50 protein-coding genes (2 of these 50 cut by a window edge) are annotated in these 57671 nt (G+C 71.6%); 10 read left to right on the top strand and 40 right to left on the bottom strand.

All coding sequences use genetic code 11. The annotated features are described in order from the left end of the window. From IG78_RS0107050 to rpe, 6 genes are all read right to left on the bottom strand, one after another. On the bottom strand, positions 1 to 864 hold the 5' portion of the coding sequence (locus IG78_RS0107050; RefSeq protein WP_051852411.1) for an amino acid permease. Its footprint begins 630 nt before the window's first position; 864 of the gene's 1494 nt are visible here — the first part of the coding sequence; the start codon lies at positions 862 to 864; its stop codon lies off the left edge, out of view. 349 nt (positions 865 to 1213) lie between these two features. After that, positions 1214 to 2656 carry a GuaB1 family IMP dehydrogenase-related protein gene (locus IG78_RS0107045; protein WP_030560506.1) on the bottom strand — a complete coding sequence of 481 codons (1443 nt, stop codon included), beginning with the start codon at positions 2654 to 2656 and terminating at the stop codon, positions 1214 to 1216. 231 nt (positions 2657 to 2887) lie between these two features. Further along, the gene (locus IG78_RS0107040; protein ID WP_030560505.1) at positions 2888 to 3271 is read right to left on the bottom strand and encodes a barstar family protein; all 384 of its coding nucleotides are present in this window, start codon (positions 3269 to 3271) and stop codon (positions 2888 to 2890) included. 29 nt (positions 3272 to 3300) lie between these two features. Continuing rightward, complete coding sequence (locus tag IG78_RS0107035) at positions 3301 to 3717, bottom strand: guanyl-specific ribonuclease (protein WP_030560504.1); 417 nt, start codon at positions 3715 to 3717, stop codon at positions 3301 to 3303. A gap of 151 nt (positions 3718 to 3868) precedes the next feature. Further along, positions 3869 to 4921: a sugar-binding transcriptional regulator gene (locus IG78_RS0107030; protein WP_030560503.1), complete on the bottom strand. Its 1053-nt coding sequence runs from the start codon at positions 4919 to 4921 to the stop codon at positions 3869 to 3871. Between the two features lie 133 nt (positions 4922 to 5054). Next, a complete protein-coding gene (gene rpe, locus IG78_RS0107025; RefSeq protein ID WP_030560502.1) occupies positions 5055 to 5741 on the bottom strand; it encodes a ribulose-phosphate 3-epimerase in 687 nt (228 codons plus the stop codon). Between the two features lie 178 nt (positions 5742 to 5919). Here rpe and IG78_RS0107020 point away from each other — a divergent pair, with 178 nt between their 5' ends. Next, entirely contained in the window at positions 5920 to 8139 is a 2220-nt protein-coding gene (locus IG78_RS0107020) for an MMPL family transporter (RefSeq protein WP_030560501.1), read from the top strand. Positions 8140 to 8208: 69 nt separating this feature from the next. On the opposite strand, the gene IG78_RS0107015 is transcribed toward IG78_RS0107020, so the two are convergent. Both IG78_RS0107015 and fmt read right to left on the bottom strand, forming a co-directional pair. Then, on the bottom strand, positions 8209 to 9675 hold the full coding sequence (locus tag IG78_RS0107015; RefSeq protein WP_030560500.1) for an RsmB/NOP family class I SAM-dependent RNA methyltransferase: 1467 nt from the start codon (positions 9673 to 9675) through the stop codon (positions 8209 to 8211). Between the two features lie 85 nt (positions 9676 to 9760). Continuing rightward, positions 9761 to 10693 carry a methionyl-tRNA formyltransferase gene (gene fmt, locus IG78_RS0107010; protein ID WP_030560499.1) on the bottom strand — a complete coding sequence of 311 codons (933 nt, stop codon included), beginning with the start codon at positions 10691 to 10693 and terminating at the stop codon, positions 9761 to 9763. 422 nt (positions 10694 to 11115) lie between these two features. Between fmt and IG78_RS0107005 the strand changes: the two genes are divergently transcribed. Beyond that, positions 11116 to 11658: a hypothetical protein gene (locus IG78_RS0107005; RefSeq protein ID WP_030560498.1), complete on the top strand. Its 543-nt coding sequence runs from the start codon at positions 11116 to 11118 to the stop codon at positions 11656 to 11658. 278 nt (positions 11659 to 11936) lie between these two features. On the opposite strand, the gene IG78_RS0107000 is transcribed toward IG78_RS0107005, so the two are convergent. The 14 genes from IG78_RS0107000 to pyrR form a co-directional block, all read right to left on the bottom strand. Next, on the bottom strand, positions 11937 to 14087 hold the full coding sequence (locus IG78_RS0107000) for a primosomal protein N' (protein ID WP_030560497.1): 2151 nt from the start codon (positions 14085 to 14087) through the stop codon (positions 11937 to 11939). A 207-nt stretch (positions 14088 to 14294) separates the two neighbouring features. After that, entirely contained in the window at positions 14295 to 15503 is a 1209-nt protein-coding gene (metK, locus tag IG78_RS0106995; protein ID WP_030560496.1) for a methionine adenosyltransferase, read from the bottom strand. Between the two features lie 289 nt (positions 15504 to 15792). Next, the gene (gene coaBC / locus IG78_RS0106990) at positions 15793 to 16998 is read right to left on the bottom strand and encodes a bifunctional phosphopantothenoylcysteine decarboxylase/phosphopantothenate--cysteine ligase CoaBC (RefSeq protein WP_030560495.1); all 1206 of its coding nucleotides are present in this window, start codon (positions 16996 to 16998) and stop codon (positions 15793 to 15795) included. Positions 16999 to 17189: 191 nt separating this feature from the next. Then, positions 17190 to 17462, bottom strand: coding sequence for a DNA-directed RNA polymerase subunit omega (gene rpoZ, locus IG78_RS0106985; protein ID WP_003982715.1), 273 nt, complete (start codon positions 17460 to 17462; stop codon positions 17190 to 17192). Between the two features lie 26 nt (positions 17463 to 17488). Then, on the bottom strand, positions 17489 to 18082 hold the full coding sequence (gene gmk, locus IG78_RS0106980; protein WP_078964752.1) for a guanylate kinase: 594 nt from the start codon (positions 18080 to 18082) through the stop codon (positions 17489 to 17491). A gap of 38 nt (positions 18083 to 18120) precedes the next feature. Continuing rightward, entirely contained in the window at positions 18121 to 18444 is a 324-nt protein-coding gene (locus tag IG78_RS0106975) for an integration host factor (protein WP_030560492.1), read from the bottom strand. A gap of 380 nt (positions 18445 to 18824) precedes the next feature. After that, positions 18825 to 19670 (bottom strand): orotidine-5'-phosphate decarboxylase, encoded by an 846-nt coding sequence (gene pyrF, locus IG78_RS0106970; protein ID WP_030560491.1) that lies wholly within the window; start codon positions 19668 to 19670, stop codon positions 18825 to 18827. After that, the gene (locus IG78_RS0106965) at positions 19667 to 20779 is read right to left on the bottom strand and encodes a quinone-dependent dihydroorotate dehydrogenase (protein WP_030560490.1); all 1113 of its coding nucleotides are present in this window, start codon (positions 20777 to 20779) and stop codon (positions 19667 to 19669) included. The genes pyrF and IG78_RS0106965 overlap by 4 nt, the downstream gene beginning before the upstream one ends. A 63-nt stretch (positions 20780 to 20842) precedes the next feature. Beyond that, positions 20843 to 24151: a carbamoyl-phosphate synthase large subunit gene (carB, locus tag IG78_RS0106960; RefSeq protein WP_030560489.1), complete on the bottom strand. Its 3309-nt coding sequence runs from the start codon at positions 24149 to 24151 to the stop codon at positions 20843 to 20845. After that, positions 24144 to 25328, bottom strand: coding sequence for a glutamine-hydrolyzing carbamoyl-phosphate synthase small subunit (carA, locus tag IG78_RS0106955; RefSeq protein WP_030560488.1), 1185 nt, complete (start codon positions 25326 to 25328; stop codon positions 24144 to 24146). Before carA ends, carB begins: the two co-directional genes overlap by 8 nt. Beyond that, on the bottom strand, positions 25325 to 25966 hold the full coding sequence (locus tag IG78_RS0106950; RefSeq protein ID WP_030560487.1) for a PH-like domain-containing protein: 642 nt from the start codon (positions 25964 to 25966) through the stop codon (positions 25325 to 25327). The genes carA and IG78_RS0106950 overlap by 4 nt, the downstream gene beginning before the upstream one ends. Then, positions 25963 to 27249: a dihydroorotase gene (locus IG78_RS0106945; protein WP_030560486.1), complete on the bottom strand. Its 1287-nt coding sequence runs from the start codon at positions 27247 to 27249 to the stop codon at positions 25963 to 25965. The genes IG78_RS0106950 and IG78_RS0106945 overlap by 4 nt, the downstream gene beginning before the upstream one ends. Before the next feature lie 3 nt (positions 27250 to 27252). After that, entirely contained in the window at positions 27253 to 28281 is a 1029-nt protein-coding gene (locus tag IG78_RS0106940) for an aspartate carbamoyltransferase catalytic subunit (protein WP_030560485.1), read from the bottom strand. A 135-nt stretch (positions 28282 to 28416) separates the two neighbouring features. Continuing rightward, entirely contained in the window at positions 28417 to 29028 is a 612-nt protein-coding gene (gene pyrR, locus IG78_RS0106935; protein WP_030560484.1) for a bifunctional pyr operon transcriptional regulator/uracil phosphoribosyltransferase PyrR, read from the bottom strand. Between the two features lie 232 nt (positions 29029 to 29260). Between pyrR and bldD the strand changes: the two genes are divergently transcribed. Next, positions 29261 to 29761 (top strand): transcriptional regulator BldD, encoded by a 501-nt coding sequence (gene bldD, locus IG78_RS0106930; protein ID WP_016638847.1) that lies wholly within the window; start codon positions 29261 to 29263, stop codon positions 29759 to 29761. 223 nt (positions 29762 to 29984) lie between these two features. On the opposite strand, the gene nusB is transcribed toward bldD, so the two are convergent. The 13 genes from nusB to IG78_RS0106865 all read right to left on the bottom strand — a co-directional run bounded on the left by nusB (position 29985) and on the right by IG78_RS0106865 (position 44480). Continuing rightward, the gene (gene nusB, locus IG78_RS0106925) at positions 29985 to 30416 is read right to left on the bottom strand and encodes a transcription antitermination factor NusB (RefSeq protein ID WP_030560483.1); all 432 of its coding nucleotides are present in this window, start codon (positions 30414 to 30416) and stop codon (positions 29985 to 29987) included. 2 nt (positions 30417 to 30418) lie between these two features. Next, complete coding sequence (gene efp, locus IG78_RS0106920) at positions 30419 to 30985, bottom strand: elongation factor P (protein ID WP_030560482.1); 567 nt, start codon at positions 30983 to 30985, stop codon at positions 30419 to 30421. A 51-nt stretch (positions 30986 to 31036) separates the two neighbouring features. Beyond that, the gene (locus tag IG78_RS0106915) at positions 31037 to 32143 is read right to left on the bottom strand and encodes an aminopeptidase P family protein (RefSeq protein WP_030560480.1); all 1107 of its coding nucleotides are present in this window, start codon (positions 32141 to 32143) and stop codon (positions 31037 to 31039) included. Positions 32144 to 32404: 261 nt separating this feature from the next. Next, positions 32405 to 32920, bottom strand: coding sequence for an excalibur calcium-binding domain-containing protein (locus IG78_RS0106910; RefSeq protein ID WP_030560479.1), 516 nt, complete (start codon positions 32918 to 32920; stop codon positions 32405 to 32407). A 179-nt stretch (positions 32921 to 33099) separates the two neighbouring features. Beyond that, entirely contained in the window at positions 33100 to 34107 is a 1008-nt protein-coding gene (locus tag IG78_RS45385) for an AAA family ATPase (protein ID WP_078964753.1), read from the bottom strand. Positions 34108 to 34490: 383 nt separating this feature from the next. Continuing rightward, entirely contained in the window at positions 34491 to 36104 is a 1614-nt protein-coding gene (aroB, locus tag IG78_RS0106900) for a 3-dehydroquinate synthase (protein WP_078964766.1), read from the bottom strand. A 95-nt stretch (positions 36105 to 36199) separates the two neighbouring features. After that, positions 36200 to 37384: a chorismate synthase gene (aroC, locus tag IG78_RS0106895; RefSeq protein WP_030560475.1), complete on the bottom strand. Its 1185-nt coding sequence runs from the start codon at positions 37382 to 37384 to the stop codon at positions 36200 to 36202. A 240-nt stretch (positions 37385 to 37624) separates the two neighbouring features. Next, positions 37625 to 38455, bottom strand: a complete 831-nt coding sequence (locus tag IG78_RS0106890) for a shikimate dehydrogenase (RefSeq protein ID WP_030560474.1) — start codon at positions 38453 to 38455, stop codon at positions 37625 to 37627. After that, the gene (gene mltG, locus IG78_RS0106885) at positions 38452 to 40377 is read right to left on the bottom strand and encodes an endolytic transglycosylase MltG (protein WP_030560473.1); all 1926 of its coding nucleotides are present in this window, start codon (positions 40375 to 40377) and stop codon (positions 38452 to 38454) included. The genes IG78_RS0106890 and mltG overlap by 4 nt, the downstream gene beginning before the upstream one ends. A gap of 126 nt (positions 40378 to 40503) precedes the next feature. After that, complete coding sequence (ruvX, locus tag IG78_RS0106880; RefSeq protein ID WP_030560472.1) at positions 40504 to 40968, bottom strand: Holliday junction resolvase RuvX; 465 nt, start codon at positions 40966 to 40968, stop codon at positions 40504 to 40506. A gap of 23 nt (positions 40969 to 40991) precedes the next feature. After that, complete coding sequence (gene alaS / locus IG78_RS0106875) at positions 40992 to 43676, bottom strand: alanine--tRNA ligase (protein WP_030560470.1); 2685 nt, start codon at positions 43674 to 43676, stop codon at positions 40992 to 40994. Continuing rightward, entirely contained in the window at positions 43676 to 44044 is a 369-nt protein-coding gene (locus tag IG78_RS0106870; protein WP_030560469.1) for a DUF6167 family protein, read from the bottom strand. Before IG78_RS0106870 ends, alaS begins: the two co-directional genes overlap by 1 nt. A gap of 7 nt (positions 44045 to 44051) precedes the next feature. Continuing rightward, the gene (locus IG78_RS0106865) at positions 44052 to 44480 is read right to left on the bottom strand and encodes a DUF948 domain-containing protein (RefSeq protein ID WP_030560468.1); all 429 of its coding nucleotides are present in this window, start codon (positions 44478 to 44480) and stop codon (positions 44052 to 44054) included. A gap of 196 nt (positions 44481 to 44676) precedes the next feature. Here IG78_RS0106865 and IG78_RS0106860 point away from each other — a divergent pair, with 196 nt between their 5' ends. Beyond that, positions 44677 to 46893 carry an ATP-binding protein gene (locus tag IG78_RS0106860; RefSeq protein ID WP_078964754.1) on the top strand — a complete coding sequence of 739 codons (2217 nt, stop codon included), beginning with the start codon at positions 44677 to 44679 and terminating at the stop codon, positions 46891 to 46893. A gap of 22 nt (positions 46894 to 46915) precedes the next feature. Here the strand turns inward: IG78_RS0106860 and rpsD are convergent, their stop codons facing one another. The 3 genes from rpsD to IG78_RS0106845 all read right to left on the bottom strand — a co-directional run bounded on the left by rpsD (position 46916) and on the right by IG78_RS0106845 (position 49889). Continuing rightward, a complete protein-coding gene (gene rpsD, locus IG78_RS0106855) occupies positions 46916 to 47530 on the bottom strand; it encodes a 30S ribosomal protein S4 (protein ID WP_030360491.1) in 615 nt (204 codons plus the stop codon). A 328-nt stretch (positions 47531 to 47858) separates the two neighbouring features. After that, entirely contained in the window at positions 47859 to 49214 is a 1356-nt protein-coding gene (locus IG78_RS0106850; protein WP_030560465.1) for a replication-associated recombination protein A, read from the bottom strand. Between the two features lie 45 nt (positions 49215 to 49259). After that, positions 49260 to 49889 carry a vitamin K epoxide reductase family protein gene (locus IG78_RS0106845; RefSeq protein ID WP_225881945.1) on the bottom strand — a complete coding sequence of 210 codons (630 nt, stop codon included), beginning with the start codon at positions 49887 to 49889 and terminating at the stop codon, positions 49260 to 49262. A 150-nt stretch (positions 49890 to 50039) separates the two neighbouring features. Here IG78_RS0106845 and IG78_RS0106840 point away from each other — a divergent pair, with 150 nt between their 5' ends. From IG78_RS0106840 to IG78_RS0106825, 4 genes are read left to right on the top strand one after another with little or no spacing between them, the layout of a single operon-like run. Further along, positions 50040 to 50906 (top strand): ABC transporter ATP-binding protein, encoded by an 867-nt coding sequence (locus IG78_RS0106840; protein WP_030560462.1) that lies wholly within the window; start codon positions 50040 to 50042, stop codon positions 50904 to 50906. After that, positions 50903 to 51751, top strand: coding sequence for an ABC transporter permease (locus IG78_RS0106835; protein WP_030560461.1), 849 nt, complete (start codon positions 50903 to 50905; stop codon positions 51749 to 51751). Before IG78_RS0106840 ends, IG78_RS0106835 begins: the two co-directional genes overlap by 4 nt. After that, complete coding sequence (locus IG78_RS0106830; RefSeq protein ID WP_063760710.1) at positions 51748 to 53127, top strand: sensor histidine kinase; 1380 nt, start codon at positions 51748 to 51750, stop codon at positions 53125 to 53127. Before IG78_RS0106835 ends, IG78_RS0106830 begins: the two co-directional genes overlap by 4 nt. Next, positions 53124 to 53747: a response regulator gene (locus tag IG78_RS0106825; RefSeq protein WP_030560458.1), complete on the top strand. Its 624-nt coding sequence runs from the start codon at positions 53124 to 53126 to the stop codon at positions 53745 to 53747. The genes IG78_RS0106830 and IG78_RS0106825 overlap by 4 nt, the downstream gene beginning before the upstream one ends. A 64-nt stretch (positions 53748 to 53811) precedes the next feature. Here the strand turns inward: IG78_RS0106825 and hisS are convergent, their stop codons facing one another. Further along, positions 53812 to 55080, bottom strand: coding sequence for a histidine--tRNA ligase (gene hisS / locus IG78_RS0106820; RefSeq protein WP_030560457.1), 1269 nt, complete (start codon positions 55078 to 55080; stop codon positions 53812 to 53814). A 14-nt stretch (positions 55081 to 55094) separates the two neighbouring features. Beyond that, the gene (locus IG78_RS0106815; protein WP_030560456.1) at positions 55095 to 55808 is read right to left on the bottom strand and encodes an MBL fold metallo-hydrolase; all 714 of its coding nucleotides are present in this window, start codon (positions 55806 to 55808) and stop codon (positions 55095 to 55097) included. 177 nt (positions 55809 to 55985) lie between these two features. On the opposite strand from IG78_RS0106815, the gene IG78_RS0106810 reads away from it, so the two are divergent. Together IG78_RS0106810 and IG78_RS0106805 are read left to right on the top strand one after the other, a co-directional pair. After that, a complete protein-coding gene (locus IG78_RS0106810) occupies positions 55986 to 56813 on the top strand; it encodes a peptidylprolyl isomerase (protein WP_030560455.1) in 828 nt (275 codons plus the stop codon). A 133-nt stretch (positions 56814 to 56946) separates the two neighbouring features. Continuing rightward, positions 56947 to 57671: the 5' portion of a DUF349 domain-containing protein gene (locus IG78_RS0106805; protein WP_030560454.1), read on the top strand. 505 nt of this gene lie beyond the right edge of the window; 725 of the gene's 1230 nt are visible here — the first part of the coding sequence; it begins with the start codon at positions 56947 to 56949; its stop codon lies beyond the right edge, outside the window.

Raw genomic sequence — 57671 nt, 5'->3', positions numbered from 1 at the left:
CGCGGTGACGATGATCAGCGAGAGCATGATCGCGCGGGGCAGGTCGCGCTGCGGGTTCTTGGCCTCCTCACCGGCGGTGGACGCGGCGTCGAAGCCGATGTAGGAGAAGAACAGGCTCGCTCCGGCGGCGCTGACGCCTGCCACGCCGAGCGGCATGAAGTCGGAGTAGTTGCCGGACTTGAAGCCGGTGAAGCCGACGGCGCAGAACAGCACGAGGGCCGCGATCTTCACGATCACCATGATCGTGTTGGCGCGGGCGGACTCCTTGGCGCCGCCGAGCAGGAAGACCATGGCGAGCAGCACCACGACCAGGCCCGGCAGGTTGATGATGGCGCCGTCGGCCTCGCCGGGCGCCGCGGACAGCGCGTCCGGGATGGTGACGCCGATGGTGCCGTCGAGCAGTTCGTTCAGGTACTCGCCCCAGCCGACGGCGACCGCCGCGACCGACACGCCGTACTCCAGGACCAGACACCAGCCGCACACCCAGGCGACGAGTTCACCCATGGTTGCGTATGCGTACGAGTACGAGGACCCGGCGACCGGTATGGAGCCGGCCAGCTCCGCGTACGAGAGGGCCGAGAAGAGCGCGGTGAGTCCGGCGATGACGAACGACACCGTCACGGCGGGTCCCGCCTTGGGGACGCTCTCGCCGAGCACCACGAAGATGCCGGTGCCGAGCGTCGCACCGATGCTGATCATGGTGAGCTGCCACATGCCGAGGGTGCGCCGAAGCGAGCCACCCTCGCCCTGGCAGCCCTCCGCGACCAGGAGTTCCACCGGCTTGCGCCGCATCAGTCGACTGCCGAGGCCGGCCGCTGCCGGGGGCCTTGGACTGGTCTGCGGGGGTGCGCCCTGATCGAGCACGCGCTGGCTCCTTCATCGCTGCCGGTAGAAGTGGCAGGGAGCCGCGGCAGCCCACGAAGGAAACGGGAGCCACCGAGCAGGCAGTCCCCGCCACGCCACGTACAGCGCATGACTCTATGGGCGCCGGTTCCCGCCCGTAATGCAGCAACGTTGCGCATCAGCCGCCGCGCCGGGCCGGCGGGCCCCCGCACGAACCCCCCCCCCCCCCCCGGGAGCGGCGGGCGGCCCCCCGGGGGGGCCGCGGCCCGCCGCTCTAGGGGCGCGGGGCTGTGTTCATGTGCGGCTCCGCCGCGTGGGCGCGACCAGCCCCCACACCCCGCAGACAAATAACGCTCCCGCAGCGCAGCGCCTAACTCCAGCTAGCGTGCAGAGGCTTCCCCTCGGCGTACCCCGCGGCGCTCTGAACGCCCACAGTCGCCCTCTCCGCGAACTCCGCCAGAGACGCGGCGCCCGCGTAGGTGCAGGACGAGCGGACGCCCGCGATGATCGAGTCGATCAGGTCCTCGACGCCGGGCCTGGCCGGGTCGAGGAACATCCGGGAGGTGGAGATGCCCTCCTCGAACAGCGCCTTGCGGGCGCGGTCGTAGGCCGACTCCTCGCTGGTGCGGTTGCGCACGGCGCGGGCCGACGCCATGCCGAACGACTCCTTGTAGAGGCGGCCGTTCGCGTCCTGCTGGAGGTCGCCGGGGGACTCGTACGTCCCCGCGAACCAGGAGCCGATCATGACGTTCGACGCGCCCGCGGCCAGCGCCATGGCGACGTCGCGCGGGTGCCGGACGCCACCGTCCGCCCACACGTGCTTGCCGAACTTCGCGGCCTCGGCGGCGCATTCGAGCACCGCGGAGAACTGCGGGCGGCCCACGCCGGTCATCATGCGGGTGGTGCACATGGCGCCGGGGCCCACGCCCACCTTGATGATGTCCGCGCCGGCCTCGACGAGGTCGCGCACGCCCTCGGCGGCGACGATGTTGCCCGCCACGATGGGCACCTGCGGGTCGAGCGCGCGCACGGCCCTCACCGCGGCGATCATCGACTCCTGGTGGCCGTGCGCGGTGTCCACGACGAGCGTGTCGACGCCCGCGTCGAGGAGCTGCTTGGCCTTGCCCGCCACATTGCCGTTGATGCCGACGGCGGCGGCGACGCGGAGCTTGCCCTGCGCGTCGACGGCCGGGGTGTACAGGGTGGCGCGCAGGGCGCCGGTGCGGGTGAGGATGCCGGCGAGGCGGCCGTCCTTGTCCACGGCGGGGGCGTAGCGGCGGTTGGCGCCGTCCAGCTTGTTGAACGCGTCGCGCGGGTCGATGTCGGCGTCGAGGAGCACCAGGTCCTTCGACATCACCTCGGACAACTGGGTGAAGCGGTCCACGCCGGTGAGGTCGGTGTCCGTGACGACGCCGACGGGCCTGCGGTCGCCGTCCACGACGACGCCCGCGTTGTGGGACCGCTTGGGCAGCAGCGCGAGGGCGTCCGCGACGGTCTGCGTGGGGTCGAGGACGATGGGGGTGTCGAGCACGTGGTGGCGCGTCTTCACCCAGGAGATGACGTCGGTGACGACCTCGATCGGAATGTCCTGCGGAAGGACGACGAGGCCACCGCGGCGGGCGACGGTCTCAGCCATACGGCGGCCCGCGATCGCGGTCATGTTGGCGACGACCAGCGGGATCGTGGTGCCCGTGCCGTCCGGCGACGTGAGGTCGACGCCCTGGCGCGAACCCACGGCGGAGCGCCGCGGCACCATGAAGACGTCGTCGTACGTCAGGTCGTACGCGGGCTGGATGTCGTTGAGGAAGCGCACGTGCTGCTCATCCCAGTCGATCAGAGGTGGCCCCCGACAGGACAGCCGGGGGAAAAGCACGTACTTCATTGTCCCATGCCCGGGGGCCCGCGCCGCCTGGGACGATCACCCAGGCGGCCGATGAAACCCCTGGTCGGATCCTCCAAGCCGACCACGCTCCGCTTCCACCGTCCCGCACTGCGTACGCGGGTGCCGGCGGCGCGGCGCACGCGGGAGCCGGCGGCGGCGTCCTCAGTCGGTCCGCGTCGGCCCCATCACGAGCACGATCTCCAGGCCGCGCTTCTGTTCCCGCCCGTACGCGACCGCGTCGGCGAACACCTCCTGCGCGGCGGCCCAGTCGTCCGGCGCCGCGTCGGCGTACTCCCGCCACCCGCTGACGACGAGCAGTTGCCCGCGCGCGCCCCGCGCCAGGGCCGGGTCGGTCAGGCAGTCGGCGAGCGCGTCCCAGTTGCGCCCGAACCAGTCCGGCAGGGTCAGGGCGGCGGCGCACCGGTCCATGAAGGCGGCCTTGTCGCGTACGCCGTCCAGGTCGAGCGCACGCGTGGCCCAGCCGGTGCCGCGCACGGCCTCGCACACGGGCCCGAGCGGCCCGCGGACCCCGTCGTCCGTCGTCATGTCCCGACCCTCCTCGTCCTCCGCCGCCGTCATCTCAGTACCGCCCTGAAGGACGCGTAGTGATCGTCCGTGTAGTACGTCTCGTCCTCGCGGCCGGTGACGAGGCGACGGGCCCCGCGGTCGCGTTCCCCCGGCGTGCGGACGGTGTACTCGCGGTAGTAGCCGCGTGCCTGCCGCGGCAGCTCGCCCTCGAAGTTGCGGAAGACGGTGCCGTCCTTGGCGTGGGGGAAGGGCCCGCCCTCGTCGATGAGCCGCAGCGTCCGCCGGGCCGCCGCGGGCAGCCGCTCCGCCCGGACGGTCTCCATGCCGCGCGCCCACGCGGGCGTGGACACCGTATCGGCGGCGTCGCCGCTGCCGCCCTGCCGCTCCGTGCCGCAGCCCGGCAGCAGGACGGCGAGGCAGACGAGGAGGGCGCCGAGCAGACGGCCGGACGACCGGAAGATCATGCGCTCGATGCTGCCACAGCTTCCGCGGACCGGCGCGCGCCGATGCCCGCCCGCCGGTCGGCCCTCTCAGCGCCGCCCCCGTACCCGGCCCGGCGCCTCGTGCCCCGTACCCCGTAAGGAACCGCCGGTCGCCGTACCCGGCAGGGAACCGCTATTCGCCGTCCGGGTCCGCCCGGTCGAGGGCGGGCCGCGGCATCGAACCGGCCACCAGGAGCTGGTCCGCGGCCGCCGTGTCGGTGACCAGGCTCGTGACGAGTCCGGAGCGCAGCACGGCGTCGATGGCGGCGGCCTTGCGCTGGCCGCCCGCGATGGCGACGACCTCGGGGATCCGGCGAAGCCGGTCCGTCTCGACGGTGATGCAGCGCTCGCCGAGGTCGCGCCCGACCCTGCGGCCCTCGGCGTCGAAGAGGTGGGCCGACATCTCCGCCGCGACACCGAGCGAGGCGTAGTGCGCGCGCTCCTCGTCGCTGAGCATGTCGTGGACCGTGGAGATGCCGGGCTCCCAGGAGCCGATGGACACCGCCGCGACCGTGACCTTGTCGAAGTACTCGAAGGCGCGCGCGATCCCGGTCTGGTTCCGCAGCGCGCCCGCGGTCGCCGCGTCGGGCAGCAGCATCGGGGCGTAGATCGGGTGCGCGTCGCCGCCGGAGACCTGTGCGGCACGGCGCACCGCCTCCACCGAGCCGCGCTCCGCGGTCCCCGCGTCGTACACGCCCGTGAGCTGCACGACCGTGCACGGCGGCAGCACGTCGAGCGCCGCGGCCATGTGGATGGTCGAGCGCCCCCAGGCGAGGCCGAGCACGTCGCCCTCGTTGACGAGTTCGCCGAGGAGACCCGCGGCGACCTCGCCGAGGTTCTCGGGATCGGGCGAATCGTCGGCGTCGTCCGTGGGGGCCGGGGACTCCACGACGACTGCGTGCCGCAGGCCGTAGCGGGCGCGCAGCGCGTCCGAGCGCTCCGCGTCCAGCTCGGCGGGCACGCGGATCTCGATCCGTACAAGGTCACGCTCGAGAGCGGTCTCCAGGACCCGCGCCACCTTGAAGCGGCTCACGCCGAACTCCTCGGCGATCTGGATCTTGGACTTGCCCTCGAGGTAGAAGCGGCGGGCCATGGCCGCCGCCTGCACCAGCTCCGCGGGACCCATCCGCATGGCTGACCGACCCGCCGACATGGCCGACACGGCGCTCTCCTCACTGCTGTTCACCACATACGTACACCTGGATTCGCTCTTCATCCTTGCAGATCCGGCGTACCTGATCAGCCCTGATGGGCTGCGTTCACGTTCCCGTGGCCAAGCCGTCGGCCGCGTCGGGTCCCCGTCGTGCCCGCGCGGCACCTCAGTGGGCGCACGCCCACGCGGCGGTGGCCGTGGCCGACTCGGCCTGGGTGCGCAGTGCACGTACCGCCTCGGCCGGGTCGTCCGCGCCGTACACGGCCGAGCCCGCGACGAAGACATCGGCACCGGCTTCGGCGCAGCGCTCGATGGTCGTGGCCGAGACCCCGCCGTCGACCTGGAGCCACAGTTCGAGGCCGTGCTTGCTGATGAGCTCGCGGGTGCGGCGGATCTTGGGGAGCATGATGTCGAGGAAGGCCTGGCCGCCGAAGCCGGGCTCCACGGTCATGATCAGGAGCATGTCCAGCTCGGGCAGCAGATCCTCGTACGGCTCGATGGGCGTCGCCGGCTTCAGGGCCATGGCCGAGCGGGCGCCCTTGGCGCGGATCTCGCGGGCGAGGCGCACCGGCGCCGCGGCGGCCTCGGCGTGGAACGTGACCGATCCGGCGCCCGCTTCGACGTACTGCGGGGCCCAGCGATCGGGGTCCTCCATCATCAGGTGACAGTCCAGGGGCGTGTCCGTCGCCCGTGCCAGGGACTCTACGACCGGCACCCCCAGGGTGAGGTTCGGGACGAAGTGGTTGTCCATGACATCGACATGGAGCCAATCCGCGCCCTGAACGGCCCGCGCCTCGTCGGCGAGGCGGGCGAAGTCGGCGGAGAGGATGCTGGGGTTGATCTGCGCGGCCATGCCCCAAGACTGCCATGCCCGGCAGCCGTCGCCCGCCCCGGTCCCGGCAAGGCCCCGCGGGGGCGCGCGGAGGGTGCGCGAGGGCACACGGAGGCTGCGCGGGCGACCTCCCCGGTCCCGCTCCCCCCGTGCCATGCTGTCCGTCCACCGGCAGCTCGTTGGGCGGCAGGGGAGAGCCATGCCTGAGACTCGGTCACGGACCAGGCCGGACGCGGAGCGGCGGGCACGCCAGGGCGTGGCCCAACTGATCTGCGGCCCCCGCACCAAGTGGCTGGTGCTCGTGCTGTGGCTGATCGTCCTTGTCCTCGCCGCGCCCCTCGCCCAGAAGCTCGGCGACGTACAGGACAACACCACCTCGTCCTGGGTGCCGCGGTCCGCCGAGTCGACCCGGGTCCTCGACGCCGCCGCCGGGTTCAGGCCCGAGACCATGCCCATGGTCGTCGTGTACGCCCGCGAGAACGGCCCCCTGACCGGCGCCGACCGGGCCCGGATCGCGGACGGCGTCAGCGAGATCAGGCAGCTTCGCTCGCACTGGATCCGCGGCGACGAGACCCGCGGCCCGGTCTTCGACAAGACGGGCGACACGGCGGAACAGGCGCAGGCGGCGCAGGTGTATGTGCCGCTCACCATGAACAACGAGACCTGGAACGACCTGCCGGACGCGGTCGAGGACGTCAGGGAGCAGGTGGCGGACGGCGGCAGGGACACGGACGGCCTGGACGTGTACATCACCGGACCCGCGGGCGTCTCGGCCGACTTCGCCGAGGCCTTCGCCGACATCGACTCGACGCTGCTGCTCGCCGCGGGCGCGGTCGTCGTGGTGGCCCTGCTGATCACCTATCGCAGTCCGATCCTCCTGTTCGTCCCGCTGATCTCGGTCTTCGTGTCGTTGTACGGCGCGCAGGCGCTGATCTATCTCCTGGCCGAGCACGCGGGTCTGACGGTCAACGGCCAGAGCGCGGGCATCCTCACCGTCCTCGTCTTCGGCGCGGGCACGGACTACGCGCTGCTCCTCGTCGCCCGGTACCGCGAGGAGCTGCGCAGGCACGAGGACCGGCACGAGGCGATGGCCCTGGCCCTGCACCGCGCGGGGCCCGCCGTGCTCGCGTCGGGCGCGACCGTCGTCCTGAGCATGCTGGTGCTCCTCGCCGCCGAGATGAACTCCACGCGCGGGCTCGGCCCGGTGGCTGCGATCGGCGTGGCGGTGGGGCTCCTCGCCATGCTGTCGCTGTTCCCGGCCCTCCTGGTGATCTGCGGCCGCTGGCTGTTCTGGCCGGTGATCCCGCACGTCGGCTCGTCCGATCCCGCCGAGCACGGCATGTGGGCGCGGATGGGCCGCCGGATCGCCGGGCGCCCCCGGATGACCTGGGTCGCCACCTCACTGGCGCTCGCGGTGCTCGCCCTCGGCCTGATCCAGTTGCGCGCGGCCGGGATCAGCAACGAGGACGCCTTCATCGACAAGCCGGACTCCGTGACGGGGCAGGAGGTGCAGGCCGAGTACTTCCCCGCGGGCAGCGGTGACCCGATGGTCGTCGTGGCGGAGAAGGCGCGGGCCGACGACGTCCGCCGGGTGGTGGAGGGCACCAGCGGCGTCCAGCGCGGCACCGTCGGGACCCCGCCGGGCACCAGGGCGGAACACGACGGTCAGGTGCTTTTCGAGGCGACCCTCAGCGATCCGTCCGACAGTCGGGCCGCCAAGGACACGGTGGAACGGGTACGGGACGCCGTGCACGCCGTGCCGGACGCGGACGCCCGGGTGGGCGGCGGCACGGCGACGCTGCTCGACATGGACAAGGCGACCGTCCACGACGACAAGCTGGTCATCCCGCTGGTCCTCCTTGTCGTGCTGATCGTCCTCGGCGTCCTGCTGCGCGCCGTCGTGGCCCCGCTGCTCCTGATCGGCACGGTCATCGTGTCGTTCTCGGCGGCCCTGGGCATCAGCGCGCTCGTCTTCCGGCACCTCTTCGACTTCCCCGGCGAGTCCACGGACTTCCCGCTGTTCGTCTTCGTGTTCCTCGTGGCGCTCGGCATCGACTACAACATCTTCCTGACGACCCGGATCCGCGAGGAGGCGGCCCGTCAGGGCACCCGCCAGGGCGTCCTCACCGGTCTGGCCGCGACCGGAGCGGTCATCACGTCGGCGGGCCTGGTACTCGCGGGCACCTTCGCCGTCCTCGGCACGATCCCCATGGTCGCCTTCGTCGAAATAGGCTTCGCGGTCGCCCTCGGCGTCCTCCTGGACACCTTCATCGTCCGCTCGATCCTGGTCACGTCCCTGTTCCTGGACGCGGGAGCGAAGGTGTGGTGGCCACATCCACTGTCCCGCGCCGACGATCCCAGCCCACCCGCCGACGATCCCAGCCCGTCCGGCGACGATTCCAGCCCGTCCGGCGTTTGAGGACGAGGCGCGAAGCGCCGACAAACGGCACCCAAGGCCCCCCCGAACGGGGCAAGGGGGGAAGCCCCCTCACCCAGTACGCCGAATGACCGCCAGATACATCGCATCGGTGCCGTGCAGATGCGGCCACAACTGCACATCAGGCCCGTCCCCGAGCGCCGGAACCCCCGGCAGCAACTCCCGCGCGTCAAGCAACTCCGCCGCCCCCCACTGCTTGAGGACGTCGTCCACGACGGCCCGAGTCTCGGCGAGGTGCGGCGAGCACGTGGCGTACCCGACGACTCCCCCCACCCGCACGGACTCCAACGCGGAGCGCAACAGACCACGTTGCAACGGAGCAAAGCCCTCCAGGTCCTCGGGCCGCCGCCGCCAGCGCGCCTCAGGCCGCCGCCGCAGGGCGCCGAGTCCCGTGCAGGGCACGTCCATCAGGACCCGGTCGAAGGTGCCGGGCAGCCACGGCGGCCTGGTCCCGTCGGCGGCGATCACCTGGTAGGGGCCGGGGTTCCCGGTGAGTGCCTGGTCCACGAGCCGGGCCCGGTGCGGCTGCTTCTCGGCGGCGATGAGCACGGCCCCGCGCTCGGCGGCGAGCCCGGCGAGCAGCGCGGCCTTGCCGCCGGGGCCCGCACAGCCGTCCAGCCACTTCTCGTCGCGCCCCTCGACCGGCGCGTTCGCGAGTGCGAGCGCGACCAGTTGGCTGCCCTCGTCCTGCACCCCGGCCCTGCCCTCGCGCACCAGCGGGATCGCCCCCGGCTCACCGCCCTCGCTGAGCCGCACCGCGTACGGCGACCAGCGCCCCGGAAGCACCGACTCCGCGTCGAACGAGTCGAGCAGCTCGTCGGCGGTGGCCCGGCCGGGCCGTGCCACCAGCGTCACCTCGGGCCGCTCGTTGTCGGCTTCGAGCAGGTCCTCGATGCCCGCGCGGCCGCCCCCGAGGGAGTCCCACAGCGCCGACACCACCCACCGCGGATGCGAGTGGACGACGGCGAGATGGTCCTCGGCGTCCTCGTCGTAGGGCGGCGCGACCTTCTCCAGCCAGCCGTCGAGGTCGTCCTTGGCGACCTTGCGAAGCACGGCGTTCACGAACTTCGCCCGCCCGTCGCCGAGCACCACCCGCGCCAGCTCCACGGACGCCGACACGGCGGCGTGCGAGGGGATCCGGGTGCCGAGCAGTTGGTGGACGCCGAGGTTCAACACGTCCAGGACCGGCGGGTCGACCTCGCGCAGCGGCCGGTCGATGCAGGCGGCGACGATCGCGTCGTACGTCCCCTGACGGCGCAGCGTCCCGTACACCAGCTCGGTGGCGAACGCCGCGTCCCGTGCGTCGAACTTCTCAGGCCCTTCCTTCTCGCGGGCCTTGCGCAACAGCGGCGGCAGCACGAGGTTCGCGTACGCGTCCCGCTCGTCGACGGCCCGCAGCGCCTCGAAGGCAAGGAAGCGGACGGGGTCCTTCTGCGGTCGGCGGTACGGCTTGCCGGGCTTACCGGACTTACCGGACTTGCCCTGGGTGCCGGGACGCCGGTTCGGCTGGTCGTTCAAAGGTGCTCCGCTGCTGGTGGTGGGGCTAACCATGTCAGCGTACGACGCCCGCGCGCGGCCTCCCACCCGCCGGGGGGGAAGGCGGCTAGGCGCCGAGGCGCTCCCCCGAAGTGATCCGCGCCCCGCGCGCCCAGTCCGCGGCGTCCATCGGCTTCTTGCCCTGTGCCTGCACCCAGAGCAGTTCCACGGCGTACGAGCCCGTACCGACGTACAGGTTCTTCTTGCCCGCGGCGATCTCACCGGGGGCGAGGTCGGTGCGGTCCGGCACGGGCGTGGCCTGGATCAGCTTGAGGCGCTCGCCCCGGAACACCGTCCACGCCCCGGGCGCGGGCGTGCAGCCGCGCACGACGCGGTCGACGCGAAGCCCGGGCGCCGACCAGTCGATGTGCGCGTCCGCCACGGTGATCTTCGGCGCGACGCTGACGCCGTCGGCGGGCTGCGGCACGGCGGACAGGGAGCCGTCCTCGATGCCGTCCATCGTGGCGGCGAGCAGCCCCGCGCCCGCGAACGCGAGGCGGGTCAGGAGGTCGCCGCTGGTGTCCGTGTGCCGGATCTCCTCGGTGACCGTGCCGTACACGGGACCGGAGTCGAGGCCCTCCTCGATGAGGAACGTGGACGCGCCGGTGATCTCGTCGCCCGCCATGATCGAGTGCTGTACGGGGGCGGCGCCGCGCCAGGCGGGCAGCAGCGAGAAGTGCAGATTGACCCAGCCGCGGGCCGGGATGTCCAGGGCCGACTTCGGCAGCAGCGCGCCGTAGGCCACCACCGGACAGCAGTCGGGGGCGATCTCCCGCAGTCGGGCCTGGAACTCCTCGTCCCGCGGCTTCGCCGGCTTGAGCACCTCGATCCCGGCCTCCTCCGCGCGCTCGGCCACCGGGCTCGCGACCAGCCTGCGGCCACGGCCCGCGGGCGCGTCGGGGCGGGTGACGACGGCGGCCACCTCGTGCCTGCCGGAGGTGATCAGGGCGTCCAGGGCGGGGACGGCGACCTCGGGGGTGCCGGCGAAGACCAGTTTCACTGGGCGATACCTCGGTTCTCTGGGAGTCGGCGACGCACCAGTCTATGGGCCCTGCCCAGCGGAATGCCGGGGGCGTACGCAGCAGCGTGCGCCCTGTGCATATGCGCATACGCCCCGGGACCGTGACCCCTCACGACGTGACGCGTTGGTCAAGAAAGAGTTGACCACTACGGGCCGCACACGCGGCCCGCTCCTCATTCCCCATTCCCCGTTCCCCGCAACCGCACGACCTCCCCACCACCGCACGGCACTCCCCTCCGCCCACCCCTCCGCCCGCACTCCACGCCAGCCGCACGGCTTCCCCCTTTTCCAGACTTCACCCCCTTCTCCCCAAATCTGCACCCAAATCCCCGTAATCCCCATCCCCCGTCCCCTACCTCCTCCCATCCCGATCCCCCAACGCCGGTTCGAGAGGCTTGTTCATGGCCGACCACGCAACCCACGACGCCCAGGCCCGGGCCAGCCTGCATCTGCTGGTGCGGGACATCGAGCGGGTCCGCCGCCAGGTGGACGCACTGCGCACCCTCACCGCCCAGCTCGGCAACGTGTACCGCCCGCGCCGCTCCAGCCCCTCCGCGGGCTTCGTCGTGTACGGACGCGCTCCCGCCCCGACCGTCCGCCTCGCCCAGGAACTGCGGGACAGCGTCGAGACCCTTGTGACCGCGGCAGTCGACTTCGACCGCTCACTCGGCTTCTCGTGGGACGCCGTGGGCTCCGCGCTCGGCGTCACCAAGCAAGCAGTGCACCGCCGCTACGGCGCGCGCCGGGCCGCCGCACCGGCCACCGCCGAACCCGAGCACACGGCCGAGCCGGCGCCCGCCGCGGCCACCCGCACGGTTCCCCTGGGGGCACCGCTGCCGTCCGTCCCCGCGGCCCGCGCCATGCCGACCCAGCCGACAGCGGGCAGCCCCGGCCTCCGTGACGAGATGCGCCCCGGAGCCTTCCCCGGCCCACGCAACGGCTGACCGCCCCGTAAAGGGGCGCGGGGAATTGCGCGACCAGCCACGAACATGCCGCAGACGCGTCTGCTCAGTACTCAGCAGACGCGTCTGCGGCTGTTCTGCGGCCGCTCGCGCAGTTCCTCGCGCCCCTTACGGGGCGCCCCGGGCCGGGCCCCGGCCGGACGCCGGTACCGAACACCGACACCGGACGACCAGGCGCCGCAGGCGTAGGCGCCGCAGAACCGGGCGCCGCAGGCGTAGGCGCCGCAGAGCCGGGCGCCGCGGCAGCGCCCGGTTCGCCGTCAGCCGATGTCGGCCGGATCGATCCGTACCCGGATCGCGGCCTGCTGCGCCGCCCCCCGGGCCATCCGCGCGGCCTGCGCGGTCTTCAGGGCGCGGGCCAGCGCCGCACCGCTCCCCGGGGGCACCCGCACCAGGGCCCGCTCCCCGTGCTCACCGGGGGGCGCGTCCCCGGGTCTGCGGGGTCGGCCCGGCTCCGTGACGGCGGCCGGGACCGGGCCCAGGACCTCGGCGTCCGGGGGGAGTTCGACACCGCGCAGAAACTCCGTCAGGGCGTCCCGGGGCCCGGACACCGCGGCCATCCGGGAGACCGGCGGAAACCCCAGCTCCGCCCGCTCGGCGAGCTCCCGGACCGCGTGCCCCACGGGGTCCCACCGCACAAGGGCCTGGACGGGCCGTAGCGTCGGCTCGGCGACGATCACGACCGTGCCGCCCGCACCCTGGTCGCGCACCAGGGCGGCCGCGCCGATCCAGCGCCGCAGCGCTTCCTCGCCCGCGCGCAGGTCGGGGCGGCCCAGCATCGCCCAGCCGTCGAGCAGCAGCGCGGCCGCGTACCCGCCGTCGGCCACCGGCTCCGCGCCGGGGGTGCTCACCACGAGGGCGGGCGCGGCACCCACCGTGTCGAGGACCTGCTCACGCCCGGACGTCCGCACCGGCACCGCGGGAAAGGCCCGGCCCAACTCCTCGGCCGTACGACGGGCCCCCACCACCTGGGCGCGCAGCCGGAAGCCGCCGCACTCCTGGCAGTGCCAGGACGCCTCACCCCGCCCGCACCACGCGCAACTGAGCCCGCCGTCGTCGCGCGCCTCCAGCGGCCCGGCGCAGTGCCTGCACCGCGCGGGCACCCGGCACCGCTCGCACGCGAGCCGCGGCACATACCCGCGCCGGGGCACCTGCACCAGAACGGGCCCGTGCTTGAGGCCTTCGCGGGCGGCCTGCCAGGCCAGTGTGGGCAGCCGGGCGGCACGCGCGGCACCGTCACGCGCGAGGTCGCCGTCACCGACGGTCCGTACGAGCGGAGCGGCGCCCCGCACCTGCTCACGGTCGGCGGCCATGGGGGTCGCCCAGCCGCTGTCCACCAACTGGGCGGCCTCGACGGTGCAGCTCCAACTCCCCAGCAGAAAGCCGCACTTGTCCCGCGCGGCGCGCAGTTCCAGCACTTCCCGCACCTGCGGAAACGGAGCGTTGTCGTCCGCATGGCTGGAGTCGCCGTCGTCCCACACCGCGACGAGGCCGAGATCGCGCACCGGGGCGAACATGGCCGCGCGGGTGCCGACGACCGCGCGCACGGCACCGCGGCGCACGGAGAGCCACTCCCGATAGCGCCGCTCCTGCCCAGCGTCGGCGGTCAGGAGGGCGTGCCGCCCCTCACCGAGCCGCTCGCGCAGCGCGGCGTCGACGCGCGCGGCGGGCCTCCCGGCAGGAACGACGACGAGGGCGCCGCGGCCCGACGCGAGGGTGGCCTGCACGGCGACGGCGATCTCGTCGGCCCACTGCGGCCCTGGCAGCGCGGTCCAGACGGCGCGGGGGGCGCCGCCCGCGGCGAGGGACGCCACGAACTCCGCGCCGCGCCGGTACCGCTGCCATGACGCGGGTTCGGGCGCGGGCGGCGGCGGGGCGGGGGCGGGTGAGGGCCGGGACTCGGCACGGGCGTGGCGGGGCGGGACCGCGAGTTGCAGTACGTCGGCGAGGCTGCCCGCGTACCGGTCGGCGACGGCGCGGGCGAGGCCGAGCAGTTCCCCGTCGAGTACGGGCTCGGGCGAGACGACCTGGGCGAGGGCGGCAAGGGGCCCGTTGTAGTCCGACTCGGCGCACCGCTCGACGATGAAGCCGTCGATGAGCCCACCGCCCTCGCGCCGCCCCCCGCGCACGTTCCGCGACCCGGCCCCGAACCGCACCCGCACCCGCACCCCGGGCTGCGCGGCCTCGTCGAGCTCCTTCGGCACGGCGTAGTCGAAGTACCGGTCGAGGTGCAGCACCCCCTTGTCGACGACGACCCGCGCCACCGGCAGCCCCTCGGCCAGCTCGGCCCCGCGCCACGTACGCGGCTTCGCCTTGGGCGTCCTGGCCTTCCGCACACTCTCCCGAATGAGCGCAAGCTGCTCGGGCACGGCACCCTCCGCACCACCCGACCGACCGTCCTCGCTGCTCACAGCCAAATTCCTACCAGACGGGTCTGACACCGCGGGCCGCGGCCGCCCCGGCCGCCGGACGGGCGCACCGCCCTCCGGGTTTTCGTCCGGTCCGCCAGGACACGCGTGGCCGCCCGAGCCCCTGCTCGCTCACGGAAAAGACCGAGGCCCGGCCCTCCCTCTGCCGAAGGAGTGCCGGGCCTCGAGCCCTTGCTGATGCGTTCGCGTCTACAGGCCGACAGCCTTCCGCAGCGCCTCCACGCGGTCCGTGCGCTCCCACGTGAACTCGGGCGCCGAGCGGCCGAAGTGGCCGTACGCGGCGGTCTGGGAGTAGATGGGGCGCAGCAGGTCGAGGTCGCGGATGATCGCGGCCGGGCGGAGGTCGAAGACCTCGCTGATGGCGGTCTCGATGCGGTCCGTGTCGACCTTGGCGGTGCCGAAGGTCTCGACGAACAGACCGACCGGCTCGGCCTTGCCGATCGCGTACGCGACCTGGACCTCGCAGCGGGAGGCGAGACCGGCCGCGACGACGTTCTTGGCGACCCAGCGCATGGCGTAGGCGGCGGAGCGGTCGACCTTGGACGGGTCCTTGCCGGAGAAGGCGCCGCCACCGTGGCGGGCCATGCCGCCGTACGTGTCGATGATGATCTTGCGGCCGGTGAGGCCGGCGTCGCCCATGGGGCCGCCGATCTCGAAACGGCCGGTGGGGTTCACCAGGAGGCGGTAGCCCTCGGTCTCCAGCTTGATGCCGTCGTCGAGGAGTGCCTTCAGCTCGGCCTCGACCACGAATTCGCGGATGTCGGGCGCGAGGAGCGAGTCCAGGTCGATGTCGCTCGCGTGCTGCGAGGACACCACGACGGTGTCGAGGCGGACGGCCTTGTCGCCGTCGTACTCGATGGTGACCTGGGTCTTTCCGTCGGGGCGCAGATACGGGATGGTGCCGTTCTTGCGGACCTCGGAGAGGCGGCGGGACAGGCGGTGCGCGAGGTGGATCGGGAGCGGCATGAGCTCCGGGGTCTCGTCGCAGGCGTAGCCGAACATCAGGCCCTGGTCGCCGGCGCCCTGCTTGTCCAGCTCGTCCTCATCGCCCTCGACCCGCTTCTCGTACGCGGTGTCGACGCCCTGCGCGATGTCGGGCGACTGGGCGCCGATGGACACCGAGACACCGCAGGATGCGCCGTCGAAGCCCTTCTTCGACGAGTCGTACCCGATCTCGAGGATCTTGTCGCGCACGAGCTGCGCGATCGGCGCGTACGCCTTGGTCGTGACCTCACCGGCGACGTGCACGAGGCCGGTGGTGATGAGCGTTTCGACGGCGACCCTGGAGGTCGGGTCCTCGCGCAGGAGCGCGTCGAGGATGGTGTCGCTGATCTGGTCAGCGATCTTGTCGGGGTGACCTTCGGTCACAGACTCCGAGGTGAAGAGACGGCGGGACACATCGCTCCCTGTGGTTGCAGCGGCTGCTGGCTGATCATTGGTGGACGGGCCGAGAGCTGCGCTCGGCGTCGTCCACGACCAGTTTATCGGTCACACTCCGCCGTGTGGTCACTTGTCTCGTCAGACGAGCCCTGTGACCTGCGGCACTGCATTGTGCGTCACGACGATCCGTCTCCACCAGAGGGCCTCTCGCCCTGTTTCGTCGCGTTTGAGCCCTCCGGCGGAAGAAAGGTGATCTTCACCGCACTTCCGGGCGGGACCCATGTCACACGAGAGGCGCCGGACGGCATCACGCCAGGCGCTGGACGACCAGGTCCCAGACCGTGTCCGCGAGGTCTTCCTTCGGCCCGTACGGCACGGGGGTCTCGCTGCCGTCGGCACCGAGCACCACCGCCTCGTTCTGTTCGGAGCCGAACGTCTTGCGCTCCCCGACCTCGTTCACGACGAGCAGGTCGCAGCCCTTGCGGGCGAGCTTCGCTCGTCCGTTGGCCAGCACGTCGTCCGTCTCCGCGGCGAAGCCGACGACGACCTGGTCCGCGCGGGGGCGGTCGCCCGCGATCTCGGCCAGGATGTCGGGGTTGCGGACGAGGGCGATCGGGGCGGGCTCCTCGCCGTCCTTCTTCTTGATCTTGCCGGTGGCGTACGTCCCGGGGCGGAAGTCGGCCACGGCGGCGGCCATCACCACCGCGTCGGCGTCGGCGGCGGCCTTGAGCACGGCCTCGCGCAGTTGCACGGCCGTGCCGACGGGCACGATGTCGACGCCCGCGGGGTCGGGCAGGGCGGTGTTCGCGGCAAGCAGGGTGACGCGGGCGCCTCGGGCCGCGGCGCTGCGGGCGAGGGCGTAGCCCTGCTTCCCCGAGGAGCGGTTGCCGAGGAAGCGCACGGGGTCGAGGGGCTCGCGGGTGCCGCCCGCGCTGACGACGACATGGCGTCCTGCGAGGTCCTGGGCCGGCCGGTCGCCGCGCGCCAGGACACGGCGTACGACCTCGAAGAGCTCGGTGGGGTCGGGGAAGCGGCCCTTGCCGGTGTCGACGCCGGTGAGGCGGCCGACCGCGGGCTCGACGACGAGGGCGCCGCGGCGCCGCAGGGTGGCCACGTTCTCCTGGGTGGCGGGGTGCTCCCACATCTCGGTGTGCATGGCCGGGGCGAAGACGACCGGACAGCGGGCGGTGAGGAGCGTGTTCGTGAGCAGGTCGTCGGCCAGGCCGTGGGCTGCCTTGGCGAGCATGTCGGCGGTGGCGGGCGCGACGATCACGAGGTCGGCGCCCTGTCCGATGCGTACGTGCGGGACCTCGTGGACGTCCGACCAGACCTCCGTGGAGACCGGGTGCCCGGACAGCGCCGACCAGGTCGCGGCGCCGACGAAGTGCAGCGCGGACGCGGTGGGGACGACGCGTACGTCGTGGCCCGACTCGGTGAGCCTGCGCAGCAGCTCGCACGCCTTGTAGGCGGCGATCCCCCCGCTGACCCCCAGAACGACCTTCGGCTTGTCCACCGTGTCCACCGTGCCTCCCCGCACTCGGCCCCGCACTCCATCGCATACGCCTCATCCGGATGACCGGAGGCGTACGGCTCCATGACACACATGACACACCAAAGGCCCGGGAGGTGCTTCCCCGGCTGAACCTGGGAGGCACCCGCTGCCGGGCCCGTGGTGAACGTACTGCTGCTGCTTACTGCGGCTCGTTACTGCGCCGGGCCCTCGACGGCCTCGGACGTCAGCAGGCCCGCGTTGATCTCGCGGAGCGCGATCGAGAGCGGCTTCTCGTGGACGTGGGTGTCCACGAGAGGGCCGACGTACTCGAGAAGGCCCTCGCCGAGCTGCGAGTAGTACGCGTTGATCTGGCGCGCGCGCTTGGCGGCGTAGATCACAAGGCTGTACTTCGAGTCGGTTGCCTCGAGCAGCTCATCAATCGGCGGGTTGATGATGCCCTCGGGCGCGGTAATGGAAGAGGACACTCTCTGCCTTCCGATGGGGGTGAAGATCAAACAACTTTCATCAAGGCTAGCAGCTCGCGCGCTACATCCTCGACGGAGGTGTTGACCAGGGTGGTGTCGAACTCGGCCTCGGCGGCCAGTTCGACGCGGGCGGCCGCGAGGCGGCGCTCGATGACATCGGGCTGCTCGGTCCCCCGGCCGGTGAGCCTGCGGACCAGCTCTTCCCAGCTCGGCGGGGCGAGGAAGACCAGTTGGGCCTCGGGCATCGACTCGCGCACCAGACGGGCGCCCTGGAGGTCGATCTCAAGCAGGACGGGCACACCCGCCTCCAGGTGCTCCATGACCGCCTGGCGCGGTGTGCCGTAGCGATTGCCCGCGAACTCCGCCCACTCCAGGAGCTCGCCGTTGGCGATCAGCTTGTCCATCTCGTCGTCGGAGACGAAGAAATAGTGGACACCGTGACGCTCGCCGGGGCGCGGCTTGCGGGTCGTCGCCGACACCGAGAGCCAGACCTCGGGGTGTTCCTTGCGCATATGGGCGACGACCGTGCTCTTGCCGACCCCGGAGGGGCCGGAGAGCACGGTCAGCCGCGGACGTACGTCCGGGGGTACGGGGGACGTCCCCCGGGGTGTTGCAGCCATGCAGCGATTATCCAGGTTCTCAGGAGTGCCTGAGAACATCAGCCAGCGGCGCTGCCGAACTCACGCTCGAGCGACGCGATCTGATTGGAGCCGAGCCCGCGCACGCGGCGGCTTTCGGAGATGCCAAGACGCTCCATGATCTGCTTGGCGCGGACCTTGCCCACGCCCGGCAGTGACTCCAGGAGGGCGGAGACCTTCATCTTGCCGATGACGTCGTTCTCCTGGCCCTGCTTGATGACCTCGTGCAAGGAGGCGCCGGAGTGCTTGAGTCGATTCTTGACCTCGGCCCGCTCCCGGCGAGCCGCGGCGGCCTTTTCGAGCGCGGCTGCGCGCTGTTCAGGGGTAAGGGGCGGAAGAGCCACGCCTACGTCACCTCGGATGTCGAACTGTCGGATACGGACCGGTGAGGAACCTAGTCGCCCCTCACCAGGGGAGCAACGCGCAACGCGCTTGCCCGTCGTCCCCCCACTACCTTGAAAGGGTGTGGGGGTGCCCCCACTCGTCGGAGACTAGCGGCCATGGCCGCCGGAGTCAGCGAGAACAGACGAAAAGTCCTGGTCAGCCTCCACCGAGCCCGGCATATCGGTCATTTCACCCCTGTTTTGGCCGGGTGACGTGTAAGCAACACGTCAGAACGGCGCGTGTGAGCCGCCCCCGGCGTCCGCCCGAAACGCGGAATCCGCATCCGGAAACGCCTTTCTGTCCCCCCGACGTGCGCTCTCGTCGAAAGAAGTTCCAGGGCCTACGCGGCAGCCACGGCCGCCCGTACCTCGTCCGCGAACCGCGCCGCTGCGTCCCGCAGCGCACCCGCGTCGGGACCCGCCTTGAGGACGCCCCTGCTGACGTTCGGCACGACGTTGCGCACCGCCGCGCCGAAGACACGGGGAAGGTCGGCCGGCGTCGCGCCCTGCGCCCCGATGCCGGGGGCGAGCAGCGGCCCGTTGATGTCGAGGTCGAACGTCGACAGATCGCCGAGTGTGGCCCCGACGACGGCTCCGTAGGACCCCATGGGCGCCGCTCCGGCGTTCTCCGCGGCCAGGTGGCCCAGCATGGTCGCCGCGATGCTCCGGCCGTCCTCGCGCACCGCGCGCTGCACCTCGGCGCCCTCCGGGTTGGAGGTGAGGGCGAGCACGAAAAGGCCGGCGCCGTTCTCCCGGGCCAGCTCGACCGCGGGTGCCAGGGAGCCGTAGCCGAGGTACGGCGAGACGGTCAGCGCGTCCGAGAACAGCGGCGCCTCCTTGCGCAGATAGGTCTCGGCGTACGCGGCCATGGTCGAGCCGATGTCGCCGCGCTTGGCGTCCATGACGACCAGGCCGCCCGCCGCCCGCAGGTCCGCGACCGCCCGCTCCAGGACCGCGACGCCCCGCGAACCGAAGCGCTCGAAGAACGCCGACTGCGGCTTGAAGACGGCCACCTGGTCGGCGAGGGCCTCGACGACGGTGCGGGTGAAGGACTCCAGACCTCTGACGTCGTCGCCGAGGCCCCAGGCCCCGAGCAGCGAGGCGTGCGGGTCGATGCCCACGCACAGCGGGCCGCGGGTGTCCATGGCGCGGCGCAGCTTGGCGCCGAAGGGTTCCAGGGTGCTCATGCTGCGGAGGCCTTCCGGGTGTCGGCGCCGACGGCTTCGGCGAGCGTGGCGTACGGGGATGCGGCGAGGCGGGCGGCGAGTCCCTTGTGGACGGCGCGCTGCCAGAAGGGGCCTTCGTAGATGAAGGCGCTGTAGCCCTGCACCAGGGTGGCGCCGGCGAGGATGCGCTGCCAGGCGTCCTCGGCGTTCTCGATGCCGCCGACGCCCACGAGGGTGATCCGGTCGCCCACGCGCGCGTAGAGGCGGCGCAGGACCTCAAGGGAGCGCTCCTTGAGGGGCGCTCCTGACAGGCCGCCGGTCTCCGCGACAAGGTCGGGAGCGGAGGCGAGCCCGAGGCTCTCGCGCGCGATGGTGGTGTTCGTGGCGATGATGCCGTCGAGGCCCAGCTCCACGGCGAGGTCGGCGACGGCGTCCACGTCCTCGTCGGCGAGGTCCGGCGCGATCTTCACGAGCAGCGGGACGCGGCGGCCGTCGGCGCTGCGGTCTGCGGCCTCGCGCACGGCGCTGAGCAGCGGGCGCAGCGACTCGGTGGCCTGGAGGTTGCGCAGGCCCGGCGTGTTCGGCGAGGAGACGTTGACGACCAGGTAGTCGGCGTGGCGGGCCAGGCGCTCGGTGGACTTCACGTAGTCGACGGCGGCGTCGGCCTCGGGCACGGCCTTCGTCTTGCCGATGTTGACGCCGACGACGGCCTTGAAGGCGGGCTCACGGGCCGCCAGGCGGGCCGCCACGGCCGCGGAGCCCTCGTTGTTGAAGCCCATGCGGTTGATCAGCGCGCGGTCCTGCACGAGGCGGAACAGGCGCTTCTTGGGGTTGCCGGGCTGCGGCTCGCCCGTGACCGTGCCGATCTCGACGTGGTCGAAGCCGAGCATCGCCATGCCGTCGATGGCGACGGCGTTCTTGTCGAACCCGGCCGCGAGCCCGAAGGGGCCGTGCATGCGAAGCCCGAACGCCTCGGTGCGCAGCTCCTTGAAGCGCGGGGCGAGGGCGGCGGCGGCGAACGTGCGCAGGACCGGCACGCGTGCGGCCAGGCGGATCCAGCGGAAGGCCAGGTGGTGGGCCTGCTCCGGGTCCATGCGCCGGAAGACCAGGCGGAAGAAGAGCTTGTACATCAGTGGTGTCCCCAGGAGGCATGAGGAGGGGGACACCGCATCCGGTGTCCCCCTCGTGGGCTGCTAGTCGCGGGCCGCGGTCAGTCGTTCCGCGTGTTCCTGGAGCGAGCGCACGCCCACTCCCCCGTGGTGGAGGGCGTCGATGCCCTGGACGGCGGCGGCGAGGCCCTGGACGGTCGTCAGACACGGCACGGAGCGTGCCACCGCTGCCGTGCGGATGTCGTAGCCGTCGAGGCGGCCGCCGGTGCCGTACGGGGTGTTGACGATGAGGTCGACCTGGCCGTCGTGGATGAGCTGGACGATGGTCTTCTCACCGTTGGGGCCCTCGCCCTCGGACTGCTTGCGCACGACGGTGGCGTTGATGCCGTTGCGCTTGAGGACCTCGGCCGTGCCGGAGGTGGCGAGCAGCTCGAAACCGTGGGCGACCAGTTCCCGCGCCGGGAAGATCATCGAGCGCTTGTCGCGGTTGGCGACGGAGATGAAGGCGCGGCCCTTGGTGGGCAGCGGGCCGTACGCGCCGGCCTGCGACTTGGCGTACGCCGTGCCGAACACCGTGTCGATGCCCATGACCTCGCCCGTGGAGCGCATCTCCGGGCCGAGCACCGTGTCGACGCCGCGGCCCTGGATGTCGCGGAAGCGCGACCAGGGCATCACGGCCTCCTTGACGGAGATCGGCGCGTCGAGCGGCAGCTCGCCGCCGTCGCCGGTCGCCGGGAGCAGGCCTTCGGCGCGCAGCTCGGCGACGGTCGCGCCGAGCGAGATGCGGGCGGCGGCCTTGGCCAGCGGCACCGCGGTCGCCTTGGACGTGAAAGGCACCGTGCGCGAGGCACGCGGGTTGGCCTCAAGGACGTACAGGATGTCCCCGGCCATCGCGAACTGGATGTTGATCAGGCCGCGCACGCCGACGCCCTTGGCGATGGCCTCCGTAGAGGCACGCAGACGCTTGATGTCGTGGCCGCCGAGCGTGATGGGGGGCAGGGCGCACGCCGAGTCGCCGGAGTGGATGCCGGCTTCCTCGATGTGCTCCATGACGCCGCCGAGGTACAGCTCGTGGCCGTCGTACAGCGCGTCCACGTCGATCTCGATCGCGTCGTCCAGGAAGCGGTCGACGAGGACCGGGCGCGACGGGCTGATCTCCGTCGACTCCTCGATGTACGCGGAGAGGCGGGTCTCGTCGTACACGATCTCCATGCCGCGCCCGCCGAGCACGTAGGAGGGGCGTACGAGGACGGGGTAGCCGATCTCGTCGGCGATGGCCTTGGCCTCGGCGAAGGTGGTCGCGGTGCCGTGCTTGGGCGCGGGCAGGCCCGCCTCGGCGAGCACCCGGCCGAAGGCGCCGCGGTCCTCGGCGGCGTGGATGGCCTCGGGCGAGGTGCCGACGACCGGGACGCCGTTGTCCTTCAGGGCCTGGGAGAGGCCGAGCGGGGTCTGGCCGCCGAGCTGGACGACGACGCCCGCGATCGGCCCGGCGAGGGACTCCGCGTGCACGATCTCCAGGACGTCCTCCAGGGTGAGCGGCTCGAAGTAGAGCCGGTCGGAGGTGTCGTAGTCCGTGGAGACGGTCTCCGGGTTGCAGTTGACCATGACGGTCTCGTAGCCCGCGTCGCTCAGCGCGAACGAGGCGTGCACGCAGGAGTAGTCGAACTCGATGCCCTGGCCGATGCGGTTCGGTCCGGAGCCCAGGATGATCACGGCGGGCTTCTCGCGCGGGGCGACCTCGGTCTCCTCGTCGTAGGAGGAGTAGAAGTACGGCGTCTTCGCGGCGAACTCGGCGGCGCAGGTGTCGACCGTCTTGTAGACGGGCCGGACTCCGAGGGCGTGCCGGACCTCGCGGACGACGTCCTCGCGCAGGCCGCGGATCTCAGCGATCTGGGCGTCGGAGAAGCCGTGCCGCTTGGCCTCGGCGAGCAGCTCGGGGTCCAGCTTCTCGGCGGCCGTCAGCTCGTCGGCGATCTCCTTGATGAGGAAGAGCTGGTCGACGAACCAGGGGTCGATCTTCGTGGCGTCGAAGACCTCCTGGGGCGTGGCGCCCGCGCGGATGGCCTGCATGACGGTGTTGATGCGGCCGTCGGTGGGGCGCACGGCCGCGCGGAGCAGCGTGTACTTGTCGCCGGGCCTGCCGGTGAAGGTGAACTGGCTGCCCTTCTTCTCCAGGGAGCGCAGCGCCTTCTGCAGGGCCTCGGTGAAGTTGCGTCCGATGGCCATGGCCTCACCGACCGACTTCATGGTCGTGGTCAGCGTCGAGTCGGCCTGCGGGAACTTTTCGAAGGCGAAGCGGGGGGCCTTGACGACGACATAGTCGAGGGTCGGCTCGAAGGAGGCCGGAGTCTTCTCGGTGATGTCGTTGGGGATCTCGTCGAGCGTGTAGCCGACGGCAAGCTTCGCCGCGATCTTCGCGATCGGGAAACCGGTGGCCTTCGAAGCGAGCGCCGAGGACCGGGAGACGCGCGGGTTCATCTCGATGACGATGACCCGGCCGTCCGCGGGGTCGACGGCGAACTGGATGTTGCAGCCGCCGGTGTCGACGCCGACCTCACGGATGATCGCGATGCCGACGTCCCGCAGGGTCTGGTACTCGCGGTCGGTGAGCGTCATGGCGGGCGCGACGGTGATCGAGTCGCCGGTGTGCACGCCCATCGGGTCGAAGTTCTCGATGGAGCAGACGACCACGACGTTGTCGTTCTTGTCGCGCATCAGCTCCAGCTCGTACTCCTTCCAGCCGAGGATGGACTCCTCCAGGAGCACCTCGGTGGTCGGCGACAGCGTGAGGCCCTGCCCCGCGATGCGGCGCAGCTCGTCCTCGTTGTGCGCGAAGCCGGAGCCCGCGCCGCCCATGGTGAAGGAGGGGCGCACGACGACGGGGTAGCCGCCGAGCTCGTCGACGCCCTTGAGGACGTCGTCCATGGAGTGGCAGATCACGGAGCGCGCGGACTCGCCGTGGCCGATCTTGGCGTTGACGGCCTCGACGACCTCCTTGAAGAGGTCGCGGTCCTCGCCCTTGTTGATGGCTTCGACGTTCGCGCCGATCAGCTCGACGCCGTACTTCTCCAGGACGCCGTTGCCGTGCAGGGAGATCGCGGTGTTGAGCGCGGTCTGACCGCCGAGGGTGGGCAGGAGCGCGTCGGGACGCTCCTTGGCGATGATCTTCTCGACGAACTCCGGGGTGATCGGCTCGACGTACGTGGCGTCGGCGATCTCCGGGTCGGTCATGATCGTCGCGGGGTTCGAGTTGACGAGGATGACGCGCAGGCCCTCGGCCTTGAGGACGCGGCACGCCTGGGTCCCGGAGTAGTCGAACTCCGCGGCCTGACCGATGACGATCGGGCCGGAGCCGATGACCAGGACGGACTGGATATCGGTGCGCTTAGGCACGCTGGCCCTCCATCGGGACGGTGTTCATCAAAGACGTGAAGCGGTCGAAGAGGTACGCGGCGTCGTGCGGGCCCGCCGCCGCCTCGGGGTGGTACTGGACGCTGAACGCGGGCCGGTCGAGGAGCTGGAGGCCCTCGACGACCTGGTCGTTGAGGCACACGTGGGAGACCTCGGCGCGGCCGTAGGGGGTGTCGGAGACCCGGTCGAGCGGCGCGTCGACGGCGAAGCCGTGGTTGTGCGCGGTGACCTCGACCTTGCCCGTGGTGCGGTCCTGCACGGGCTGGTTGATGCCGCGGTGGCCGTACTTCAGCTTGTAGGTGCCAAATCCCAGGGCGCGGCCGAGGATCTGGTTGCCGAAGCAGATGCCGAACAGCGGCGTGCCGCGCTCCAGGACCGCCCGCATGAGGGCGACGGGTCCGTCCGCGGTGGCCGGGTCGCCGGGGCCGTTGGAGAAGAACACGCCGTCGGGGTTCACGGCGTACACGTCGTCGGCGGTCGCGGTGGCCGGCAGGACGTGCACCTCGATGCCGCGCTCGGCCATGCGCTGCGGGGTCATGCCCTTGATGCCGAGGTCGACGGCGGCGACGGTGAGCTTCGCGGTGCCGATGGGCAGGGTCTCGCCGTCGGGGCCGAGCGCGGGGACGACGTAGGTCTCCTTGGTGGCGACCTCCGCGGACAGGTTCGCGCCCTTCATCTGCGGGGCGTCCTGCACCTTGGCGAGCAGCTCGGCGTCGCCGGAGACGGCGTCTCCGGAGAAGATGCCGACGCGCATGGCGCCGCGCTCGCGCAGGTGGCGGGTCAGCGCGCGGGTGTCGATGCCGCTGATGCCGACGACGCCCTGGCGCTCGAGCTCCTCGTCGAGGGAGCGCCGGGAGCGCCAGTTGGAGGGCACGCGCGCGGGGTCGCGCACGACGTAGCCGGAGACCCAGATCCGCCGGGACTCGGGGTCCTCGTCGTTGACGCCGGTGTTGCCGACGTGCGGGGCGGTCATCACGACGACCTGGCGGTGGTACGACGGGTCGGTGAGGGTCTCCTGGTAGCCGGTCATGCCGGTGGAGAACACGGCCTCTCCGAAGGTCTCCCCCACCGCCCCGTAGGCACGTCCGCGGAAGATGCGGCCGTCCTCCAGGACGAGTACGGCGGGAGTCTTCACGGCTCCCCGAGTGGAGGTCGTCATCGTGCGCCTTCCGTTTCCGTCGTGCTGGCGGCCCCGGCGCCGGAGTCGGCGCTGTGGGGGCTTGTGCTGGTGGTGTCGATCATGTTGTTGATGGCCTCGACCCAGTCCGCCTGTTCGGCGGCGTGGTCCGAGCGGAACCCGGAGTCCAGGAGCTTGTCGCCGTGCGCCCAGGTGACGATCAGCAGACCGCCCTCGGCGAGGACCTTGCCGGCGATGCCCTTGTCGAGCCGGGCCTCGCGCAGCGCCTCCTTCGGGATGAAGAAGTCCCTCGCCCCGGGGCGTACGACGTCAAGACCCGCGTCGCTGAGGGTCAGCTCCACCCGACTGCGGGTACCCAGGCCGTGCGCCACGATCCGGTCGAGCCAGTGGCCCGCGGTGGTCGAGCCGTGGTACCGGCCGGTCAGCTCAAGTGTGGCCGGGCCGGGGTCGGACGGCGCGTCGGCGAGCTCGGGCAGGTCGGACTGGAGGGTGCCGCGCCACTTCCAGCCCTCGCGCATCAGCCAGTAGACGAGGGCGACGAAGAGCAGCAGGCCGACGACCCAGCCGGTGCGGGCGGCCCAGTCGGTGACCTCCGCCGACTTCTCCTCGGCGGCCAGATGGGTCAGGTGGGGGCTGGCAAGAAGGTGCGTTGCAGTCACTGGAGCTTCCCGTCGACGAGCGTGGCCCGGCCCCGCAGCCACGTGTGCGTGACGCGTCCCGGCAGCTCACGGCCCTCGTATGGGGTGTTGCGGCTGCGGGAGGCGAATCCCGCGGGGTCCACGGCTCCACGGTATGCCGGATCGAGGAGCGTGAGGTTCGCGGGCTCGCCCGCGGATACGGGACGTCCATGCCCCGCGGCCCCGCCGATCCGCGCGGGCGCCCACGACATCCGCTCCGCGACGCCTTCCCAGGTGAGCAGGCCGGTGTCGACCATGGTGTGCTGCACGACCGACAGGGCGGTCTCCAGGCCCACCATGCCCATGGCGGCCGCGGCCCACTCGCAGTCCTTGTCCTCGTGCGGGTGCGGGGCGTGGTCGGTGGCGACGATGTCGATGGTGCCGTCGGCCAGGGCCTCGCGCAGCGCCATGACGTCGCGCTCGGTGCGCAGCGGCGGGTTGACCTTGTAGACCGGGTTGTAGGACCGCACGAGCTCGTCGGTGAGGAGCAGGTGGTGCGGGGTGACCTCGGCCGTGACGTCGATGCCGCGGGACTTGGCCCAGCGCACGATCTCCACGGAGCCCGCGGTCGACAGGTGGCAGATGTGCACGCGCGAACCGACGTGTTCGGCGAGCAGCACATCGCGGGCGATGATCGACTCCTCGGCGACGGCGGGCCAGCCGCCGAGCCCGAGCTCCGCCGAGACGACGCCCTCGTTCATCTGGGCGCCCTCGGTGAGCCGCGGCTCCTGCGCGTGCTGCGCGACGACGCCGCCGAACGCCTTCACGTACTCCAGGGCCCGTCGCATGATCACGGCGTCGTCGACGCACTTGCCGTCGTCGGAGAAGACGGTGACACCGGCCGCGGACTCGTGCATGGCGCCGAGCTCGGCGAGCTTCTTGCCCTCCAGGCCGACGGTGACGGCGCCGATGGGCTGCACGTCGCAGTAGCCGGACTCCTTGCCGAGCCGGTAGACCTGCTCGACGACACCCGCGGTGTCGGCGACGGGGAAGGTGTTGGCCATGGCGAACACGGAGGTGTAGCCACCGCTGGCGGCGGCGCGGGTGCCGGTGAGGACCGTCTCGGAGTCCTCGCGGCCGGGCTCGCGCAGATGGGTGTGCAGGTCGACGAGGCCGGGCAGCAGGATCTTGCCGCCGGCCTCGACGACGTCGGCGCCGTCGGCGGCCAGGCCCTGGCCGACCTCGGCGATCTCGGAGCCGTCGATCAGGACGTCCTGCGGCTCGCCGCCGAGCACCTGCGCACCGCGGATCAGGATCTTGCTCATGTCTTACTTCTCCTCGATACGGGACGCGGACGCGGGCGCGGAGCGCTTCGTCGCCGGGGTGGTCGCGGGTGCCGGGTGGGTGACGGCGGGCTCGTTGCCGCCGAGCAGGAGGTACAGGACGGCCATGCGGATGGACACGCCGTTGGCGACCTGTTCGACGACCGTGCAGCGCTCGGAGTCGGCCACCTCGGCGGTGATCTCCATGCCGCGGACCATCGGCCCCGGGTGCATCACGACGGCGTGTCCCGGCATCCGCGCCATGCGGTCGCCGTCCAGGCCGTAGCGGCGGGAGTACTCGCGCTCGGTCGGGAAGAACGCGGCTTTCATCCGCTCGCGCTGCACCCGCAGCATCATCACGGCGTCGGACTTCGGGAGCGTGGAGTCGAGGTCGTAGCTCACCTCGCACGGCCAGTTCTCGACGCCGACGGGGATCAGGGTGGGCGGCGCGACCAGCGTGACCTCGGCGCCGAGAGTGTGCAGCAGGTCGACGTTGGAGCGGGCGACACGGCTGTGCAGGACATCACCGACGAGCGTGATGCGCTTGCCGTCAAGGCCCTGGCCGAGGCCTGCGTCCGGGCCGATCAGACGGCGGCGCATGGTGAACGCGTCCAGGAGCGCCTGGGTCGGGTGCTGGTGGGTGCCGTCGCCCGCGTTGATCACCGGGGCGTCGATCCACCCGGAGGTGGCAAGGCGGTACGGGGCGCCGGAGGCGCCGTGCCGGATGACGACGGCGTCCACGCCCATCGCCTCCAGGGTCTGGGCGGTGTCCTTCAGTGACTCGCCCTTGGAGACGCTCGACCCCTTGGCGGCGAAGTTGATGACGTCCGCGGAGAGGCGCTTCTCGGCGGCCTCGAAGGAGATCCGGGTGCGGGTGGAGTCCTCGAAGAAGAGGTTGCAGACCGTACGGCCGCGCAGCGCGGGCAGTTTCTTGATCGGCCGGTCGGCGACGCGGGCCATCTCCTCCGCGGTGTCGAGGATGAGAACGGCGTCGTCGCGGGTGAGGTCGGCGGCCGAGATGAGGTGTCGCATCATCTGGTGGGCTCCGTAGGGAATTCAGGTGTGCGGGGGCCCGGGCGGGGTGCTCCCCGGGGCACGGCGGGCATGCGGGCGCGCGTCGGCTCGCGCACGGGCCAGGAGGGCCTGAGCGGTCGGCCGTACGGGAAGGAGCTAGCGCTCGCCTGCCGGAGCGGTCGGCTTGGCACCGAGCAGCACGGCGTCGCGGCCGTCCTCCTCGGCGAGCTGGACCTTGACCGTCTCCCGCAACGACGTCGGGAGGTTCTTGCCGACGTAGTCGGCGCGGATGGGCAGTTCTCGGTGGCCGCGGTCGACGAGGACGGCGAGCTGCACGGCGCGCGGGCGGCCGATGTCGTTCAGGGCGTCGAGGGCGGCACGGATGGTGCGGCCGGAGAAGAGCACGTCGTCGACGAGGACGACCAGACGGCCGTCGATGCCCTCGGAGGGGATGTCGGTGCGTGCGAGCGCGCGCGGCGGGTGCATGCGCAGATCGTCGCGGTACATCGTGATGTCCAGGGAGCCGACCGGGATCTCGCGGCCGGGGCCGACAGGGTCGCCGGGGCCGCCGGGGGCACCGACGATCTCTTCCAGCTTGGCGGCGAGCCGCTGGGCGAGGAAGACGCCACGGGTCGGAATGCCGAGGAGGACCACGTCCTCCGCGCCCTTGGCGCGCTCGACGATTTCGTGTGCGATACGGGTCAACACCCGTGCGATGTCCGGGCCTTCGAGAACAGGCCGCGCGGCATCGGAGTCATGCGAGTCCATGAAAAACGGACCTCCTTCTCCGCCTCACGGGACGGACCTTAAAGGACGTCTAAATTGCGCCAACTGCGTCCTCCACGGTACCAGCAACGGCAACCCACGCCGTCGCCACCCCCTCGGAAGGGGCCCCGGGACTCATTCGGCTTGACGCAGACAGGTAACGCTGCGTAACCTCACAGTGAGTTACCAAGCCGCGCGGCGGAGCCGCACGTTGTCACAGCGTCCGGGGAGCTATATGTCCAGCGAATACGCCAAACAGCTCGGGGCCAAGCTCCGCGCCATCCGCACCCAGCAGGGCCTTTCCCTCCACGGCGTCGAGGAGAAGTCCCAGGGTCGCTGGAAGGCGGTCGTGGTCGGGTCGTACGAGCGCGGCGACCGTGCCGTGACCGTGCAGCGCCTCGCCGAACTGGCGGACTTCTACGGCGTTCCGGTGCAGGAACTCCTCCCGGGCACTCCGCCCGGCGGTGCCGCCGAGCCGCCGCCCAAGCTGGTCCTCGACCTGGAGCGGCTCGCCCACGTCCCGGCCGAGAAGGCGGGCCCGCTGCAGCGCTATGCCGCCACCATCCAGTCCCAGCGCGGCGACTACAACGGCAAGGTCCTCTCCATCCGCCAGGACGATCTGCGCACCCTCGCGGTCATCTATGACCAGTCGCCCTCGGTGCTCACCGAGCAGCTCATCAGTTGGGGTGTTCTCGACGCGGACGCGCGCCGCGCCGTGGCCCACGAAGAGGTCTGAATTCTCCGCGGGGAGCATTGAGAAGAAACGTGCCGCCGGGGTGGCCGGAACCTATTGGGTTCCGGCCACCCCGGCGGCTTTTTCCAGGCCTCTTCCGAGCGCGGTGGCATAACCGGCGCGGCAAAACCTGTGCGGAAACTGTGGGAAACGCGCGCGGCAAAACCTGGAGGGCCCGCAGCCGATTGGCTGCGGGCCCTCCAGGAACCGGGAAAGCGGCGGGTGCCTACTCGCCTCGGCGAAGACTCGGCTTCAGGTCCTTGAACCGGCCGAGCAGGCCGTTGATGAAGGCCGGCGACTCGTCGGTGGAGAATTCCTTGGCGAGCTGGACGGCCTCGTCCAGAACCACCGCGTCGGGCGTACCGTCGACCCAGATGAGCTCGTGGGCGCCGAGCCGCAGAATGTTGCGGTCGACGACCGGCATCCGGTCGAGCGTCCATCCGACGGCGTACTGCGAGATCAGCTCGTCGATACGGGAAGCGTGCTTCTCGTAGCCCTCGACGAGCTCCATCGTGTACTCGCTCACCGGCGGCTGCCTGGTGTCGGTCCGCGAGTGCCGCACCCAGTCCGCGAGGACGGTCAGGACGTCGACGCCGCGCTGGTCGGCCTCGAAAAGGATCTGGAAGGCGCGCTTGCGGGCCGTGTTACGGGCGGCCACGGTTAGCTGTTCACCCGGCCGAGGTAGCTGCTGTCACGGGTGTCGACCTTGATCTTCTCGCCGGTGGTGATGAAGAGCGGCACGTTGATCTGGTGGCCGGTCTCCAGGATGGCGGGCTTGGTGCCACCGGTGGAGCGGTCGCCCTGGACGCCCGGCTCGGTCTCCTGGATGACCAGCTCGACGGCGGCGGGCAGCTCGACGAAGAGGACCTCGCCCTCGTGCTGGGCGACGGTGGCCTCGAAGCCCTCGATGAGGAAGTTCGCGGCGTCGCCGACCACCTTCTTGTCGATGTGAAGCTGGTCGTACGTCTCCATGTCCATGAAGACGAAGTAGTCGCCGTCCATGTACGAGAACTGCATGTCGCGCTTGTCGACGGTGGCCGTTTCGACCTTGACGCCGGCGTTGAAGGTCTTGTCGACGACCTTGCCGGAGAGCACGTTCTTGAGCTTGGTGCGCACGAAGGCCGGGCCCTTGCCGGGCTTGACGTGCTGGAACTCGACGACGGACCAGAGCTGGCCGCCTTCGAGCTTGAGCACCAGGCCGTTCTTGAGGTCGTTCGTGGAAGCCACGGTTGCGGAATCTCCTGGACTGACGTGGACGACCCCGGGCACGTGCACGCGCTAGAGCGCGAGCAGCTCCTTGGTCGTGATGGTGAGTAGCTCGGGTCCGCCGTCCGCTTCGCAGCGGACGACGAGCGTGTCATCGATCCGGACCCCGCCCCGGCCCGGGAGGTGAACCCCCGGTTCGACGGTGACCGGCACGCAAGCGTCCAGTTTACCCATGGCTGCGGGCGCCAACTGCGGGTCCTCGTCGATTTCGAGTCCCACCCCGTGCCCGGTGCGCGGAGGAAGCCCGTCCGCATACCCGGCGGCGTCCAGCACATGGCGTGCCGCGCGGTCCACGTCACGGTACGCGGCGCCGGGTACGAGAGCCTCACGGCCGGCCCGCTGAGCGGCGAAAACGAGGTCGTACAGCTCGATCTGCCAGTCCGCGGGAGAGGTGCCGATGACGAAGGTGCGACCGATCTCGCTGCGGTAGCCGCGGTAGCACGAGCCCAGGCACACCGAGAGGAAGTCGCCCTCCTCGACCCTGCGGTCGGTGGGGCGGTGGCCGCCGCGCCCCGAGTTCGGCCCGGTGGCCACGGAGGTCGGGAAGGCGGGGCCGTCGGCGCCGTGGTCCACCAGGCGGCGTTCCAGCTCCAGGGCGAGGTGCCGTTCCGTGCGCCCGACCAGGATCGACTCGAGCAGCTCGCCCAAGGCCTGGTCGGCGATCTCGGCGGCGATCCGCAGACAGGAGATCTCCTCCTCGTCCTTGGTGAGGCGCAACTGCTCCACACCGCAGGCCAGGTCGGCCAGGCGCAGGGCCGGCGCCACCGAGCTCAGCGCGTGGTGGCGGGCCACGGTCAGATGGTGCTCCTCCACGGCCAGTGTCTCGGCGCCCTGGGCCGCGGCCTGCCCCGCCGCCGCGACGACCGGGTCGCCGCCGCGTGCCTCCAGGACGTGCGTGCGCAGGTCCGCGTCCGGCCGCTCCGCGCCGGGTTCCTCCCCCGGCGGGCGGGCGCACACCAGTACGTCCTCGGACCTGCCGAGCAGCAGCACCGCACCGCTCGGCGCCGCGCCCGCGAGATAGCGCACGTTCGCGGGCCGCGACACCACCGCCGCGGCGCTCCCACTGCCCGCCCAGCGCTCCCTGAGCCGCTCCCTGCGCGCGGCGTACACCTCTGACATGGGGCGAGCCTATGAGCGCCCCGACGCACCGGCCGTCTCAGCGCGTCCGGACGGGCGGTGCGGGCCGCTGCGCGCGGGGCGGGGGCTGTTGCCGTTGCCGCTGACCACGTGTCCGTCGGCTTCTCGGCCTCCGGGCTTCTCGGCTGGGCTTCCCGGCTCCTCAGCGGGACGGACGGCCGGTGACCCGGCAACGGCGTCGCGGACGGGCGTGCTTACGTGGCTGCGGGGTAGCGGCCGGTGAAGCAGCGACCTGTGGGTCGCTCAGCCGTCGCAGCCGACGCCGTCGCCGTCCCGGTCGAGGTGGCGGCCGTAGCCCGGCTCGCCCCGGTGGACGGGGGCCGCACCGGTGGCGCGGGCCGCGGCACAGTTCTCGTAGAAGACGGATCCCCCGGACCCACTGGACCCTGATCCGCCGGACCCGGACCCACCCGATCCACCGGCTCCGCTCGCCCCGCCGTCGCCCGGCGGTCGTACCGTCACGGTCGACTTGACCGTCTTCGTGGCGCGCACGGTGACGGTCTCCGCTGGCTCGGGGCGGACCGCTTTCGGCGTCGCGGTGGCGGTCGCCGTCTCCCGTGCGGCCTCCGTCGCCGTCCGCGTATGTGTCACCGTGGGCCGCGAGGCGGACTTCTCGGACTTCGACTCACCGCCCGAGCCGGTGCCGCCCGCGCCCAGGCCGATCAGGAAGGCAACCACGAGGGCCGGAAGTACGAAGCGTTTCCGCGCCCACTTGGGCGCCAGGCGTGGGGTGGGTGAAGGAATGTGCGGAGTGGTCATCTCGCCCCTCAAGGGCCGCTGCCGCCGGAATCGGGCCAGTGGCCTGGACCAGACCGTAGCGCCTGGGTGCGAGGGGCGAAAGCCGCCGGCGTGCGAGGTGACCTACTCGTGACAGGAGCGGTCGGTTCCGGGCTCGGGTGAGGAGGCCGCTGTGACGTCCGCTCGGCGGCGCCCGGCCGCTACCACTTCGGGGGGCTCGTGATGGCGCGGGCCAGGACGTCGTCCAGGACGCGGGCCGTGGCGGGGACGTCGAGCTGGGAGTTGTCGATGATGGGGAGGCCCGAGCCGTACCAGCCGGCCATGCGGCCGTGGATGCGGGCCACCTCCTCGTCGGTGAGGCGGCGGTTGCCGCTGCGCTGGGAGTTGCGCTCCAGGACGATCTCAAGGCCCGGGAGCAGGACCACCGGCAGCAGGCCCGGGCCCACGTGCCGTTTCCAGCCGCCGAGGCCGACGACCGGGCGGTCGGGGAAGACGGCGTCGTCGAGGATGCAGGAGATGCCGTTGGCGAGGAAGTTGCGCGCGGCGAAGCCGCAGGTGCGGCGGGCCAGGCGGTACTGCGCCTCGGAGTGGTCGTTCCAGCCCGACTGCGGGTCGGCGAAGCCCGAGCGGACCCATTCACGTACGTCGTCGAGGCTGATGTGGGCCGTCGGCACGCGCCGGTGCTCGGCCCAGAACTTCGCCACGCTGGTCTTGCCCGCGCCCGCGGGCCCGATCAGGAGCACGGCGAGCGTCGTGGAGCCCGTGTCGGCCGGGGCCGCGCCGGGCGGCGGGCTCGGCATGGCGACGGGGCCACCGGGCGGAAGCTGGATGTGGCCGGTGGTGTCACGGACGGGCGGCGGGGCCGACGGGGCGGGAGCAGACGCGTGCGCGGTGGGAGCGGAGCCGGTCTGGACGTGAGGTGCCGCAGGGCTGTGAGGCGCCGCGGGGCCTTGGGGCGGCGCCGCGGGAGCCTGCGGGGCGGCCGGGGCGGGCGGTGCCGCAGGGCCGTGAGATGCGGTGCCGTGCGGGGCGGCCGGGACGGGCGGTGTCGCGGGGCCGTGGGGTGCTGCCGTGCCATGCGGGGCGGCCGTGGCAGGCGGTGCCGCCGGGCCGTGGGACGCTGCCGTGCCGTGCGGGGCGGGCGGTGCCGCCGGGTGGCCGTGCGGGCCCGACGGGGCGTGCTGGGCCGTGGGCGCGGGCGGGGCCACGGGGGCCTGGGGGGCCGTAGGTGCGTGCGGGGCGGGGGTGCCCTGGGGTGTGCCCGGTGCGGGCGGGGCGGCCGTCAGGGCCCCGGGGTGATGTGCGGGCGGGGCCGCCGTCGGGGCGCCCGGGTGATGTGCGGCCTGGGACCAGCCGGTGGCCGGTCCGTGCCCCGGCTGAGGGGGCGGCGGCAGCGGAGACCCCACTGCGTGCTGCATCCGGTGCCACTCCGTCTCGTACGACTGCTGATAGGGGCGGCAGCCGGGGCCGCCCTTACCGAACGGTACCGCCCCCGGCCGACGTTGTGTGAACGGCCGGGGCGGTCACGGAGTGCCCGTGGCTTGTTCGTTCTGCCCGCGACTTTCGCCCGTAACGGGGCGGACCGGACGGTTCAGTCGGCGACTTCTCCGTACGCGGCGAGCAGCACCGCCGGGTCCGGGCCCTCCAGGACGGTCGGCTTGGCGAGACCGTCGAGGACGATGAAGCGCAGCAGGTCACCCCGGGACTTCTTGTCGACCTTCATGGTCTCCAGGAGCTTGGGCCACTGGTCGTAGCGGTAGCTCAGCGGCAGCCCGACGGACTCCAGAACGGTGCGGTGCCTGTCGGCGGTCGCGTCGTCCAACCGGCCGGCCAGGCGGCCGAGTTCGGCCGCGAAGTGCATGCCCACGGCGACGGCCGCGCCGTGCCGCCACTTGTAGCGCTCGTTCTTCTCGATGGCGTGCGCCAGGGTGTGCCCGTAGTTGAGGATCTCCCGGAGACCGGACTCCTTCAGGTCACCGGAGACGACCTCCGCCTTGACCTTGATGGAACGTTCGATCAACTCGGCAGTGTGTGGTCCCGCGGGCGTGCGGGCCGCTTCCGGGTCGGCCTCGATCAGGTCGAGGATGGCCGGATCGGCGATGAACCCCGCCTTGATGATCTCCGCGAGCCCGGAGACGTAGTCGTGCACCGGCAGCGAGTCGAGGGCGGCCAGGTCGCACAGCACGCCCGCGGGCGGGTGGAACGCGCCCACCAGGTTCTTGCCCTCGGCGGTGTTGATGCCGGTCTTGCCGCCGACCGCCGCGTCCACCATGCCGAGCACCGTCGTCGGCACGGCGATCCACCGCACGCCGCGCAGCCAGCTCGCCGCCACGAATCCGGCCACGTCGGTGGTGGCGCCGCCGCCGACACCCACGATCACATCGGTGCGCGTGAAACCGGACTGGCCGAGCGCCTTCCAGCAGTACGCGGCGACCTCGGCGGTCTTGGCCTCCTCCGCGTTGGGCACCTGCACGGCCACGGCCTCGTACCCCTGGTCGGCGAGGTCCTGGCGCAGCGCCTCACCGGTCTCGGCGAGCGCCTCGGGGTGGATGACGGCGACCCGCTTGGCGGCGTCGCCGATCAGTCCGCCGAGCTCACCGAGCAGTTGCCGCCCGACGAGCACCTCGTACGGCTCGGTGCCCGCCGTGCCGCCGACGTGAATCCTTGTTACCTGGCTTGCCATCGGGTCCTCCGGCCGGGGGCCCGGGGGTCGTCCCCCGGGAATCGCGGTCTTCAACTCCAGTGCGTCGAGGACCGCTTCCGCGACCTCTTCGGGGGTGCGGCCGTCCGTGGCGACGACGGCGCGGGCGACTTCTTCGTACAGATGACGGCGTGCCTCCATCAGCTCCCGCCACTGCTTGCGCGGGTTGACGGCGAGCAGCGGGCGGGCGGTGTTCAGACCGACCCGGCGCACGGCCTCGTCGACATCCATCGACAGATAGACGACGGGCAGGCCCCGAAGGAGCGCACGGGTGCCCTCGTCGAGGATCGCGCCGCCGCCGAGGGCGAGCACACCGCGGTGCGCGGCGACGGCGGCACGCACCGCCGCACGCTCGCGCTCACGGAAGTACGGCTCGCCCTCGTCGACGAAGATGTCGGCGATCTCGCGGCCCTCCGCCGCCACGATGTCGGCGTCGGTGTCGCGGTAGACCACGCCGAGCCGCTCGGCGACGAGCGCGCCCACCGTGGACTTGCCCGAGCCCATCGGCCCGACGAGCACGATCCTCGGCCCGTCCCCGGCACCGGCGCCCCGCACCGGCTCCGCGGCGGACCCGACGACCGGCTCCACTGGGCCGCCGGTCACCGGATCTGCAGGTTGTCGAGGTACGACCGCACGTTGCGGCGGGTCTCCGGCACGCTGTCGCCGCCGAACTTCTCCGCCACCGCGTCCGCGAGCACCAGCGCCGCCATGGCCTCGGCCACGATCCCGGCCGCCGGGACGGCGCACACGTCGGAGCGCTGGTGGTGCGCCTTGGCCGCCTCGCCGGTGGCCACGTCGATGGTGGCGAGCGCGCGCGGCACGGTCGCGATGGGCTTCATCGCGGCCCGTACGCGCAGCAGCTCACCGGTGGTCAGGCCGCCCTCGGTGCCGCCGGAGCGGCCGGTGGCGCGCTTGACGCCGTCGGCCGTGGCGATGATCTCGTCGTGCGCCTGGGAGCCGGGCACCCGGGCGAGACCGAAGCCGTCGCCGACCTCGACGCCCTTGATCGCCTGGATACCCATGAGCGCGGCGGCGAGCCGTGCGTCAAGGCGGCGGTCCCAGTGCACGTGCGAGCCGAGGCCCACCGGCACGCCGTACGCGAGCACCTCGACCACACCGCCGAGGGTGTCGCCGTCCTTGTGGGCCTGCTCGATCTCCGCGACCATCGCCTTCGAGGCGTCGGCGTCCAGGCAGCGCACCGGGTCCGCGTCCAGCTTCTCGACGTCGGCGGGCGTCGGGTACACGCCGTAGGGGGCCTTGGCCGCGGCCAGCTCCACCACGTGCGAGACGATCTCGATCCCGGCCGTCTCCTTCAGGTACGAGCGGGCCACCGCGCCGAGCGCGACCCGGGCCGCGGTCTCCCGCGCGGAGGCGCGCTCCAGGATGGGCCGGGCCTCGTCGAAGCCGTACTTCTGCATTCCGGCGAGGTCGGCGTGACCGGGCCGGGGGCGGGTCAGCGGCGCGTTGCGCGCCTGTGCGGCGAGTTCGGCGGGGTCGACCGGGTCGGCGGCCATGACCTGTTCCCACTTGGGCCACTCGGTGTTGCCCACCATGACCGCGACGGGCGAGCCCATCGTGAGGCCGTGGCGCACGCCGCCGAGGAAGGTGACCTCGTCGCGCTCGAACTTCATCCGGGCGCCGCGCCCGTAGCCGAGCCGCCGGCGGGCGAGGTGGTCCGCCACCATGTCCGTAGTGATCGGGACGCCGGCCGGAAGGCCCTCCAGCGTCGCCACCAGTGCGGGTCCGTGCGACTCCCCCGCGGTCAGCCAACGCAACCTGCTCAACGGTGCTCCTCGATGCTCGCGCCTGGGACTGCTTTCGGCGCAACCGGAGGTGTGGCCCCGGCCGGCCGCCTCCTGATCCTCCCATGCCCGGGGGCCCGGCCAGGAGCCCGGTCCACCTGGCGGACGGGCAAAAGCGCAGACGGCACGGGCTGCCGCGGACCGGGCGCGGCCCCCGGACCGGCCCCCGACAGCCGCCCCGGACATTCCGCCGAGCGGCCCGGCACCGGCCGTGCCACCTGCTCAGCGCTCCGCGAGCGCCCGCTCCCCGGCCTTCCGCATCGCGTCGAGGGGGCCCGGCGCACGGCCCGTCATCTGCTCGACCTGGAGCACCGCCTGGTGGACGAGCAGGTCGAGTCCGCTGACGACGGCGCCGCCGTACGCCGACCAGCGGGCCGCGAGTTCGGTGGGCCACGGGTCGTAGAGGACGTCGAAGAGGGTGGCGGGTCGCTCCGGCACGGCGTGGGACAGGGAGTCAGTGGCGCCCGCTGGGGTGGTGGCGACGACCAGCGGAGCGTGCAGGGCCCGCTCGGCGTCCGCCCAGTCGGCGACGCGCACCTCGACGTCGAGCCGCTCGCCCCACTGCCGCATCTCGGCGGCGCGGGCCTCGCTGCGTACGTAGGCGACGACTTCGCCGGTGCAGATCCGGGCGAGCGCGGCGAGCGCGGAGGACGCCGTGGCGCCCGCGCCGAGGATCGCCGCGGACTCGACCTGTTCGATTCCGCGTTCCCGCAGGGCGGCGACCATGCCGGGGATGTCGGTGTTGTCGCCGACGCGCCGTCCGTCCTCCGTGCACACGACGGTGTTCACGGCCTCGACCGCGGCCGCGGTCTCACTGACCTCGTCGAGGAGCGGAATCACCGCCCGCTTGAGCGGCATGGTCAGGGAGAGACCGGCCCATTCGGGGCCGAGCCGCCCGAAGAATTCGGGCAGCCCCGCCTCGTCGATCTCGAATCGGTCGTACGACCAGTCGTCCAGGCCCAATGCCCCGTACGCGGCGCGGTGCAGCACCGGCGAGAGGGAGTGGGCGATGGGAGAGCCGAGCACGGCCGCTCGGCGCTGCTGCGCGCTCATTGACCCTTCTGTTCCTCGAGGTTCTTCTCGTACTTCTCGCGGTTCCGGTTCTGCTCTTCGTTCGTTTCCGCAAAGAGCGTCTCGTCCTCGCTGACGGATACGAAGTAGTACCAGTCGCCCTTCTCCGGATTCAGCGCGGACTTGACCGCGACCGCACCCGGGTTGCCGATCGGTCCGGGCGGCAGGCCCTTGATCTTGTACGTGTTGTACGGGTCCTTCAACTGGCGCAACTGGTCGACGGAGCCGATGGCCAGCTTGGACTGGCCCTTCAGGTAGTTGACCGTCGAGTCGAAGTCCAGGAGGCCGTAGGTCTCGGTGTTGCCGGGCTTCAGACGGTTGTAGACGACCGTTGCGACCTTCTCGAAGTCGTGCTTGTACTTGCCTTCGGCCTGCACGAGGCTGGCCACCGTGACGACCTGGAGCGGGTTCTTCAGGTTCAGTTGTTCGGCCTGCTCCTCGACGCCCATCGCGTCGTACCTGGTGGTGGCCTCGGCCACCATCTTGCGCAGGACTTCCTCGGGCTTCTGGCCCTTGGCGACGGGGTAACTGGAGGGGTAGAGGAAGCCCTCGAGCGGGTCCTTGGCCTCGCTGCTGATGTTGTCGGACGCCCACTTGGGCAGGCCCAGGTTCCGCCACTGCTTGTGGGCGATGTCCTTGGTGGCGCCCTTCTTGAGTTTCAGCCGCTCGTCAATCTGTTCGTACACCCAGATATTCCGTTTGCCTTCCGGAATAATGAGGTTGTTACGACTCTTGGGGCTGAGCATCAATTCGAGGGCGGACGCCGCGGACATCTGTTTCTTGAGGGTGTAGACGCCCGCCTGAATTGTCTGTCCGTCGGGGTTCTTGCCCTGTGCGGAGACAAAGGCGTCGACGCTCTTGACGACCCCGGCCTCCTTGAGTTTCTGGCCGATGACATAACCGCCGGAGCCTTTGTCGATGGCGACCGTGGCCGTGCCGCTGCCGTCACCCGAGAAGTCCGGTGCCGTGCCAAAACGATCCTGGTAGAACTGGTAGCCGAAATAGCCGATGCCGCCGAGTCCACCGGCGAAGACCACCGCCACCACCAGGCAGGCGCAGCCGTTGCGCTGCTTCCTCTGTTTCTTGCCGCCGCGCCCGCGCCGGTCACCGCGGCCGCCACCGCGCCCGGGCTCGTCGGAGTCGTCGGCGTCGTCGGCGTCGTCGTCATCGCCGCTGAAGAAGGCGTGTTCCCCCTGGTCGGGACCGGGGTCCCAGTTGGTCTCCGGCTCCGGCTCGGGTGTGGGGCGACGCCGGCCGGGGGGCTCGGGCGGCGGGTAGGCGTCCGGCGTGGCGTAGTAGTCGGGGCGCTCTTCGGAGTAGGCCGTGGGCGGACCGCCGTAGGGGTCCGACGGATCACCGCCGTAGGGAACCTGTCCGTGCTGCCCGCTGTCCCAGCCGCCGTCCTGCGCCTGGCCGTCTCCGCCGTACTGGGGGGCCTGGGCCTGCGCGTGGCTCTGCTGACCGTATTGCTGCTGGTCGTAGCCCTGCTGGGGGTACCCCTGCTGGTCGTGGCCCGGCTCCTGGCCATGACCCGACTGCTGGCCATGACCCGGCTCCTGGCCATGACCCGACTGCTGGCCATGACCCGGCTGCTGTCCGGTGGCCCAATCACCGTACGGAGCCTGCTGCTGGTTCTGGTGCTGCGTTTGCTGCTGATGCTGCATGTGCTGCTGTGCTTGCTGCTGCTGGTGCTGAGCTTGCTGCTGGTGCTGGTCGTGGTGCGACTGCTGGGGGTGCGGCTGGTGCGGGTGCTGAGAGTGCTGCGGGTGCTGAGGGTGGTACTGCCCCTGGCCGCCGTAGGGGGACTGGCCGTCGGCCTGCTGTCCTCCCCATCCGCCGTCCCCGTACAACGGGTCCTCGGGATGCCACGGTTCGGAGCCTGGGCCCCGGCCATACTCAGTCATCGATCCCCTACGAGCCGCGAGGCGGGGGCCGCCAGTCTGGATGTCAGGGCAACCGTTCCGCCTCTTGATGCTGTGCGGCGGCTGTTCGAAAGCCGCCGCATCGCGCGGAACGTTACCGTATCGCGATCAGATGACCACTTCGACGCCCTCGCCGGGGACCCTGCCTGACGCCCGTTCGGACTCCAGGGCCTGCTGGAGAATCACCACGGCTGCCGCCTGATCGATGACAGACCTGCCCTTTTTGGACTTCACGCCGGAGGCACGCAGGCTCTGACTCGCCGTCACTGTGGTCATCCTCTCGTCCACCAGTCTCACCGGAACGGGCGCAATCCCCACGGCGAGCTCCTGCGCGAAACCACGGACCTTGACGGCGGCCGGGCCCTCGCCCCCCTTGAGGGAGCGCGGGAGCCCGACGACGACCTCGATCGGCTCATACTCCTCGACGAGTTGCCGCAGCCGCCGGTGGGCGGCGGGGACATCGCGTCCCGGCACGGTCTCCACCGGCGTGGCGAGGATCCCGTCGGGGTCGCACGAGGCGACCCCGATCCGGGCGTCCCCGACGTCGATCGCGAGCCTGCGCCCGCGCCGGATGCTTTCGGTCATCGGTGCGGGCCTCAGGCCGTCTCGGCGACAAGACGCTCGACGGCGGCGACCGCGTCACCGACGGCGGCCACGTTCTGACCGCCGCCCTGGGCGACGTCCGGCTTGCCGCCGCCACCGCCACCGAGGGTCTTGGCGGCGGTGCGGACCAGGTCACCGGCCTTCAGGCCGCGCTCACGGGCGCTCTCGTTGGTGGCGATGACCGTCAGCGGACGGCCATTGGCCGAGCTGAACAGGGCCACGACCACCGGGCGGTCGCTCGCCCCCGACGCCTGGTCGAGGCGGCCGCGCACATCGAGGACCAGCTTGCGCAGGTCGTCGGCGCCGGTGCCGTCCGGGACCTGGCCGGTGACCAGAGCCACGCCCCGCACGTCCTTGGCGCCCTGGGCGAGACCGGCGGCGGCCTGCAGGACCTTCTCCGCGCGGAACTTCTCGATCTCCTTCTCGGCGTCCTTCAGCTTGGCGAGCATGCCGGAGATCTTCTCGGGCAGTTCCTCGGGACGGCCCTTGACCAGCTCCTGGAGCTGAGCGACGACCGTGTGCTCCTTGGCCAGGAAGTTGTACGCGTCGACGCCGACCAAGGCCTCGATACGCCGCACGCCGGAGCCGATGGAGGACTCGCCGAGCAGCTTCACCAGGCCGAGCTGGGCGGTGTTGTGCACATGCGTGCCGCCGCACAGCTCCTTGGAGAAGTCGCCGATGGTCACGACGCGCACGCGCTCGCCGTACTTCTCGCCGAACTCGGCGATGGCGCCCTGCTTCTTGGCCTCGTCGATCGACATGACCTCGGCCTGGACGTCCAGCTCCCGGGTCAGCACGTCGTTGATCTTCTGCTCCACGTCCGTCATGACGGTCGTGGGCACGGCGGACGGCGAGCCGAAGTCGAACCGGAAGCGGCCGGGCTGGTTCTCGGAACCGGCCTGGGCGGCCGTCGGGCCGAGCGCGTCGCGCAGCGCCTGGTGCGTGAGGTGCGTGGCGGAGTGGGCGCGGGCGATGGCACGGCGGCGGTGGGCATCGATCGAGGCCCACACCGGGGCGCCGACGGTGATCTCGCCGACCAGTACGACGCCCTTGTGGACGTGCACGCCGGGCACCGGCTTCTGGACGTCGCGGATGTCGACGACGGCACCGCTGTCGAGGCGGATGCGGCCGGTGTCACCGATCTGGCCGCCACCCTCGGCGTAGAACGGGGTGCGGTCCAGGACGATCTCGACCTCGTCACCCTCGGTGGCGGCGGGCGAGGACACTCCGTCGACGAGCAGGCCGACGATCACGGCCTCGTTCTCGGTGGCGGAGTAGCCCGTGAAGTCGGTGGCTCCGGCGCTGTCGGCGATCTCCCGGTAGGCGCCGAGGTCGGCGTGGCCGGTCTTCTTGGCCCTGGCGTCGGCCTTGGCGCGGTCCCGCTGCTCCTTCATCAGGCGCCGGAAGCCGTCCTCGTCCACGGCGAGGCCCTGCTCGGCGGCCATCTCCAGGGTGAGGTCGATGGGGAAGCCCCACGTGTCGTGCAGCAGGAACGCCTTGTCGCCGGAGAGGACCTTGCCGCCTGCGGCCTTGGTCTCGGTGACCGCGGTGTCGAGGATGTTCGTGCCGCCCTTGAGGGCCTTCAGGAAGGCGGCCTCTTCGGCGAGGGCGACCGTCTCGATGCGCTTGCGGTCGGTGATGAGCTCCGGGTACTGCTGCCCCATCGTCTCGATGACGACGTCGATGAGGTCGGCGACGACGGGACCGGTGGCCCCCATCAGACGCATGTTGCGGATGGCGCGGCGCATGATGCGGCGCAGGACGTAGCCACGGCCCTCGTTGCCGGGCGTGACGCCGTCGCCGATGAGCATGGTGGACGTACGGATGTGGTCGGCGACCACGCGCAGGGAGACGTCCGAGCCGTGGGCGGCGCCGTAGCGCACGCCGGTCAGCTCGGTGGCCTTGTCCATGACGACGCGCAGGGTGTCGGTCTCGTACATGTTCTGTACGCCCTGGAGGATCATGGCGAGACGCTCGAGACCCAGGCCCGTGTCGATGTTCTTCGACGGCAGGTCGCCGAGGATCGGGAAGTCCTCCTTGCCGTCGCCCGCACCGCGCTCGTACTGCATGAAGACCAGGTTCCAGATCTCCACGTAGCGCTCGTCGTTGACGGCGGGGCCGCCCTCTGCGCCGAACTCGGGACCGCGGTCGTAGTTGATCTCGGAGCACGGACCGCAGGGCCCGGGGACGCCCATGGACCAGAAGTTGTCCTTCTTGCCCAGGCGCTGGATGCGCTCCTTGGGGACACCGACCACCTCGTGCCAGATCCGCTCGGCCTCGTCGTCGTCGAGGTAGACGGTGATCCACAGACGTTCCGGGTCCAGGCCGTAGCCACCGTCGGCCACGGAGCCGGTGAGCAGCTCCCAGGCCAGCTTGATGGCGCCTTCCTTGAAGTAGTCCCCGAAGGAGAAGTTGCCGCACATCTGGAAGAACGTGCCGTGCCGGGTGGTCTTGCCGACCTCTTCGATGTCGGGCGTACGCACGCACTTCTGCACGCTGGTGACGCGCGGGGCGGGCGGCTTGACCTCACCCAGGAAGTAGGGCTTGAAGGGGACCATGCCCGCGGGGACCAGGAGCAGAGTCGGGTCGTCCGCGATCAGCGACGCCGAAGGGACGACGGTGTGCCCGCGCTCCTCGAAGAAGCTCAGCCAGCGGCGGCGGATTTCAGCCGACTCCATCAGTGGTCCTCATTCCGGTTGTTCGAGTACGTCGGGTTCGCGGCGTCCCTCGGGTATGCCGCGCTCTCCAGGTACTTCGGTTTCTTCTCGGTGTGGTGCTCGACGACGGCGAAGCGCCGGCCGGGCAGTTCGGGCTCGACCGGGGCGTTCAGACCGAGGGCCTCGTCGAGCTCCGCCTCCCGCTCTGCCATGCCGTCGCGGACGTCGAGCGCGAAGTCCTTGAGCCGGTGACCGGCTTCGATCGCCTTGTCGGCGGCCCGCGCGGCGAGGCTTTCGGGGGTGAGCTGCTTCAGCTTGCGGTTGACCTTGGTGGTGGCCCATACGCCGGCGGCTGCGCCCGCGGTGAACCAGAACGTACGGCGGAACATCGCTGCGTCAGTCCTTCTTCCGCTTGCCCCGCCGTGCGGACGGGAGGGTGCGGCCCACGACCACCGTCCGACGGGACGGCTTGGCGGGCTCTTCCTTTCGACCGAGGGCCCGGCGCACGCCGTAACCGAAGGCCGCGACCTTGACCAGCGGGCCGCCGAAGGTGGACGCCACGGTCGTGGACAGCGCCGACGCGTTCGACGTGACTTCCTGGACGTCCGTCGCGATGGCGTCCACGCGGTCGATCTGGGTCTGGGCGGAGCGCACCGCCGTGGAGGCGTCGGCGAGCAGGGGCACCGCCTGTTCGGTCACGTCCGCCACGAGCTTGGTGGTCGCCCTGAGCGTCTGTGCCAGCCTCGCCAGCGCCACGGCGAGGAAGGAGACCAGAATCGCCCAGAAGACGGCCACCAGGATCCCGGCCACCTCTCCACCGGACACTGCGCACCGCTCCCTGAGACATCGCCCTGGATTCCAGGGTCGCCGGACGTCGAAAAGTCGTCCTCCGACCCTATCGCGCCGGGGCCCCGGCTCCGTACCGCATTACCGCACGCGCAGCAGTGGACGCGAGGGCATTCCCGAACAGGGCACGAAGTGATTGTACGGAATGCTTACGCCTGAGTACGCTCCGTACCTCTTGCGACGTCCTCAGCGGCCCGACGACCGTCAAAGCGATGCCTCCACCCCCTCCCCCAACTGCCCGCCCGCGCCCGGGAACCTCCCGGCCGAGCTGACCGCCTTCTTCGGGCGCCACACCGAACAGGCGGCGCTGACCTCGGCGTTGGCGACCGCTCGGCTGGTCACGGTGACGGGCGTGGGCGGGGTCGGCAAGTCGCGGCTCGCCGTGCGCGCGGCCGCCGCGACGGGGCCGCGGGACGGTGCCTGGCTGGTGGAGCTGGCGGCGGTACGGGATCCGGACCTCGTGGAGCACGCGGTGGCGAGCGCGCTCGACCTGACGGACCACACGAGCCGCGCGCCCCGGCAGGTGCTGCTCGACCGGCTCGCGGGGCGGGAGCTGCTGCTCGTAGTCGACGGCTTCGAGCACCTGGTGGACGCGACCGCCTCCCTGGTGCGTGAGCTGCTGCTGCGCTGCCCGGGTCTGCGGGTGCTCGCCGCGGGCCGCAGACCGCTCGGCACCGCGGGTGAGCGGCTCCTGCCGCTCGCGCCGATGCCGGAGGCGGACGCGGCTGCGCTGTTCACCGACCGCGCGGCGGCGTGTCTGCCCGGCTTCGCTCCCGCCGGCCACGACCGAGCCGCCGTCCTGGAGCTGTGCCGGCGGCTCGACGGCATCCCCCTCGCCCTGGAACTGGCGGCGGGCCGGCTGCGCGCCCTGTCCCCCGGTCAGCTCCTGGCCCGCCTCGACGACCGGTTCCGGTTGCTCTGCGGGGGGCGCGGGGATCTGCTGCCGCGGCATCAGACGCTGCGTACGGCGATCGGCTGGAGCCACGAGCTGTGCAGCCCGCGGGAGCGGCTGCTGTGGGCGCGGCTCACGATCTTCTCAGGACCCTTCGACCTGGAGGCCGTCGAGTACGTGTGCAGCGGCGACGGACTGCACGCCGATGACGTCCTCGACGTCCTGGAGGAGTTGCTCGCGCAGTCCGTGGTGTCCCGCGAGGAGAGCCCGACGGGCGTGCGCTACCGCATGCTCGACACGGTGCGGGCCTATGGCGCGGAGTGGCTGGCGGGCGCCGGTGACGCGGCGCGGATGCGGCGCCGCCACCGCGACTGGTACATGGGTCTCGCCACCTGGTGCGAGCTGGACTGGTTCTCGCCCCGGCAGGCGGAGGTCGCCACGCTCGTCGAGTGCGAGCTGCCCAATCTGCGGGCCGCGCTCGAGTTCTGTCTGACCGACCCGGACGAGACGCACCTGGGTCAGTATCTGGCGGGCACGCTGTGGTTCTGCTGGGTCGGCTGCGGGCGCCTCGCGGAAGGCAGGCACTGGCTGGACCGGGCCGTCGACCTTGACGGCGCGCACGAGGACGCGCGGCTGAAGGCGCTGTACGTCCTCGGCTATGTGGCGATCCTGCAGGGCGACACGGTGCCCGCGCTGTGCGCGCTTCAGGAGTGCCGGGACGAGGCGGAGCGCACCGGCAGCGACGCCGCCGCCGCGTACGCGGTGCACCGGCTGGGCTGTCTCGCCCTGGTCACGGACGACATGCCGCGCGCGGAGCGGCTGCTGCGGGCGGCGCTGGAGGAGTACCGGCGGATCGGGGAGCTGAACAGCAACGTCCTGATGGGCCAGGTCGAGCTGGCGATGGCGCTCGCCTTCCAGGGCTCGCTCGGGGACGCGGTGGAGCTGTGCGAGGACGTGCGCCGGGTCTGCGAGGGCCATGGGGAGCGCTGGGCGCTGGCCTACGCGCTGTACGTCCTCGGTTACGCGGCCTGGACGCGGGGCGAGCACGGCCGGGCGCGGGACCTGGTCGTCCGGTGCCTCGACCTGGACCACACCTTCCACGACCTCCTCGGCACGGCCTTGGCCGTCGAGCTGCTCGCCCTGTTCACGGTGGCGGAGGGCGACGCGGCGGAGGCGGCGGTGCTACAGGGGGTGGCGGCGCGGATCTGGGCGTCGGTGGGTCTTCCGCTGTTCGGTTCGGAGTACTTCGGCGGGCCGCACGCGCTGTGCGAGGCGCAGGCCCGGGAGCGTCTCGGCGACGAGCGGTACGAGTCGCACGTGCGGGTCGGCGCCGGGCTCGCCCCCGATGCGGGGGTGTCGCGGGCGCTGCGGCCCCGGCACGGGCGGGTGCCGGGCGGGCGCCGTCCGGGCCGCGGGGAGGCGGCCGCCCCCGGCGGGGCCCCGGAAACGCGCGAACCCGCCGTCTCCCCGACCACGTGGGGCGGGGAGACGGCGGGCTGAGGCAGGTGAGGCTACGTCCGGATCAGCGGGCGTAGTACTCGACGACGAGCTGCTCGTCGCAGATCACGGGGATCTCCTTGCGGTTCGGCTCGCGGTCCAGGCGGAAGGCCAGGGCCTTGAGGTTCACCTGGAGGTAGCGCGGGGTCTCGCCGTCGGCGGCGAAGCCACCCTCGCGCGCGACCTCGAACAGCGGCTTCTGACGGCTGCGCTCACGGACCATGACGACGTCGTCCGGCTTGACGCGGAAGGACGGCTTGTCGACCTTCTGGCCGTTGACCTCGATGTGGCCGTGGACGACCATCTGGCGGGCCTGGTAGATGGTGCGGGCGATGCCCGAACGCAGAACCAGGGCGTCGAGACGACGCTCCAGCTCGATCACCAGGGCCTCACCGGTCTTGCCCTGGGTCTTGGCGGCACGCTCGTAGGCGCGGACGAGCTGACGCTCGGACACGTCGTACTGCGCGCGCAGACGCTGCTTCTCCAGCAGACGGACCTTGTAGTCCGAGTTCTGCTTGCGGCCGCGGCCGTGCTCGCCCGGCGGGTAGGGGCGGGCCTCGAAGTACTTGACGGCCTTCGGGGTCAGCGCGATGCCGAGCGCACGCGACTTCTTGACCTTGGGGCGGGACTGGTTCGGCATGAACCAAACACCTCTGCTCTTCTGTACGAAATCGGCTTCACCAGGGTTAGGGGAGGTCGCATCCGCAGCCTGGGAAACCCGACTCGTCCCTGCGGGACGGGTCCGGCAGCCGCTCCCTGGTCTGGGCACTATGTGCAGCACGCGAGTGGCCCACCGACCGTTTCCCGGGATCCGGGAGGGTGGTGGGCTGCCCGCGACACCTTCGACGGTGCGCGACGCTCCTGGAGCTCCCCGCCCGGGGGCCGGGGCTCCGGCTGGATGTCCCGTTCTGGTGGTGCCGGTACGGGACCGGCACGGGACGCAGCGCTCCGAGGATTCTACAGGGCGCTCAGGACCGCTTGCGACCGAGGTGCTTCCTCGTCCACTCGACGGCGTCGGCGTACCGCGCCTCCGCGCCGTGCCGGGTGGGGGTGTAGTACTCGCGGTCCCGGAGCTCTTCCGGGGCGTACTCCTGGGCGGCGATGCCCTCGGGCAGGTCGTGCGGATACACATAGCCCTGGGCGTGGCCGAGCTTGGCCGCACCCTTGTAGTGGCCGTCGCGCAGGTGGGGCGGGACGGGGCCCGCGTGGCCCTTGCGGACGTCTTCGAGGGCGGCGCCGATGGCCGTCGTCGCGGCGTTCGACTTCGGGGCGAGGGCGAGGGCGATCGTGGCGTGGCTGAGGGTCAGGGCGGCCTCGGGGAAGCCGATCATCGCGACGGCCTGGGCGGCGGCGACGGCGGTGGGCAGGGCCGTGGGGTCGGCGAGGCCGATGTCCTCGCTGGCGGAGATCATCAGGCGGCGGGCGATGAACCGCGGGTCCTCGCCCGCCTCGATCATGCGGGCCAGATAGTGCAGCGCCGCGTCGACGTCCGAGCCGCGGATGGACTTGATCAGGGCGCTCGCGACGTCGTAGTGCTGGTCGCCCGCGCGGTCGTACTTCACGGCGGCCCGGTCGACCGACTCCTCCAGGGTCTGGAGGGTGATCTCCTTCTCGGCCTTGGCGAGGGCCGAGCCCGCGCCCGCCTCCAGGGCGGTGAGCGCGCGGCGGGCGTCGCCGCCCGCGATCCGCAGGATGTGCTCCCTCGCCTCGTCGGGCAGCGTGACGGCGCCGCCGAGGCCGCGCTCCTCCGTGAGGGCACGCTCCAGGAGGCCCCGCAGGTCGTCGTCCGTGAGCGGTTCCAGCGTGAGCAGCAGGGAGCGGGACAGGAGCGGGGAGATCACCGAGAAGTACGGGTTCTCCGTGGTCGCCGCGATCAGCGTCACCCAGCGGTTCTCGACGGCGGGCAGCAGGGAGTCCTGCTGGGCCTTGCTGAAGCGGTGGATCTCGTCGAGGAAGAGGACGGTCTCCTTGCCGTGGCCGCCCATGGCGCGACGGGCGCCTTCGATGACCGCGCGGACCTCCTTCACGCCCGCGGTGATCGCGGAGAGCTCCACGAAGCGCTTGTTCGTCGCCTTGGAGACCACGTACGCCAGAGTGGTCTTGCCGATGCCGGGCGGGCCCCACAGGAACACCGACGAGGGCCCGGCGGGGCCGCCCTCGCCTTCGCCGACGAGGCGCCGCAGCGGTGATCCCGGCCGCAGCAGATGCTGCTGGCCGACTACTTCTTCGAGCGTGCGCGGACGCATGCGGACGGCCAGCGGACTCGCGGACGGGTCCTTCTCCTGGCGGTCCTCTGCTGCGGCGGTGAACAGGTCTGGCTCCACGTCGAAAACCCTATGCCACCCCACTGACAACCGGCTCCGCCCGCCTCAGATCCAGAGGTCGGAACCCCAGCGCGTGAAGATCAGCACCGCGATGACGCCTACGTGCATGACCGGAAGCGCCCACGTGAAGTCCTCGAAGAAGGTCTTCAGCCAGCCCGGTGCGGGCAGGAAGCCGTGGCGGACATTGAAGGACGTGACGTACCAGAACATCAGGATGGTGGCGACCCACGCCAGGCAGCACCACAGGCACAGGGCGTTGATGCGGTAGAGCGACTGGAACTGCAGCCAGGTGCAGAAACCCACGCCGAAGAGCGTGCCCGCGTTGAGCGTCAGCCAGTACCAGCGCGGGAAGCGGGCGCGGCCGAGCAGGCTCATGCCGACGCAGATGACGACGGCGTACGCCGCGAGGCCCAGCATCGGGTTCGGGAAGCCGAACGCCTCCGCCTGGTCGCTCTTCATGATGCTGCCGCAGGCGACGACCGGGTTGATGCTGCATCCCGGCTGGAAGTTGGGGTCCTTCAGGAGCTCGAACTTGTCGAGCGTGATGATCCAGGAGGCGAGCAGTCCGGCCGCGCCGGTGATCACCAGCAACAGCGCGAGCCCCCGGCTGCCGCCGACCGCCCCGGGGGCGTCCGCGCGGTCGTCGCCGGCCTCGGCACCGTCCTTCACTGACATCGTTTTGCTCATCACGCCGTTCCGTCGCTCGTGAGTGGCCTGCGGGCAGGGTCATTGTGCCGTACGTGCCTGTGTGTCCACCGTTCGGTGGACAAAAGCAGGTACGTATGGGGGTCCCCCGTTGTTCGCCGGGACGGGACGCTCGATGTCATGACGACAGCAGCGAGCCGACTCGCCGTCGACGTCCGGGGGCTGCGCAAGAGGTACGGGCCCGTGCCGGCGGTGGACGGCGTCGATCTGGCGGTGCGGCACGGCGAGATCTTCGGCATTCTCGGGCCGAACGGCGCGGGCAAGTCCACGACCGTGGAGATCCTCCAGGGCCACCGCACCCGGGACGAGGGCGAGGTGTCCGTCCTGGGCGCCGACCCGGCGACGGCGGACCGTGCCTGGCGTGCCCGCGTCGGCATCGTCTGGCAGGACGAGTCGGCGCCCGCCGAGCTCACGGTCCGCGAGACGGTCAGCCACTTCGCGGGCTACTACCCGCGGCCGCGCCCGGTGCGGGACGTGATCGCGCTGGTCGGCCTCCAGGAGAAGGCGGACAGCCGGATCAAGGCGCTCTCGGGCGGGCAGCGGCGCCGCCTCGACGTGGCGCTCGGCATCATCGGCGGGCCGTGCCTGCTGCTGCTCGACGAGCCGACGACGGGCTTCGACCCGGCCGCCCGCCGCCAGTTCTGGGACGTCGTCCGGCGGCTCGCGGGCGAGGGCACCACGGTCGTCCTCACCACGCACTACCTCCAGGAGGCCGAGGCGCTCGCCGACCGTCTCGTGGTGATCGCCGCGGGCCGGGTGGTCGCCGAGGGCGATCCGGCGGGGCTGCGCCGAAGGTACGGCTCCGAGGCCAGGGTGGAGTGGACCGACCCCGACGGCACGCCGCGTGAGATCCGGACGACGACCCCGACCAGAACCGTCGCGGAGCTCATGAGCCGCTTCGGCGGCGAGATCCCCGGCCTGAAGGTCGGCCGCCCCAGCCTGGAGGACGTCTATCTCCGTCTGACCGGACAGGAGGACGAGCGATGACCACGACGCCGACGCGCGGCACGCCCCGATCGGCCCCCGCCGAGCGCCTGCCAGGGGCCTGGTCGGTGGGCTGGCAGCAGGGCGCGCTGGAGGTGAAGCAGTTCTTCCGCCAGCGTGAGCAGGGCGTGTTCACGTTCGCGTTCCCGGTGGTGCTGCTCTTCCTGTTCGCGTCGATCTTCAAGGACGACGTGGCGGGCGCGGGCGTCACCGCCTCCCAGCTCTATGTCGCCGCGATGATCGGTGCGGGCATCATGTCCATCAGCTTCCAGTCGCTCGGCATCGCCATCGCCATGGAGCGCGACGAGCATGTGCTGCGCAGGCTGCGCGGCACCCCGATGCCGCCGACCGCGTACTTCCTCGGCAAGGTCTGGCTGGTCCTGGTCACCGGCGTCCTGGAGACCGCGGTGCTGCTCGCCGTCGGTGCGACGGTGTTCGACCTGGACCTGCCGACGTCCCCGGAGAAATGGCTCACCTTCGCCTGGATCTTCGTGCTCGGCCTGACCGGCTGTGCGCTGCTCGGCGTCGCGGTCAGCAGCGTGCCGCGCTCCGGCCGCAGCGCCTCGTCCGTGGTCGTCCTGCCCTTCCTGGTGCTGCAGTTCATCTCCGGCGTCTATATAGCCATCGACACGGTTCCGGACTGGATGCTGACGCTCGGTGCCCTGTTCCCGCTCAAGTGGATGTGCCAGGGCTTCCGCGGAGTGTTCCTGCCGGAGTCGGCGCAGGTCCTCGAACAGGCGGGGAGTTGGGAGTACGGACGCATCGCCCTGGTGCTCAGCGCCTGGTGCGTCGGAGGATTGGTGCTGTGTCTGGGGACCTTTCGCTGGAAGAGCCGGCGCGACGGATGAGCGGGGCGCCCGTCCGGCGCGGATGGGACGGCCCCGCGCCCGGACCACACGGACGAGTCGGCCCGGCGCCCGGACCACACGGACGGGTCGGCTCGGTACCCGGGCCACACGGACCGGTCGGCCCGGCGCCGGGGCCGCGCGGCGAGAACCTGTGGGACCGCAGCTTTCTGATCTGGGACTGCTACTTCGCCGTGGTGTGGGTCGGCGCCCTCGTCCTCGCGCTCACCGCCGAGGGCCCGGGCACCGCGGCCCGGGCGGCGTCCGCCGCGCTGATCGTCCTGCTCCTTGTCTGGTACGTGGTCGACGGGCGTCGGGTCCTGATCTCCGAGGGCGCCGACGAGCGCAGGGCCGTACGCCACTTCGTCGTCACCGCGGCCCTGTTCGTGGCGACCGGCGCGTTCGTCACCGAGACGCGGCTGCTGACGTTCGCGCTGGTGCCGCAGTGCTTCATCGCGCTGCGGCTGCCGCACGCCGTCGTGACGGTGGCCGTGATCAACGTGGCGCCGGTGGCTGGCTGGGCGCTGCTGTGGCGGCCGGATGCACAGGACATCTTCCTGAACTCCGTGGGCGCGGCGGTGTCCCTGGTCTTCGGCACGGCGCTCGGCTCCTGGATCATCCGGATCATCGCGCAGAGCCAGGAGCGGGCCGATCTGATCGCGGAGCTCGACGCGAGCCGCGAGGAAGTGGCCCGGCTCTCCGCCGAGCGCGGTGCCCTCGACGAGCGCGAGCGCATGTCCCGCGAGATCCACGACACCCTCGCCCAGGGCTTCACCAGTCTGCTGATGCTCGGCCAGGCCGTCGAGGCGGAGCTGGAGCACGATGTGCGCGCGGCCCGCAGGCACCTGGAGCTGATGCAGGCCACCGCCCGGCAGAACCTCGCGGAGGCCCGCTCCCTGGTGGCCGGGCGCGCACCGGCCGACCTGGACGGCGGCTCGCTCCCGGACGCCCTGCACCGGGTGGCCGCCCGCCACGGCGCCGCCGTCACGGTCACCGGAACGGCACAGGCGCTGCCTCCCGCCCTGGAGGTCGTGGCCCTGCGCGCCTGCCAGGAAGCGCTGACCAACGTGGCGAAGCACGCGGGCCCCGACGCCGGGGTGCGGGTCACGCTCGACTACCGCCCTGGCGCCCTCACACTGGCGGTCCGCGACACCGGCCGCGGCTTCGACACCGGGGTGCGCCAGGCGGGTTTCGGGCTGCCGGGACTGCGGACGCGCGCGGCGGAGGTCAGCGGCACGGCCGACGTGACCAGCGGCCCGGACGGCACGACGGTCACCGTACGACTGCCGCTGCCGCAGCACCCGGACCAGGACCACCGGCCCCCGCACCCCCGTGGAGCGCCCGCCCCTGCCCCGGGCACCGAAAGGACCGCGCCGTGATCCGTGTCCTGCTCGCCGACGACCACCCGGTGGTCAGGGAGGGCCTGCGCGCCATGCTCAGCGCCGAACCCGACCTGGACGTCGTCGCCGAGGCCGCGAACGGACCGCAGGCCGAGGCGCTCGCCGCCCAACTGCGCCCGGACATCGTCCTGATGGACCTGCGGATGCCCGGCGGCGACGGCGCGGACGCGATCGTCAGGATGACGGCGGCGGGCCTGCCGTGCCGGATCATCGTCCTGACGACGTACGAGACGGACCGGGACATCCTGCGGGCGGTCGAGGCGGGCGCGGCGGGCTATCTCCTCAAGGACCTGGCCCGCGGCGAGCTGGCCGAAGCGGTGCGTGCGGCGGCGCGCGGCGAGACCGTCCTCGCCCCGTCGGTGGCGGCCCGCCTGGTGGACCAGTTGCGCGCAAGACCGGAGCGGCCGCGCCTGTCGGAACGGGAGACGGCAGTCCTGCGCCTCGTCGCGGAGGGCTGCACGAACGCCGAGATCGGCCGTCGGCTGCACATCGGCGAGTCGACGGTGAAGACGCATCTGCTGCGCGTGTTCGGCAAGCTGGAGGTGACCGACAGGACAGCAGCGGTGACGCATGCGCTGCGCCTGGGCGTCCTGGACTGAGCGCGCACGCCGAGGGGGCGGGACCCAAGGCCCCGCCCCCACCGAGCCGAAAAAGTCGGCCCCGCTAGGCGCGCTTCAGCTTCTCCTTCAGGACCGCGACGAACTCCTCCACCGCCAGCGCCTCCTGCTCCCCGGACTCCATGTCCTTGAGCTGGACGACGCCCTCGGCGAGGTCGCGCTCACCGGCGACGACGGCGTAGCGCGCGCCGCTGCGGTTCGCGTTCTTCATGGCGCCCTTGAGGCCCTTGCCGCCGTAGGAGAAGTCCGCGGCGATCCCGGCCCGGCGCAGCTCCGTCACCTTGGCGAACAGGACCCGCCGCGCCTCGTCGCCGAGGGGCACCGCGAACACGCTGGTGGCCGCGGGCAGGTCGAGCGTGATGCCCTCGGCCTGAAGGGCGAGCACCGTGCGGTCGACGCCGAGCGCCCAGCCCACGGACGGCAGCGCGGGCCCGCCGATCATCTCGGAGAGGCCGTCGTAGCGCCCGCCGCCGCCGACCGCGGACTGCGAGCCCAGGCCGTCGTGGACGAACTCGAAGGTGGTGCGCGTGTAGTAGTCGAGGCCGCGGACCAGCTTCGGGTCGTCCTCGTAACGGACGCCCTGCGCGGTCAGGAGCTCACGCACCTGCTCGTGGTAGTCCTTGCAGGCGTCGCACAGATAGTCGCGCAGCATGGGCGCGCCCACGAGCTGCTTCTGCACCTCGGCGCGCTTGTCGTCCAGGACGCGCAGCGGGTTGATGTCGATACGCCGACGTGTCTCCTCGTCCAGGTCGAGTCCGCGCAGGAAGTCCTGGAGGGCGGCGCGGTAGACGGGACGGCACTCCTTGTCGCCGAGGGAGTTCAGCAGGATGCGGAACTCCTTCAGGCCGAGGGCGCGGTACGCCTGGTCGGCGAGGATGATCAGCTCGGCGTCGAGCGCCGGGTCCTCGGCACCGATGGCCTCCGCGCCGACCTGCGAGAAGTGACGGTAGCGACCCTTCTGCGGGCGTTCGTAGCGGTAGTACGAGCCCGAGTACCAGAGCTTGACCGGGAGGTTGCCGGACTTGTGCAGGTTGCCTTCGAGAGCGGCGCGCAGCACGGAGGCGGTGCCTTCGGGGCGCAGGGCGAGCTGGTCCCCTCCGCGTGTCGTGAAGGCGTACATCTCCTTGTTGACGATGTCGGTCGACTCGCCGACACCGCGCGCGAACAGCTCGACGTTCTCGAAGCCGGGCGTCTCGACGTAGCCGTATCCGGAGTTGCGCAGCGGCGTCGCGATGGCGTCGCGTACCGCGAGATAGGTCGCGGAGTCCGGCGGCAGCAGGTCGTAGGTGCCCTTGGGGGCCTTGAAGGTGCTCACTGGGGGTTCTCTCGTCACATTCCTCGTCGTGGGGCGGACGTGCCGTCCGCGCCCAGGCCGGCGGCCACCTGCCGCAGATACGGGTTGGTGGCGCGCTCCTGGCCGATGGTCGTCTGGGGGCCGTGGCCCGACAGCACCACGGTCGAGTCGTCGAGCGGCAGGCACACGCGGCCGAGCGACTCGAGGATCTCGGGGTGCGATCCGCCGGGCAGATCGGTGCGTCCGATGGAGCCGGCGAACAGCAGGTCACCCGAGAAGAAGACCGACGGGATGTCGGCGGCCTCGGGCATCCTGAACGTCACCGACCCCTTCGTATGCCCCGGCGCGTGCGCGACGGAGAAGTCGAGCCCGGCCAGCTCCAGGCGGGAGCCGTCCGTCAGCTCCCGCACGTCGTCGGGCTCCCCGATCGTCAGCTCGCCCATGAGCGGCATCCCGATGGAGCGGCCGAGTGCCTTCTCCGGGTCGCTCATCATGTACCGGTCCTCGGGGTGGATCCACGCGGGGACGTCATGCGCGCCGCAGACCGGCACGACCGAGGCGACGTGGTCGATGTGGCCGTGCGTGAGGATGACGGCGACGGGCTTGAGCCGATGCTTCCTGAGCGCTTCCTCGACTCCCTCGGTGGCCTGGTGCCCCGGGTCGATGATCACGCACTCCTCGCCCGCGGCGGGGGCGACCAGGTAGCAGTTGGTGCCCCAGGCCCCGGCGGGAAACCCGGCAATGAGCACGATCGTCCTTCGTTTGTCGTCCGGTGGAGGTGGCTGTGTCGTCCGGCGGCGGTGGCAGCGGAGATTGCGGCAGATCAGAGCCTACCGGCGCTGCCGATTCCACAGCCAACCCGTATACGGTACGGGGCTAACCCAGACGTACCGAGACGTACGACGAGACGCACAAGGAGTCCCCCGGTGGTCAGCCAGGAACAGCGGCGCAAGCAGCTCGCGCGGGAGAAGTTCTTGCGGCAGCAGGAGCGGCGGGAGGCCGCGCAGCGCCGGCGGCGGATGCGCAACGCGGTGATCGCGGGTGCGCTCGCGGTGGTCGTGGCGGGCGGAGCGGTCTCGTACGCGGCCGGCGCCTTCGACGACGGCGGCTCGACGAAGGACGACGCGGCACCCGAGGCGACGCCGAGCAAGCCCGGGGACCCCTGCCGGAAGGCCGCGCCGGGCAAGATCAAGCCGATGAGCTTCAAGAAGGAGCCGGCGCTCACCGTCGACAAGTCGGCTTCGTACGCGATGAAGCTGAGCACCACGTGCGGCGACATCGGCATCGACCTGGACGCGGCGAAGGCCCCGCACACCGTCAACTCGTTCGACTTCCTGGTCGACAAGGGCTACCTGGACCACACCACGTGCCACCGCCTCACCGCGGGCAACGTCAACGTCCTGCAGTGCGGTGACCCCAAGGGCACCGGTGAGGGCGACCCCGGGTACTCCCTTCCGGACGAGAACCTGAAGGACGAGCGGCTGCGCGGCGGCGTCTATCCCGCGGGCACGGTCGCCATGGCCAACCGGTACAACGCACAGAAGAAGCAGGGCCGTGACACCGGCGGCAGCCAGTTCTTCCTCGTCTACCAGGACAGCAAGCTGCCGCCCGACTACACCCCGTTCGGAACGATCTCCGACGACGGCATGAAGGTGCTCAAGAAGATCGCCGCCGCAGGTGAGAGCAGTGGGCAGGGCGACGGCACCCCGAACGCGACGGTCGTCATCGACAAGGCCACCGTCCGCAAGTCCTGACCTCCGGCGGGTGAATTTCGCTCGCGCTGGATGCGGACAGCATCCCCGCCGGTCGCCTATGTTGGCGGTGACGAAACTGTGGACGATGCCGGGGGTCTGTGGCCCTGCGCAGGCATCATGTGGAGGAGGCGCTGTGAGCAGCGACCCGTGGGGCCGCGTCGACGAGACGGGGACCGTGTACGTGCGTACGGCCGACGGCGAGCGAGTGGTCGGTTCGTGGCAGGCAGGATCTCCCGACGAGGCCCTGGCCTATTTCGAGCGCAAGTACGACGGTCTGGTCGTCGAGATCGGACTTCTCGAGCGCCGGGTGAAGACGACCGATCTGTCGGCGAAGGACGCGACGACCGCCATCGACCATCTGCGCCAGCAGGTCGACGAGGCGCACGCCGTCGGTGATCTGGCCGCCCTCGGCAAGCGCCTCGACCAACTGGTCGAGACCGTCGAGGCGCGCCGTGAGGAGCGCAAGGCCCAGAAGGCCAAGCAGTCGGACGAGGCACGGCACTCCAAGGAGGCCCTGGTCGCCGAGGCCGAGGAGCTGGCGCAGAGCGAGCAGTGGCGTGCGGCGGGCGAGCGGCTGCGGGCCCTGGTGGACACCTGGAAGGGCCTGCCCCGCCTCGACCGGAAGTCCGACGACGAGCTCTGGCACCGCTTCTCGCACGCCCGTTCGGCGTTCTCCAAGCGCCGCAAGGCCCACTTCGCCTCGCTCGACGCGCAGCGCGAGGACGCCCGCAAGGTTAAGGAGAAGCTGGTCGCCGAGGCCGAGGCGCTCTCGGGCTCGACGGACTGGGGCCCCACGGCCGCGCGGTACCGGGAGCTGATGTCCGACTGGAAGGCCGCGGGCCGTGCCCAGCGCGAGCA

Source organism: Streptomyces aureocirculatus (assembly GCF_000720475.1).
GTDB classification, from domain to species: domain Bacteria; phylum Actinomycetota; class Actinomycetes; order Streptomycetales; family Streptomycetaceae; genus Streptomyces; species Streptomyces aureocirculatus.
The sequence above is the reverse complement of the archived record's forward strand: the minus strand, read 5'-3'. Positions and strand labels throughout refer to the sequence as shown.

Coding starts and splice junctions, on each gene's coding strand:
- aroB (WP_078964766.1), bottom strand. CDS start 36,104: ATGGGCTCGGGCAAGTCCACGGTGGGCGCGCTCGTCGCCGAGCGGCTC.
- IG78_RS0106890 (WP_030560474.1), bottom strand. CDS start 38,455: ATGAGCGCGCAGCAGCGCCGAGCGGCCGTGCTCGGCTCTCCCATCGCC.
- IG78_RS0106870 (WP_030560469.1), bottom strand. CDS start 44,044: ATGTTCCGCCGTACGTTCTGGTTCACCGCGGGCGCAGCCGCCGGCGTA.
- IG78_RS0107035 (WP_030560504.1), bottom strand. CDS start 3,717: ATGATCTTCCGGTCGTCCGGCCGTCTGCTCGGCGCCCTCCTCGTCTGC.
- IG78_RS0106835 (WP_030560461.1), top strand. CDS start 50,903: ATGACCACGACGCCGACGCGCGGCACGCCCCGATCGGCCCCCGCCGAG.
- IG78_RS0106840 (WP_030560462.1), top strand. CDS start 50,040: ATGACGACAGCAGCGAGCCGACTCGCCGTCGACGTCCGGGGGCTGCGC.
- rpsD (WP_030360491.1), bottom strand. CDS start 47,530: ATGCCGAACCAGTCCCGCCCCAAGGTCAAGAAGTCGCGTGCGCTCGGC.
- alaS (WP_030560470.1), bottom strand. CDS start 43,676: ATGGAGTCGGCTGAAATCCGCCGCCGCTGGCTGAGCTTCTTCGAGGAG.
- IG78_RS0106945 (WP_030560486.1), bottom strand. CDS start 27,249: ATGAGCAAGATCCTGATCCGCGGTGCGCAGGTGCTCGGCGGCGAGCCG.
- IG78_RS0106845 (WP_225881945.1), bottom strand. CDS start 49,889: ATGTCAGTGAAGGACGGTGCCGAGGCCGGCGACGACCGCGCGGACGCC.
- IG78_RS0106830 (WP_063760710.1), top strand. CDS start 51,748: ATGAGCGGGGCGCCCGTCCGGCGCGGATGGGACGGCCCCGCGCCCGGA.
- mltG (WP_030560473.1), bottom strand. CDS start 40,377: ATGACTGAGTATGGCCGGGGCCCAGGCTCCGAACCGTGGCATCCCGAG.
- IG78_RS0106915 (WP_030560480.1), bottom strand. CDS start 32,143: ATGTCAGAGGTGTACGCCGCGCGCAGGGAGCGGCTCAGGGAGCGCTGG.
- pyrF (WP_030560491.1), bottom strand. CDS start 19,670: ATGAGCACCCTGGAACCCTTCGGCGCCAAGCTGCGCCGCGCCATGGAC.
- pyrR (WP_030560484.1), bottom strand. CDS start 29,028: ATGGACTCGCATGACTCCGATGCCGCGCGGCCTGTTCTCGAAGGCCCG.
- gmk (WP_078964752.1), bottom strand. CDS start 18,082: ATGGCTGCAACACCCCGGGGGACGTCCCCCGTACCCCCGGACGTACGT.
- IG78_RS0106940 (WP_030560485.1), bottom strand. CDS start 28,281: ATGATGCGACACCTCATCTCGGCCGCCGACCTCACCCGCGACGACGCC.
- IG78_RS0107005 (WP_030560498.1), top strand. CDS start 11,116: ATGGCCGACCACGCAACCCACGACGCCCAGGCCCGGGCCAGCCTGCAT.
- carA (WP_030560488.1), bottom strand. CDS start 25,328: ATGACGACCTCCACTCGGGGAGCCGTGAAGACTCCCGCCGTACTCGTC.
- IG78_RS0107040 (WP_030560505.1), bottom strand. CDS start 3,271: ATGACGACGGACGACGGGGTCCGCGGGCCGCTCGGGCCCGTGTGCGAG.
- IG78_RS0106910 (WP_030560479.1), bottom strand. CDS start 32,920: ATGACCACTCCGCACATTCCTTCACCCACCCCACGCCTGGCGCCCAAG.
- IG78_RS0106965 (WP_030560490.1), bottom strand. CDS start 20,779: ATGTACAAGCTCTTCTTCCGCCTGGTCTTCCGGCGCATGGACCCGGAG.
- rpe (WP_030560502.1), bottom strand. CDS start 5,741: ATGGCCGCGCAGATCAACCCCAGCATCCTCTCCGCCGACTTCGCCCGC.
- IG78_RS0107020 (WP_030560501.1), top strand. CDS start 5,920: ATGCCTGAGACTCGGTCACGGACCAGGCCGGACGCGGAGCGGCGGGCA.
- bldD (WP_016638847.1), top strand. CDS start 29,261: ATGTCCAGCGAATACGCCAAACAGCTCGGGGCCAAGCTCCGCGCCATC.